The sequence below is a fragment of the Ruminococcus sp. genome, from assembly GCF_019423705.1.
Classification (GTDB): domain Bacteria; phylum Bacillota; class Clostridia; order Oscillospirales; family Ruminococcaceae; genus Hominimerdicola.
The window spans coordinates 9,485-67,155 of record NZ_JAHZAX010000010.1 but is presented as its reverse complement, the minus strand read 5'-3'; the positions used below and the strand labels follow the sequence as shown (position 1 = coordinate 67,155).

General features: G+C 44.4%; 55 protein-coding genes and 1 tRNA gene. 24 read left to right on the top strand and 32 right to left on the bottom strand.

All coding sequences use genetic code 11. The annotated features are described in order from the left end of the window. Positions 1–181: 181 nt before the first annotated feature. The 6 genes from fabD (at position 182) to QZ371_RS09350 (ending at position 4,697) form a co-directional block, all read left to right on the top strand. Positions 182–1,108: an ACP S-malonyltransferase gene (fabD, locus tag QZ371_RS09375; RefSeq protein ID WP_295211906.1), complete on the top strand. Its 927-nt coding sequence runs from the start codon at positions 182–184 to the stop codon at positions 1,106–1,108. A 32-nt stretch (positions 1,109–1,140) separates the two neighbouring features. Beyond that, positions 1,141–1,665, top strand: a complete 525-nt coding sequence (locus QZ371_RS09370; protein WP_295211904.1) for a hypothetical protein — start codon at positions 1,141–1,143, stop codon at positions 1,663–1,665. Between the two features lie 44 nt (positions 1,666–1,709). Further along, positions 1,710–2,189 (top strand): dCMP deaminase family protein, encoded by a 480-nt coding sequence (locus QZ371_RS09365; RefSeq protein ID WP_295211902.1) that lies wholly within the window; start codon positions 1,710–1,712, stop codon positions 2,187–2,189. A 27-nt stretch (positions 2,190–2,216) separates the two neighbouring features. Continuing rightward, a complete protein-coding gene (locus QZ371_RS09360) occupies positions 2,217–3,065 on the top strand; it encodes a shikimate dehydrogenase (RefSeq protein ID WP_295211900.1) in 849 nt (282 codons plus the stop codon). Between the two features lie 96 nt (positions 3,066–3,161). Next, positions 3,162–3,668, top strand: coding sequence for a shikimate kinase (locus tag QZ371_RS09355; RefSeq protein WP_295211898.1), 507 nt, complete (start codon positions 3,162–3,164; stop codon positions 3,666–3,668). 258 nt (positions 3,669–3,926) lie between these two features. Beyond that, complete coding sequence (locus tag QZ371_RS09350; protein WP_295211896.1) at positions 3,927–4,697, top strand: putative ABC transporter permease; 771 nt, start codon at positions 3,927–3,929, stop codon at positions 4,695–4,697. 104 nt (positions 4,698–4,801) lie between these two features. On the opposite strand, the gene QZ371_RS09345 is transcribed toward QZ371_RS09350, so the two are convergent. Then, the gene (locus QZ371_RS09345) at positions 4,802–5,968 is read right to left on the bottom strand and encodes an FprA family A-type flavoprotein (protein ID WP_295211894.1); all 1,167 of its coding nucleotides are present in this window, start codon (positions 5,966–5,968) and stop codon (positions 4,802–4,804) included. Positions 5,969–6,128: 160 nt separating this feature from the next. Beyond that, positions 6,129–7,370, bottom strand: coding sequence for a hypothetical protein (locus tag QZ371_RS09340; protein ID WP_295211892.1), 1,242 nt, complete (start codon positions 7,368–7,370; stop codon positions 6,129–6,131). 443 nt (positions 7,371–7,813) lie between these two features. Between QZ371_RS09340 and QZ371_RS09335 the strand changes: the two genes are divergently transcribed. After that, positions 7,814–9,220, top strand: coding sequence for an O-antigen ligase family protein (locus QZ371_RS09335; protein ID WP_295211890.1), 1,407 nt, complete (start codon positions 7,814–7,816; stop codon positions 9,218–9,220). A 61-nt stretch (positions 9,221–9,281) separates the two neighbouring features. On the opposite strand, the gene QZ371_RS09330 is transcribed toward QZ371_RS09335, so the two are convergent. The 4 genes from QZ371_RS09330 to QZ371_RS09315 all read right to left on the bottom strand — a co-directional run bounded on the left by QZ371_RS09330 (position 9,282) and on the right by QZ371_RS09315 (position 11,633). Further along, on the bottom strand, positions 9,282–9,566 hold the full coding sequence (locus tag QZ371_RS09330; protein WP_295211889.1) for a hypothetical protein: 285 nt from the start codon (positions 9,564–9,566) through the stop codon (positions 9,282–9,284). Between the two features lie 32 nt (positions 9,567–9,598). After that, complete coding sequence (locus tag QZ371_RS09325; RefSeq protein ID WP_295211888.1) at positions 9,599–10,057, bottom strand: DUF3592 domain-containing protein; 459 nt, start codon at positions 10,055–10,057, stop codon at positions 9,599–9,601. A 60-nt stretch (positions 10,058–10,117) separates the two neighbouring features. Then, the gene (locus tag QZ371_RS09320; protein ID WP_295211886.1) at positions 10,118–10,309 is read right to left on the bottom strand and encodes a hypothetical protein; all 192 of its coding nucleotides are present in this window, start codon (positions 10,307–10,309) and stop codon (positions 10,118–10,120) included. A 418-nt stretch (positions 10,310–10,727) separates the two neighbouring features. Further along, positions 10,728–11,633 (bottom strand): hypothetical protein, encoded by a 906-nt coding sequence (locus tag QZ371_RS09315; protein WP_295211885.1) that lies wholly within the window; start codon positions 11,631–11,633, stop codon positions 10,728–10,730. A gap of 278 nt (positions 11,634–11,911) precedes the next feature. On the opposite strand from QZ371_RS09315, the gene QZ371_RS09310 reads away from it, so the two are divergent. The 6 genes from QZ371_RS09310 (at position 11,912) to QZ371_RS09285 (ending at position 16,804) form a co-directional block, all read left to right on the top strand. Beyond that, on the top strand, positions 11,912–12,430 hold the full coding sequence (locus QZ371_RS09310) for a MotA/TolQ/ExbB proton channel family protein (protein ID WP_295211883.1): 519 nt from the start codon (positions 11,912–11,914) through the stop codon (positions 12,428–12,430). Next, positions 12,427–13,023: a hypothetical protein gene (locus tag QZ371_RS09305; protein ID WP_295211881.1), complete on the top strand. Its 597-nt coding sequence runs from the start codon at positions 12,427–12,429 to the stop codon at positions 13,021–13,023. The genes QZ371_RS09310 and QZ371_RS09305 overlap by 4 nt, the downstream gene beginning before the upstream one ends. A 16-nt stretch (positions 13,024–13,039) precedes the next feature. Beyond that, positions 13,040–13,558, top strand: coding sequence for a hypothetical protein (locus QZ371_RS09300; RefSeq protein WP_295211879.1), 519 nt, complete (start codon positions 13,040–13,042; stop codon positions 13,556–13,558). A 196-nt stretch (positions 13,559–13,754) separates the two neighbouring features. Then, complete coding sequence (locus QZ371_RS09295; protein ID WP_295211877.1) at positions 13,755–14,603, top strand: patatin family protein; 849 nt, start codon at positions 13,755–13,757, stop codon at positions 14,601–14,603. 10 nt (positions 14,604–14,613) lie between these two features. Continuing rightward, positions 14,614–15,465: a metallophosphoesterase gene (locus QZ371_RS09290; protein ID WP_295211875.1), complete on the top strand. Its 852-nt coding sequence runs from the start codon at positions 14,614–14,616 to the stop codon at positions 15,463–15,465. A gap of 43 nt (positions 15,466–15,508) precedes the next feature. After that, a complete protein-coding gene (locus tag QZ371_RS09285) occupies positions 15,509–16,804 on the top strand; it encodes a Sapep family Mn(2+)-dependent dipeptidase (RefSeq protein WP_295211873.1) in 1,296 nt (431 codons plus the stop codon). A gap of 178 nt (positions 16,805–16,982) precedes the next feature. On the opposite strand, the gene QZ371_RS09280 is transcribed toward QZ371_RS09285, so the two are convergent. The 4 genes from QZ371_RS09280 to QZ371_RS09265 all read right to left on the bottom strand — a co-directional run bounded on the left by QZ371_RS09280 (position 16,983) and on the right by QZ371_RS09265 (position 20,024). Continuing rightward, complete coding sequence (locus tag QZ371_RS09280) at positions 16,983–18,119, bottom strand: cohesin domain-containing protein (protein WP_295211871.1); 1,137 nt, start codon at positions 18,117–18,119, stop codon at positions 16,983–16,985. A gap of 91 nt (positions 18,120–18,210) precedes the next feature. Beyond that, positions 18,211–18,687, bottom strand: coding sequence for a peptidylprolyl isomerase (locus QZ371_RS09275; RefSeq protein ID WP_295211870.1), 477 nt, complete (start codon positions 18,685–18,687; stop codon positions 18,211–18,213). 57 nt (positions 18,688–18,744) lie between these two features. After that, on the bottom strand, positions 18,745–19,254 hold the full coding sequence (locus QZ371_RS09270) for a hypothetical protein (RefSeq protein WP_295211869.1): 510 nt from the start codon (positions 19,252–19,254) through the stop codon (positions 18,745–18,747). 65 nt (positions 19,255–19,319) lie between these two features. Continuing rightward, positions 19,320–20,024, bottom strand: a complete 705-nt coding sequence (locus QZ371_RS09265; protein ID WP_295211867.1) for a hypothetical protein — start codon at positions 20,022–20,024, stop codon at positions 19,320–19,322. Between the two features lie 435 nt (positions 20,025–20,459). Here QZ371_RS09265 and QZ371_RS09260 point away from each other — a divergent pair, with 435 nt between their 5' ends. The 3 genes from QZ371_RS09260 (at position 20,460) to QZ371_RS09250 (ending at position 25,148) form a co-directional block, all read left to right on the top strand. Continuing rightward, positions 20,460–22,346, top strand: a complete 1,887-nt coding sequence (locus tag QZ371_RS09260; protein ID WP_295211865.1) for a hypothetical protein — start codon at positions 20,460–20,462, stop codon at positions 22,344–22,346. Between the two features lie 136 nt (positions 22,347–22,482). After that, on the top strand, positions 22,483–23,982 hold the full coding sequence (gene glpK, locus QZ371_RS09255; RefSeq protein WP_295211864.1) for a glycerol kinase GlpK: 1,500 nt from the start codon (positions 22,483–22,485) through the stop codon (positions 23,980–23,982). A gap of 323 nt (positions 23,983–24,305) precedes the next feature. After that, positions 24,306–25,148, top strand: a complete 843-nt coding sequence (locus tag QZ371_RS09250) for a prephenate dehydrogenase/arogenate dehydrogenase family protein (protein ID WP_295211862.1) — start codon at positions 24,306–24,308, stop codon at positions 25,146–25,148. Positions 25,149–25,227: 79 nt separating this feature from the next. Here QZ371_RS09250 and QZ371_RS09245 read toward each other — a convergent pair whose 3' ends face one another. The 3 genes from QZ371_RS09245 to QZ371_RS09235 all read right to left on the bottom strand — a co-directional run bounded on the left by QZ371_RS09245 (position 25,228) and on the right by QZ371_RS09235 (position 30,413). Beyond that, complete coding sequence (locus QZ371_RS09245) at positions 25,228–26,502, bottom strand: folylpolyglutamate synthase/dihydrofolate synthase family protein (protein ID WP_295211860.1); 1,275 nt, start codon at positions 26,500–26,502, stop codon at positions 25,228–25,230. Between the two features lie 23 nt (positions 26,503–26,525). Then, entirely contained in the window at positions 26,526–28,367 is a 1,842-nt protein-coding gene (gene uvrC / locus QZ371_RS09240; protein WP_295211858.1) for an excinuclease ABC subunit UvrC, read from the bottom strand. Between the two features lie 180 nt (positions 28,368–28,547). Beyond that, on the bottom strand, positions 28,548–30,413 hold the full coding sequence (locus QZ371_RS09235) for a L,D-transpeptidase family protein (RefSeq protein WP_295211857.1): 1,866 nt from the start codon (positions 30,411–30,413) through the stop codon (positions 28,548–28,550). 435 nt (positions 30,414–30,848) lie between these two features. Here QZ371_RS09235 and QZ371_RS09230 point away from each other — a divergent pair, with 435 nt between their 5' ends. Further along, positions 30,849–31,919 carry a branched-chain amino acid aminotransferase gene (locus tag QZ371_RS09230; protein WP_295211855.1) on the top strand — a complete coding sequence of 357 codons (1,071 nt, stop codon included), beginning with the start codon at positions 30,849–30,851 and terminating at the stop codon, positions 31,917–31,919. A gap of 88 nt (positions 31,920–32,007) precedes the next feature. Beyond that, entirely contained in the window at positions 32,008–32,718 is a 711-nt protein-coding gene (locus QZ371_RS09225) for an NAD-dependent protein deacylase (RefSeq protein ID WP_295211853.1), read from the top strand. A gap of 98 nt (positions 32,719–32,816) precedes the next feature. Here QZ371_RS09225 and QZ371_RS09220 read toward each other — a convergent pair whose 3' ends face one another. Together QZ371_RS09220 and QZ371_RS09215 are read right to left on the bottom strand one after the other, a co-directional pair. Next, positions 32,817–34,592 carry an ABC transporter ATP-binding protein gene (locus tag QZ371_RS09220; RefSeq protein WP_295211852.1) on the bottom strand — a complete coding sequence of 592 codons (1,776 nt, stop codon included), beginning with the start codon at positions 34,590–34,592 and terminating at the stop codon, positions 32,817–32,819. Continuing rightward, positions 34,593–36,356 (bottom strand): ABC transporter ATP-binding protein, encoded by a 1,764-nt coding sequence (locus tag QZ371_RS09215; protein WP_295211851.1) that lies wholly within the window; start codon positions 36,354–36,356, stop codon positions 34,593–34,595. It abuts the gene before it with no gap. A gap of 673 nt (positions 36,357–37,029) precedes the next feature. Here QZ371_RS09215 and QZ371_RS09210 point away from each other — a divergent pair. The 3 genes from QZ371_RS09210 to QZ371_RS09200 are packed head-to-tail and all read left to right on the top strand — an operon-like array spanning position 37,030 to position 39,462. After that, the gene (locus tag QZ371_RS09210; RefSeq protein WP_295211850.1) at positions 37,030–37,908 is read left to right on the top strand and encodes a hypothetical protein; all 879 of its coding nucleotides are present in this window, start codon (positions 37,030–37,032) and stop codon (positions 37,906–37,908) included. A 7-nt stretch (positions 37,909–37,915) separates the two neighbouring features. Then, a complete protein-coding gene (locus QZ371_RS09205) occupies positions 37,916–38,791 on the top strand; it encodes a hypothetical protein (protein WP_295211849.1) in 876 nt (291 codons plus the stop codon). Between the two features lie 32 nt (positions 38,792–38,823). After that, complete coding sequence (locus tag QZ371_RS09200; protein ID WP_295211848.1) at positions 38,824–39,462, top strand: ATP-binding cassette domain-containing protein; 639 nt, start codon at positions 38,824–38,826, stop codon at positions 39,460–39,462. A gap of 58 nt (positions 39,463–39,520) precedes the next feature. Here the strand turns inward: QZ371_RS09200 and QZ371_RS09195 are convergent, their stop codons facing one another. The 4 genes from QZ371_RS09195 to metG form a co-directional block, all read right to left on the bottom strand. Next, a complete protein-coding gene (locus QZ371_RS09195; RefSeq protein ID WP_295211846.1) occupies positions 39,521–40,225 on the bottom strand; it encodes a hypothetical protein in 705 nt (234 codons plus the stop codon). Between the two features lie 257 nt (positions 40,226–40,482). Continuing rightward, complete coding sequence (locus QZ371_RS09190; RefSeq protein ID WP_295211845.1) at positions 40,483–40,875, bottom strand: hypothetical protein; 393 nt, start codon at positions 40,873–40,875, stop codon at positions 40,483–40,485. A gap of 46 nt (positions 40,876–40,921) precedes the next feature. Further along, a tRNA-Arg gene (locus QZ371_RS09185) sits at positions 40,922–40,998 on the bottom strand. Between the two features lie 36 nt (positions 40,999–41,034). Beyond that, the gene (gene metG / locus QZ371_RS09180; RefSeq protein ID WP_295211844.1) at positions 41,035–42,990 is read right to left on the bottom strand and encodes a methionine--tRNA ligase; all 1,956 of its coding nucleotides are present in this window, start codon (positions 42,988–42,990) and stop codon (positions 41,035–41,037) included. A 210-nt stretch (positions 42,991–43,200) separates the two neighbouring features. On the opposite strand from metG, the gene QZ371_RS09175 reads away from it, so the two are divergent. Continuing rightward, complete coding sequence (locus tag QZ371_RS09175; protein ID WP_295211843.1) at positions 43,201–43,467, top strand: GNAT family N-acetyltransferase; 267 nt, start codon at positions 43,201–43,203, stop codon at positions 43,465–43,467. Positions 43,468–43,472: 5 nt separating this feature from the next. On the opposite strand, the gene QZ371_RS09170 is transcribed toward QZ371_RS09175, so the two are convergent. Further along, positions 43,473–43,910, bottom strand: coding sequence for a helix-turn-helix transcriptional regulator (locus QZ371_RS09170; protein WP_295211842.1), 438 nt, complete (start codon positions 43,908–43,910; stop codon positions 43,473–43,475). Between the two features lie 65 nt (positions 43,911–43,975). Here QZ371_RS09170 and QZ371_RS09165 point away from each other — a divergent pair, with 65 nt between their 5' ends. Together QZ371_RS09165 and QZ371_RS09160 are read left to right on the top strand one after the other, a co-directional pair. Continuing rightward, positions 43,976–44,767, top strand: a complete 792-nt coding sequence (locus QZ371_RS09165) for a serine/threonine-protein kinase (RefSeq protein WP_295211840.1) — start codon at positions 43,976–43,978, stop codon at positions 44,765–44,767. Then, positions 44,764–45,759, top strand: coding sequence for a hypothetical protein (locus tag QZ371_RS09160; protein ID WP_295211839.1), 996 nt, complete (start codon positions 44,764–44,766; stop codon positions 45,757–45,759). Before QZ371_RS09165 ends, QZ371_RS09160 begins: the two co-directional genes overlap by 4 nt. A gap of 119 nt (positions 45,760–45,878) precedes the next feature. On the opposite strand, the gene QZ371_RS09155 is transcribed toward QZ371_RS09160, so the two are convergent. The 12 genes from QZ371_RS09155 to QZ371_RS09100 all read right to left on the bottom strand — a co-directional run bounded on the left by QZ371_RS09155 (position 45,879) and on the right by QZ371_RS09100 (position 57,493). Beyond that, positions 45,879–47,678: a recombinase family protein gene (locus QZ371_RS09155; RefSeq protein WP_295211838.1), complete on the bottom strand. Its 1,800-nt coding sequence runs from the start codon at positions 47,676–47,678 to the stop codon at positions 45,879–45,881. Between the two features lie 22 nt (positions 47,679–47,700). Continuing rightward, positions 47,701–47,829: a hypothetical protein gene (locus QZ371_RS09150; protein ID WP_256320378.1), complete on the bottom strand. Its 129-nt coding sequence runs from the start codon at positions 47,827–47,829 to the stop codon at positions 47,701–47,703. 130 nt (positions 47,830–47,959) lie between these two features. After that, complete coding sequence (locus QZ371_RS09145) at positions 47,960–48,355, bottom strand: hypothetical protein (RefSeq protein WP_118162181.1); 396 nt, start codon at positions 48,353–48,355, stop codon at positions 47,960–47,962. 665 nt (positions 48,356–49,020) lie between these two features. After that, complete coding sequence (locus tag QZ371_RS09140; protein ID WP_118124428.1) at positions 49,021–49,335, bottom strand: helix-turn-helix domain-containing protein; 315 nt, start codon at positions 49,333–49,335, stop codon at positions 49,021–49,023. A 1,152-nt stretch (positions 49,336–50,487) separates the two neighbouring features. Continuing rightward, positions 50,488–51,063 (bottom strand): hypothetical protein, encoded by a 576-nt coding sequence (locus QZ371_RS09135; RefSeq protein WP_295211833.1) that lies wholly within the window; start codon positions 51,061–51,063, stop codon positions 50,488–50,490. Positions 51,064–51,147: 84 nt separating this feature from the next. Beyond that, positions 51,148–51,564, bottom strand: a complete 417-nt coding sequence (locus QZ371_RS09130; RefSeq protein ID WP_117928388.1) for a DUF6557 family protein — start codon at positions 51,562–51,564, stop codon at positions 51,148–51,150. A 112-nt stretch (positions 51,565–51,676) separates the two neighbouring features. Further along, entirely contained in the window at positions 51,677–51,862 is a 186-nt protein-coding gene (locus QZ371_RS09125) for a hypothetical protein (RefSeq protein WP_295211831.1), read from the bottom strand. Between the two features lie 659 nt (positions 51,863–52,521). After that, positions 52,522–52,980 carry a hypothetical protein gene (locus QZ371_RS09120; protein ID WP_117865794.1) on the bottom strand — a complete coding sequence of 153 codons (459 nt, stop codon included), beginning with the start codon at positions 52,978–52,980 and terminating at the stop codon, positions 52,522–52,524. A 4-nt stretch (positions 52,981–52,984) separates the two neighbouring features. After that, positions 52,985–53,191 carry a hypothetical protein gene (locus QZ371_RS09115; RefSeq protein ID WP_295211829.1) on the bottom strand — a complete coding sequence of 69 codons (207 nt, stop codon included), beginning with the start codon at positions 53,189–53,191 and terminating at the stop codon, positions 52,985–52,987. Next, a complete protein-coding gene (locus QZ371_RS09110; protein ID WP_117858710.1) occupies positions 53,188–53,538 on the bottom strand; it encodes a hypothetical protein in 351 nt (116 codons plus the stop codon). Before QZ371_RS09110 ends, QZ371_RS09115 begins: the two co-directional genes overlap by 4 nt. 15 nt (positions 53,539–53,553) lie before the next feature. Further along, a complete protein-coding gene (locus tag QZ371_RS09105; RefSeq protein WP_295211828.1) occupies positions 53,554–56,904 on the bottom strand; it encodes a VWA domain-containing protein in 3,351 nt (1,116 codons plus the stop codon). Between the two features lie 163 nt (positions 56,905–57,067). After that, the gene (locus QZ371_RS09100; protein WP_117905880.1) at positions 57,068–57,493 is read right to left on the bottom strand and encodes a hypothetical protein; all 426 of its coding nucleotides are present in this window, start codon (positions 57,491–57,493) and stop codon (positions 57,068–57,070) included. Positions 57,494–57,671: the final 178 nt, after the last annotated feature.

Here is a 57,671-nt window from a genome sequence, read left to right as displayed (position 1 = left end):
TTCACAAGTTTTAGGGCGTTATTTAATATTATGTGTCTATTTTTGAAAAACTCTTTCAAAAATTAAATGATAAAACTAATGATAACGTATTCAAAGCCATAAAATCGACATTGCGCCGAGGGGATACAAGTCCCGACGGCTGTATATATTATATAAAAATAACCTAAAGGAGTAAAATTTTATGTCAAAAAACATTTTCTTATTTTCGGGACAAGGCTCACAGTATGTAGGAATGGCTAAGGAGCTTTGCGAAAAGTATGAAAGCGCAAAGGCTGTTTTCGATACCGCTGAAAAGGTGCTGGGCTATGACCTTAAAGCTATCGCATTTGACGGCCCTGATACTGAACTCAACAAGACTATCCATTCACAGCCTGCAATAATGGCTTGTTCACTTGCCGCTTTTGAGGCTGCAAAGGCTGAGGGTATCACATTTGACGGCGTTGCAGGCCATTCTCTCGGCGAATATGCCGCAATGGTAGCCGCTGGGGTAGTTACAATCGAGGACGGCTTCAAGCTCATCAAGGCAAGAGCTGCCGCAATGCAGAAGGCCGCAGAGGCTAACAGCGGCTCGATGTACGCTATCATCGGCCTGCCTGCTGAGGAAGTCGAGAAGATCTGCGAGGAGACTGAGGGCTATGTAGTTCCTGTAAACTACAATTCCGCCGTTCAGACTGTTATCGCAGGCGACACAGCCGCTTGTGAAGCCGCTGCCGCAAAGTTTGCAGAAATGAAGAAAAAGGCTATCAAGCTCAACGTTGCTTCCGCTTTCCATTCAAAGCTTATGCAGTCCGCCGCAGACGAGTTTATCGAGACTGCAAAGACAGTAGAGTTCAAGGCAGCAAATGTTGATTTCTATTCAAACGTCCTCGGCACAAAGCTTGAAGATTTCTCCGATATGCCGAATATGCTTGCTAAGCACATCGTTTCACCTGTCAAGTTCACTTCCGAACTTGCTGAAATGGAAGCCGCAGGCTATGAGAACTTCATCGAGCTTGGCCCTAACAAGGTGCTCACAGGCCTTGTGAAAAAGACACTCAAGGGCAAGAACGCCGTTAATATCGAAAACGCTACCACAATGGAAAAAGCGCTGGCTTCTCTCGCAAAATAACAAAATAATAAGTAAAAGATAGGGGTAGAAAAATGGGGAAGAAACTTAAAAGAACTGTATGCGCTGTTTTAACAGCCGCAGCGCTCATCTGTATGACAAGTCTGACAGCCTGCGGAAAAAGTGCTTGGGATATAAAGGTCAATGGCAAGAGCATTGATATGCCCTGCAGCCTTGACGATATGGGCGACGGATATGATTACGACTTCGGCGCAGACTTTTCGGGCATTTCAGCGGGCGAAGATATGTTTTCAGTCGTGCTTATGCAGGACGATGATAACATCGGCACAGCAAGGGTGGAAGCAGACAGCAAAGATGATATCGACCGAAAATCGAAGATACATCAGCTCAGCATTGTAAAAAGTATGCTTGGCAAGGACGTTATAAGCGTTGCAGGCGTCAAATGCGGCGCTGACAAGTCGGAGGTCAAAAAAGCTTTCGGCGAGCCGGACGACCCGAATGCGACCATATGGAAATACGATAAAGACGGCTTCAAGGCAATGTTCTTTTTTGATACTGAGGGCAAGGTAACAATGCTCAGCATATCAGACGATAAATAACCGATCAAACAAATAAACGTGATAAAGGCGGTGCAAGAAAAGAAATGAAACGTAATGATTACATATCCTGGGACGAATATTTTATGGGCATATCCCTGCTTTCCGCACAGCGAAGCAAAGATGCAAACACCCAGGTAGGCGCCTGCATAGTATCGCAGGACAACAAGATCCTTTCCGTGGGCTATAACGGAATGCCCACAGGCTGCGCAGATGATGAAATGCCCTGGGAAAGAGACGGCGCATTTCTCGATACGAAGTATCCCTTTGTCTGCCACGCAGAGCTAAACGCAATATTGAACCACGCCGCAGGAAGTCTGCAAAACGCAAAGATATACGTTTCGCTTTTTCCCTGCAACGAGTGTGCAAAGGCAATTATCCAAAGCGGCATAAAAGAAGTCGTCTACTGGGAGGACAAATATGCCGACACAGACGGCGTAAAGGCTTCAAAAAAGATGTTTGAATACGCAGGCGTCAAAATGCGCCGCTATATCCCCACAAACCGTGAGATAACGATAAAACTGTAAATTATTATAATAAAGAAGGAATGTAAAATGTCAAGAAAATACGCTATTTTGGGAGAAACATTAAAGCACACGATGTCTCCGCCGATACACGCAAGGCTTTTCGAGCTTAAAAACCGTGAGTTCGAGTATGAGATACTTGAAGTGAAGCCCGAGGACTTGAAGGCGAAGTCGGAATATCTCAACACCCTCAACGGCTATAACATCACTATCCCCCACAAGATCGGCATTATCGACTATATCGACGAGCTTGACAAGTCCGCACAGCGTTATCACTCAGTAAACTGCGTTGACAACAAAGACGGCAAGCGTGTCGGATACAACACCGATTGTGACGGTTTTCTCAGAACAGTTCGTGCAATGAATATCGACTTCACAGGCAAGATACTTCTTATCGGCTGCGGCGGCGTTGGCAGAATGATGGCGATAGAAGCCGCACTTGCCGGTGCTGACCTTTACATCGCCGTGCTTGAAAGCGATATGCCCCTTGCGAAACAGGTGGAGAAAGAGATCAAGGCAATGAAGTCTGACGCAAGGATAACGATAGTTCTCAACACAGAGATACCGACGGATATCCACTACAATCTGCTTATGAACGCCTGCCCTGTTGGAATGTATCCAAAGGTAAACGCCTGCCCTGTTCCCGATGAAGTTATCGAAGCAAGCGGCGCAGTTTTCGATGTTATCTACAATCCTCGTGAGACCCAGCTTATGCAGAAAGCAAAGGCAATGGGCAAGAACGCAGTCGGCGGAATGGCAATGCTGGTATGGCAGGCAGTTTCCGCTCACGAGATATGGGACAATGACGAATACACCGACGAGGAAGTTCAGTCCATTATCGACGAAATGGAGATCGCAGTAGAAAAGGACTTTAAATAAGCTCTCTCTATTTAAAATGTAGGGGCGAACATTGTTCGCCCGTAAGACTGTCGACAAATAAAATACATTATACTATTATAATAAGGAACATAAATTATGAGACCAATATTTCTATGCGGCTTTATGGGCTGCGGAAAATCGACCGTGGGCAAGATACTGGCTAAGCGAATGGGCTGTGAATGCATCGACCTTGACAAATACATTGAGGACGAAGCAGGAATGAGCATACCCGAAATTTTCGAGAAGCAGGGCGAAGCGCATTTCAGGCAGCTTGAAACGGAAGCCCTTGCGGCGTTTGCGGACATTGGCGGCGTAGTGGCCACAGGCGGCGGAGCGCTGCTTTCCGAAGAGAACTGCGAAGTTGCGAAGCGTTCGGGAATGGTGGTATTTATTGACACATACTTTGCCACCTGTTACGACCGCATAAAGGACGACCCCAACAGGCCTATTGCATACAACAGCACGAAAGAGCAGCTTTTAGAGCGTTACAACTACCGCAGGCCGCTTTACGAGGCGCACTCGCACTACACCATAAGCGGTGGATATCCGCCGTTAGTGATTGCAGCGAAGATACAGAAGCTTTACAAGCGGTTGGGGAAATAAGTTTTTCAGATTTTTATGCTGTAAAAGTTATCAAAACAGCCTAAAAGCAACGGGCGAACGCTGTTCGCCCCTACAATTATCAAACTAAATACTTATCAGATCGGGTAGCATTTGCTGCCCGATTTTTATCCATCGCCAACGGCGATTCCTTCATTCCTCATTCCTCATTCCTCACTTAACAGGGGTTGCTTTTTTCATAGAAGTATGCTATAATACAGTTAATTTGTTTTTTATCAACTATTCTAAAGGAAATTTACTATGAACAAAATTCTCATCCTCGCTTTCCTCTTCTTCTCCGGCTGCGTTATCGGCTGGGGTATCGAAGTCGTCTACCGCCGCTTCCAACCCAGCAATAAAGCCCGAAAATGGATAAACCCCGGCTTCCTTATAGGTCCATATCTTCCACTTTATGGCTTCGGCTTATGTACCCTCTATCTCCTAGCAGGTCTGGAAAAATACATCCACGTCTCCAGCCCTGCCCTGCAAAAAACGCTCCTCTTCATCGTTATGTCGATCGCTATGACCCTCATTGAGCTCATTGCAGGCGAAATTTTCATCATCCGTATGCACGTCAAGCTTTGGGACTACACCGACAATAAATTCAACTACAAAGGCATAATTTGCCCACTGTTCTCGTTCTTTTGGGCGCTGCTGGGTGCTGTATATTATTTTCTTATCCACCCCTATATCCTCGACGCCCTCCAATGGCTCGCCAATAACCTTGCATTCTCGTTCTTTATCGGCTTCTTTTATGGCGTTTTCGCTATCGACCTTTGCTATTCCCTCAAAGTTGCCGAGAAGATCAAAGTCTTCGCCGAAGAGAACAATATGGTCATTCGCTACGAGGAATTTAAACGCCACATTCGTGAAAGCGCAGAAGAGCGCAAGGAAAAATACCGCTTTATGCTGGCTTTCAATTCCAGCGGTGCGACCCTTTCCGAGCATTTGAAAAAATATCTCGACAAACAGAAAGAAGCCCAGCGCCTTAACAAGCTCAACGACTTCATCTCACGCAAACGCAAAAAATAACAAAAGCGCTGTATCCGCAATATCACGGGTACAGCGTTTATTTATATATATTGTTTATATTGTTATTGCATTTTTCGCAGAATGTTCCACGTGGAACATTTGTTTTATTCGACCATTGCAGAAGCAAGCTCTTCAAGAGCCTTTTCGGAAGTCTCGTTAAGTGCTGAGCGGATCGTTACAACAGGCTCAGCGATAGTAACGTTCTTGAAATTCTCTACATAGCCTTTCATAACTCTTGCAGCTGTCGGCGCCCAAGAGCCGTTTTCAACAAGGCCTATCTTTCTGTTCTGATAGTTCTTTGACTTGAGGTGCATAAGGAAATCCTCCATAACAGGGAAAACTCCGCCGTCGTAAGAGCTTGCCATAAGCACTATCCTGTCGTATCTGAAAGCGTCCTCAACATTTTCTGCCATATCGCTTCTTGAAAGATCGCTGACAACGACATTTTCTGCGCCCTTTGCCTTGAGCATTTCGGCAAACTTTTCAGCCGCCTTTGCAGTATTGCCGTGGATAGAAGCATATGCAACGAACACACCCTTGCTCTCAGGCTGATAGCTTGACCAAGTGTTGTAAAGTCCGAGATAATAGCCGAGATTTTCCTTGAGCAGCGGACCGTGGAGCGGCAAGATCATATTGATATCCAGCGCAGAAGCCTTTTTCAGCAAAGCCTGCACCTGCGCACCATATTTGCCTACGATATTGAAATAGTAACGTCTTGCCTCGCAGGCCCAGTCGTCGTCGATATCAAGGGCGCCGAACTTTCCAAAACCGTCGGCAGAGAACAGCAGCTTTTCGCTCTGCTCATATGTTACCATAACCTCAGGCCAATGAACCATTGGCGCCATAATAAACTGCAAAGTGTGCTTGCCAAGCTCGAGAGTATCGCCTTCCTTGACGATAACGGAACGGCTGTCAAGGTCATCAAGGACAAAGAACTGCTTCATCATCGGGAAAGTTTTTGCATTGCCCACGATCTTCATTTCTGGGTACTTGTCGGCAAGCTTTTTGATATTGCCTGCGTGGTCTGGCTCCATATGCTGAACAACGAGATAATCGGGCTTTCTGCCGTTCAGAGCCTTTTCGAGATTATCGAACCAAACGTCGGTAACTCTCGGGTCGGCGGTATCCATAACGGCGATCTTGTCGTCAAGGATAACATATGAGTTGTATGAAACGCCCTTCGGCACTATGTACTGGCTTTCAAAAAGGTCTATATCGTGGTCGTCAGCGCCGATATAGATAACATCATCAGAAATTTTTACGTCTTTCATTTTATCTACCTCCGTCTATCGTACACTAAATTGATACACTATCATTTTATCACATACAAAAAAGTTTGTCAAGGTCAACAACATAAAAAATGCCGCAAATGCTGTCTGCTATAAAAAAGTGCAACACCGCAATGCGGCATTGCACCATATCAGTTATAAACTACATATAGCTCTTGAACTCGTCGTTCTCTTTTCTGATACCCTCGATCTCAGCGTTCACCTTGCTGATAAGGATATCAGCCTGCTCCTTTTCGGCATTGAGAGCCTTTGCCTTTTCCTGAAGCTTGACGATCTCGTCATAGATCTCCGTAGCCTGCTTGCCAAGCTCGAGAGACTTAGCCTCAGCCTCGGCTGTGCTTGCCTTGAGCTCCTCGATCTTCTTATTATTGAGCTCGATCTGCTCCTGCGCAAACATACGCATTTTTTCCATTGGACTCATACCCATATCGCTGTTCTCCTCATTATTATTTTCAACAGTCTCGGCTGCGCTAACAGCCTCGTCAGCCTGTTTTTCAAGTTCGTCAGCCTTTGCGATCTCCTCCTCGATAGAAGGCATTGTTGACTCGGGGGCAGGTGTTACGACCATATCCTCGTCAAGGCTTATCGGCTCGATAGAAGGCATTTCAGCCTCTTCCATCGCTTCTGTCTCAGGCATAAGTGAAACGGACTCCATCTCAACCTTTTCGGCTCTTTCAGCCTTTTGGTTCTCTTCCTCGATGATCTCGGGCGTTACAAGATGAACTGTGTTCTCAGCCTTATCATCGGCAGGAGCAACGGGAGCGGAAACAGGCGCAGTCACAGGCTCGTCGATACCGGTCGCATACATATTGCTGTTTCTCTTAGCGATACCGTTTGCAAGGCTTGCAGCCAGCGGGTCGGTTATAACAGGAGCTTCCTCCTTGACAGGTTCTTTCGGTTCGGTATTTTTCGGACCTTTATATGTATTCATTCTCTTGAAATGTTCATCCATACAGCCCTGTACGGCCTTAATATCCTCGGGGTCTTTATTAAAGAAGCCTGCGATCTCGCCAACACTCCTGCCCTTTTGCAGCATTGAAGCGATAGCAGCAACGCTGTGATCCACAAATCCGTCGTCGTCCATAGCAAGGTTTACAGTCACCTTAGAAGCAGCCTGCGCAGCACCTTCCTGCTTTACGCCCTTCTTTCTGCCGAAAAGCTCGCTCATCGACATATTGAGCACGCTCTTCTTAGGCTTATCGCCCTCGCCTGCGCCCTCTCTCTCGGGCTGAACGAAACTAGCGTAATCGGGAAAATGCTTCTCCAAAATTCTCGGGACGTTATCCTTAGGCATTTCCATTTCCTTTGCGATCTCGGGAATAGAAAAGCCTTCCTTATACAAGCGCACGATCTTATCGCTTATGCTTTCATTTTTCTTTGCCAAAGCCGATCAATCCTTTCATAAATCCTCATATGCAGGGGACAAAAAATAGGCGGCGCACACATTCGCCGTCAAAGCAATGCACAAAATGCACATATATGAAAATTATATGACGCTGTTCATTACATATACCCCAACAACACTATGTATATTATACAACATAAACCTATTCGTGTCAATATAAAATATGCAATTTCTCTGACATTTTGTGTGAATGATGAATATTGTTAAATGTTTTGTGTACATAATTACGAATTACACAGCTATCGAAAAAACGTCTGACGATCAACGGGCGACCATAAATTGTTGTGAGCCTTGTGGAACAACAATTTTCGCCCCTACAATTGCCTTGAAGCTTTTTCAATGATCTGCATTGACAGATTTCCACTATTGTGATATAATTAGCTGTAAAATATTACTCAAAAAAATAAAAAAGAGGGCTTCATATGACAGAAAAGATCAAGCAAAAAACTCTTTGGCTGGCGGATAAGATCGCCACAGAACGCAACTTCACCGTGTTTATAATACTCACTCTGGTGCTCATACCGCTGGGCGAGTTCGCAACGAATATCCACGGCGTTTCATTCGAGTCTCAGCCTGTGATCGTGGCGTTCGCAGGGTGGGCGGGGGCGATAATGACAGTCTCCTACTTTATCAAAAAGCGCAGAAAATACTATCTTTCGGACATTTTCCTGCTGACGCTTTTTATCTTCGCCATAATCTCATACGTCTTTTCACACGACAGGATAGCGACAGTTTTCGGCTTCTATTATGACGAATGGCTTATCCATTATATCGCATATTTTACGCTGATGTTCGCCGCAACAAATGTGAAAAAGCTTCAGTACAAGAAATATATCCTTGCGGCGTTCGTTGCCGTGACGATAATCGACATCGTGCCCAGCCTGCTCCAATCAGTTGGAATGTGGCCGCAGTATTCGTTCTTTGACCCCGAGTGTCACGAGACCGATAAGCTTACATACGGCCTTACTCAGCATTGCAACTTCTATGCAGGCATTGCAACACTTTTCACAGCCTGCTGCACAATGCTTTACCTGTTCGCAAAGAAGAAAAAGACACGCAACATACTTTTTGTCGTCAACCTGCTGAGCTTCTATTGCTCTATCTGCACGAACACAAGGATCGCTTGGGTGGGCAATATCTGCTTCTTCCTTTTTATGATAATATTCGAGTTCATAATGTACAAGAAAAACGGCGACAAGGAACTGCTCAAATCCCATTTCAAGCGTATCGGGCTGACGGCGGTATGCTTCGGCGTTATACTGTTCCTCCTTATCGGCGTGTGGGGCAGGCTTTCGGGTGAGTTTGACAACACCCTAAGCGAGCTCAACAACGCCACAGACCTTGAAGGCTTTGACGGCTTTGCAACGGGAAGAGGTTACATTTGGCGTATCGGTATCGAATCCGTTCCCGACTTTTGGGCGACAGGTATCGGCCTTGATAACTATCGTGACGCTTTTGAATATCGTCCCGATTATGACACTCTCCCTTGGACGCAGGGCAAGGGTCACAACGAGTACATTCACATTCTTGTGACAGAGGGCGTTTTCGCAATAACGAACTATCTTATCCTGCTGTTTTACGCATTTTTCACGGGCGCAAAGAGCTGCGTGAGGGGCTTCAAAAAGCAGCGTGAAAGCTCCGTCATCACTTGGATATTCCTTGTGATGTTCATTGCCTACACCTCGCAGGCCTGCTTCAACAGCAGCATTGTGAACACCACGCCGTATTTCTGGGCAGTGCTTGGAATGGTTATGACCAAAGAGCACCAGCGGCCACTTGGTTATCGCAAACAGATAAAAAACAGAATATCAAAACCAAAAGAGGCATAAAAACATAAAAAAACTCCCCTGTACTTCAACCAATAGTACAGGGGATAATTTTTTGTGATCATCAGCTTTCGCTGTCAAAAATGCACTTTTTCTCTATCATTGCGCCGAAATCAGCTTTCCAAGTCTTGTGAAGCCGGCTGTTATCCCAAATTGACAAGGCTTCGGCTTCCATATCAAGGGCTATCATAAGATCGTACCTGTTGTCACGAGGGGTGATGTTTTCTTTTATCGTTACGCCGTTCACGCCCTCGATATCCGCCGCATTTGCATACAGGGCACGGACTTTTTCAAGAGTGCTCTTCTTGTCAACGTCGTTGTTCCATTTTACTATGATATAGTGAAGCATTTTCCTCTTCCTCTCTGAGTTTGCTTTATAATTTACCGCCTTGAACGATGAGAAATTGATATCAAATTCTTTTGAGCGAGTATAAACAGCACAAGGCCGAGGATAAACAGCGCTATGTAATAGATATGCGGCCGTTTCTGCATATCAAGCTCTGTGACGGAATCAAGTGGGTCGCCGTTTTTGTAATAGACCTTGACTTCATCATTCGAGCTCATTCCGTGGGGACAGTCCTCGACCACCCTTACATAGTCCTTGCCATCGACTTCGTACTTCACCACAATGGTATAAGTTGTTATCTTATCGCTGGCTTTTCGGTATCGGCCGAAATTGCTTTGGTTCACCTTGAAGTCTATCACATAGCCCATTGTCTGCTCCGCATTTCTCGAAAACAGCCAATGGGCAAGGTCTGAACCCCAATAAAACAAGCAAGGCAATCCACCCACCAACATAAGAAATATACATACCGCTTTTAATTTGATCTTGTCTGACATATTAATTTCTCCTTCTATGATTTTCTTTTTTTGATTATTACTAGCTCACAAACCTGACGATCAACCGCCGAGCTGGCTCGACTCATACACTTTATATACCACGCCCCACTCATCATATTCTATGTAATAGTAATGTTTCAAATGATCGGGCATTATAGATCCATTATCGGTATAAATGTAATACGCAACTCGTCCTGCTTGATTTTCTTTTATCGTTCCTACGTCAAAAGTTCCATACTTTTGCTGTACCATATAGATATTGCTTTGCAAGATTGCCCAGTCATTGTACCTATAATATGTTGAATGTGAAATTGCAAATAAAAGCAAAACTATCGCTAAAAATATACTTATTGCTAATGATATCACCATTGGTTTTACACGTCTTTTCTTATGCTTTCTCACAATTATCAACACCACAGATGTGATAACTATTGCCGCCAAACATAGAAATAGGACTAAATATAAAAATCCAATTATCCACGGCGACATAAATATCCCCACACTTTCAACGCCAAAAATCAACCATTCTATCTCTTGCTCTTGCTCAGCCGCATATACAAAAGCGGATATGCTCCGCCCTCTTCGTTGTGATCGGTGCGCTTGTAGGTCTCAAAGCCTTTTTCGCTTATATCATAAATTTTCATTTCTCTATTTTCTATCCTTTCAGACATCAAAACAAGTCCAGCATACTGTCAAGATATATCATCTCTCTGACCTTTAGCTGGTGCCGGGGCTTTGTCATATAGTAAAGCAGAAATTCAAGTATCAATGCGCTGCCAAGGCCTCTGCCCTCTATCTTGAAATTTGCAAAGCCCATTGGCAGATAGGTGTTTGTGATATCGTCAATGCCGATAAAAGCAGGGCTTTCCATTGCCTTTGAAAAGCGGTAGCCCTCTGCGGCGTTTGGTGCGGTGCAGATATGGTCGGGGCAGTTTTCGCCAAGATTTTTGCGGCTGACATTTTCATAGCAGACCTTTCTTTCCGTGCAGCCGATATAACAGCACTCGTTGCAAAGAAATTCCACCTTGTCTTTTTGATACTGCGCCAGCTTTTCAAGCCTGTCAAAGACCTTGTTGAGCCGAAAATCGGGCACGACATAACGAAGATCTTCCCGTTCAAGCTCCGCTAAAAACTGTGAAAAGTCCGTCAGCACCTTTGTTGTTGACGACACATAATAAAGCTTTGGATAGCGCTTTTTCAGATAGTCAAGCAGCAGGTCTGAATGGACGATAACGCCGCTTTGCGTATTGCTCTGCGAAAAAAGTTCGCAAAGAGCGTTGCAGCGCTTGTCAGACAAATGCTCAGCCGTCAAAAGCGAATTGCTGAATGTTAGCCGTGGAGAAATGCCGTATTCGTCCATAAGTGCAAGGACTTGCTCCGCCCCATATTCGCCAAAGCCCACACGTCCGCCGCCCCACAAGCAATCCGCAGGTGCGCCGTATATCGACCCGATATCGCACCAGTCGTAAAAATAGTCTCTATGCTCACGGAAAATGGGCAGAAATGCGGCGTAAAGCTCATAGAATTCAAACAGCCCCGGCAGATGATAATATGCTTTTGTTGTCGTAAGGCTCACCTCGGTTCAGTTGATTTGTCGGCTTTTATAATTATATCACACACTCCACCTCAAAGTCAAACGGAAATCCCAGATAAATTTACGTCATTGCAAAAAAATCATCGCCGCTAGGCGATACCACAATTCCTCATCCCTCACTTTACGACCGCCCTGTCCGGCTTTAAGCCTGTCTCGTCTTCGGGCTACAAAGTGTGTTGCCCAACGTACAGCGAATCCCGAATTAAAAGCTTGCTTTTTGGGGAGAAGTGTGGTATTATTATCGTGGGAGGTTTTTTGATATGAAAAACTTTTTTTCGATCATTTTTCAAAACTTGTGGGGCTATGACCTTATTATTTTTTTGGTAGCCATTGCCACAGCTTTTGTCTATTATTGCACTAAAAAAGCGGCTGACAAGCTTTATGATAAACTTCATCTGACTGTTTTTGTCCCCGATTCTGACGCCTCACGGCTTCAAGCGGACAGCGATATCTCCGCCACCCGTGAGACCGATATCGTCGCAATGAGAAATCAGACTGGTCGGCTCTATTCCCTGTTTGTAAACCTTACGGGAATATTTCCACTGCTGGGTATCCTTGGCACAGTAATTTCTCTGCTCAATATGGTATCGGATATGACGCAGGTGCAAAGCAACTTTTACGGCGCTTTGACTTCGACTTTTTGGGGACTTGTGTTCGCTATCGTGTTCAAATTTCTTGACGGCATTATCGCCGCAAAGATCGAGGATAACGAAAAGAACATCCAGCTCTATCTCGAGCGCAACAGCTCGGAACGTGCCGACAACAAGGTGAGCGTATGAACGGTTTCAGAAAAAGCAAAGGCCTTGTGATAGAGCTTACTGCATTGCTTGATATCATTATGATAATGCTTTTCTGGGTTATGACCGACGCTTCTTCCTCCGCTGATAACGCAAAAGAGGACGCCAAAGCGCAAGTGCAAGCGGCTCAGGCTCAGCTCGAAGAGCAAAAGCAAAAGTCCACCGACGAGCTTGACAAGCTCCGTGATGATATGCAAAAGCAGATCGACGAGGCTTATAAAAAGGCTGAGAATATCAACAGCGGCGCTGCGAAAAATCAAGCCGCCCTTGACGGCTTCACAAACGGTATGCTGGTGTCACTCAATCTCAGAAACGAAAACGGGGTGGATACCCTGTATATTTCCCGGAATGATGAGGATATTATGACTGTATCCGCTTCCGACGATATGGAGGCAAGGCTCACGGAGCTTTTCAAAGGTCTTGGCGCAGAGGACGGAACTGTTATGTTGGCGGCGGTGGTCTATGACGGAAACGCCGTGCTGTACCGTGATATGAAGAGCATCGAAGCCGCTCTGAACAGCATTTCGGATAAGTATGACGATCTCTATTTTACCTATATCAACACTTCAAAATAGAAAGGACAATACAACAATGAGTATTCAGAATGACGTTGAAAAAATGTACCGCAGCGACCTTGAAAAGCAGAAACAAAAGCAGAAAAAGAAAAAGAAGAAGAGACTTTTCGGGCTGCTTTTCGTTGTTATCCTGCTGGTGGTGCTGTTTCTTATTATGCAGTCGCTTGGTCTTGGTCTTGGCGGCGGAAAGGGCGAAGGTTCTGGCACAGGCAAGTACGACAGCACAAACTCTGCCGACTCAGCCGTTACAACGACAACCGCCGCTGTTCCAAAGGAATTTTACGATATCAGAGTTTCGGGCAGCACTTATATAATCGATGAGCGTGTTGTTGATCTCAACAGCCTTATCTCAACTGTAAAGCTTATGAGCGACAATGTCATCGTTAGAATAACGGACGATAACGCCACAAAAAACGCAATGGACGATCTGAAAAACGCTCTCACAGAGGACGGAAGAGAGTTCACGGAAGCTGTTCTTGACGACTCTGCCGCTGACAGCAATATTTCTGACGATGTTCAGTCGGAGACATTGTGATATAAAGCACTAGACAAATTTGTGTAGTGGCGAAAAAAATATCAACCGAATGGGACGTCGAGGACGCCGTCCCCTACATACACACATTTCGCAGAGCTATATTATATCGACAATATTTGTGAATCAATATAATGTATAATAAATAAAAATGGGGGACGGTTACAGCCGTCCTCTTTTCAGAAACAGAGGTATTTTTATGCTTGGACTTACACTTGAGGGAGGGGCAAGCAGGACGGTATATTCCTGCGGAATAATGGACGCTCTCCTTGAAGAGAATATAATCGCCGACCACGTTATCGGCGTATCAGCAGGAGCGGCTTTCGGCGTTTCATACTGTTCGGGACAGATCGGCAGAAATCTGCGCCTTGCCACGGAATTTATGGGCACGAAAGAATATATGGGCGCACGCCACCTTATCGACCCGAAAAACCGCAGCTATTATAATCTTGACTACGCTTACAACGTTGTGCCGAATATCGAGCTGCCATTTGATTATGAAGCTTACCGCAATTTCAAGGGCAAGTTTTACGCCGTTGTGACGAATGTTGAGACAGGCAAGGCGGAATATATGGAAGTACCGAGAGACGACACAAAATGGAACTTGCTCCGTGCGACTTGCGCATTGCCCCTGCTTTTCCCCGAGATCGAAATAAACGGCAAGATGTATATGGACGGCGGCATTGCGGATTCCATTCCCTATATGCAGCCCATAAACGCAGGCTGCGACAAGAATATCGTGGTGCTCACAAGGCCAAAGGGCTATGTCAAGGCACAAGAGCCTGCCACAAAGCTTGCGATGAAATATTATCACAAGCACAAAGAGTTCGCCCACTCCCTTGAAACAAGAGCGGAGCGCTATAACAAATGCGTCAGCGAGCTTATGGAATTGAAGCGGCAGGGAAAGGTTTTCGTTTTCACGCCAAAGACCACTTTCGGCGTTGGCAGAACAGAGGGCGACCCTGCGAAGCTGAGACTGCTTTACGATTATGGCTACAACCACGCAAAGTGGGCAATGGACGATCTGAAAAAATATTTGGCGAAATAGAGGTGAGCATATGTCATATAAACTTACGCTTGTCGCCGCAGGACTTTTTCTCGGCGGCTACTGCCTTATATCGAACCGCCAGCTGAGGGTGAACAACTACACGCTAAAGTGCGAAAAGCTCCCCGAAAGCTTTGTTGGCAAGAAGATACTTCTTATCGCAGATCTGCACAAAAAGCGCTATGGCGACAATTTCAACAACCTTATAAATTCCTGCGCCGTGGCTGAGCCAGACCTTATTTTCTTTGCAGGCGATCTTTACAGCCGTGATGAAACGGATATGATACCGAAGCTTGCCCTTATGAAGCGGCTCAAACACATTGCGCCGACATATTACATTTTCGGCAACCACGAGACCGACAATATAGACAACGCCGAAGCCCTTGCGCTGAAGCTTTCAAACATCGGCGTGCATATGCTTAGAAACAGCTGCGAGAAGATTTCTTTTGACGGCGAAAGCATAAATATTTACGGCACGCAGCTTCCCCAGCGCTATTATCGCAACGAGGATTTTTCAAGGCACGATCTGCCAAAGCTGACTGCTCAGGAGCTTGAAAAGCTTCTTGGCAAGCCCGACACAAGCCAATGTAATTTCCTGCTTTCACACACTCCCCTGCCCTTTGAGGCATACTCCGAATGGGGTGCGGACGTTACATTTTCGGGGCATTGCCACGGCGGCGTTATAAGACTGCCCATAATAGGCGGACTGCTTTCACCCGAGCGCAAATTTTTCCCGAGATACACCAAAGGCATTTACGAAATGAACGCACCTCAAGGCGTTTCAAGGCTTGCGGTAACGGTGGGACTTGGCAAGTTCAGACTTAACAATCCATCGGAAATAATGATATGCACACTTGAAAAATAGCAATAAAATACACGATTTTCACATTCAGAAAGGTCTGATAAAAATGTACCAAAAACAGTTTTCAGAATATTTTGACAAGCATATGGACGATATACTCCGTGACCTTGGCGAGATAATCGCTATCGAAAGCGTTGCGGATGTAAATTCCCCTGTGAAGCCATTCGGCGAGGGTTCGAGGAAGGCTCTCGACTGGGGCAAGGCGCAGCTTGAAAAGCTCGGTATGACAACGAAAGACTTTGACGGCTATGCAGTCCACGGCGATTTTTACCCCGAGGGCGAGTGCAAGCTTGCGGTGCTTTCTCACCTTGATACAGTCCCCGACTGCGACGGCTGGACTTATCCGACTTTCCAGCTCACACAAGCCGACGGCAAGCTTTTCGGCAGAGGAACTATCGACGACAAAGGTCCGAGCGTTGCGGTGCTTTGGGCGGTGAAGGCTATCAAGGAGCTGAACGTTCCTATCACAAAGAATTTCCGTATCATTTTCGGCGGCAATGAAGAGGGCGGCTGCGAGGATATGGAATATTATGAGAGCAAGCAGCCATTTCCAGAAATGGTGTTCACTCCCGACGGCTCATTCCCTGTGCTCAACTGCGAAAAGGGTATGGTACATCTGAGCTTTGAGGCGGACTTTGCGGACGATGATATCGCCGAGATAAGCGGCGGAACTGTTGTGAACGCTATCCCCGACAAGTGCAGGGTGACATACAAAAGCGGCGAAGAGAAGCTTGTTTGCGGAAAATCTTCCCACGGTTCAAGACCCGAAAACGGCGACAACGCCATTACAAAATTTCTTGCGCAGTACAAAGCTAATAGCGGAAAGAACGGACTTCTTTTAGGTCTTGGCGAACTTTTCCCACACGATGAATACAACGGCGCTTCCTGCAAAATGGGCTTTTCTGACGATGTTTCGGGAGAGATGACCTGCGCATTGACAGTCCTCAAAACTGAGGGCGGAAAACTCACGGGAGGAATCGACATACGCTTCCCGATCGACAGAACTTTGGCGGAGATAAGCGGACTGATAACGGCGGTGCTGGAGGACAAGGGCTTTAAGGTGGCAGACCTTGACGGAATGGAGCCGCACTATGTTGACGAGAAGAGCGAGTTCGTGCAGACTTTGCTGAGAGTATATGAGAAAGTCAAGGGCGAGAAGGGCGAATGTATCGCCGAGGGAGGAATAACATACGTCCATAATACGAAGGGCGGAGTGGCTTTTGGCGCTGAGTTCCCTGAGGAGAATAACAATATGCACGGAGCGGACGAGCACATTTCGTTGGAAACGTTCAAGATCAACCTTAATATGTATGCTAATGCGATCGCAGAGTTGTGTAAATGAGGAATTAGGAATGAATGTATCGCCTAGAGGCGATGAATTTAAAAGTTCCAGATTTTGAAATCACAGTTATAGCAGAAATCAGCGCATCACCCCAACATCTGTAATAAACCCAAACAAAAAAGGTTAAACGCACAAAAGCGTCTAACCTTTTCTTTGTGTAGAAATAAATAAAACCAACCTATTCCTCGTCCCCGTCATCATCTGCGGAAATGTCGCCGTCATATTCATCTGCCCTCGTGGCTGACTTCTTCGCAAGCTTTTTGCCCTTTACGATCGTCATATATTCCGCAACGATAACGCCTGCGCAAAGTACGCAAACTATCACTATGACTACTCCCATCGACAAGCCCTTTGACTTTGGTTTAGCCGAAGCCGCCGCCTTTGAAGCTGCGCTGTCCGACTTCTCCGCCGAGCTTAATGCCGCCTTGCTCTCGCCCTTTATCACAATGAGAAAATGTCCCACAGAGCCGTCTTTGTATACGACTTCTATCTTCGTCTGCCCCTCGCTGAGGGTCTGGAACTTGCCGTCCTCAAATATCAGCACTTCGCCGTTCTCGATAGTCACGCTGTCAACGTCGCTTAACCCCATATCCTTCGGGTCGATAGGCTCTTTGGAGTAATCAACATCTATCTCACGATAATTTCCGTCCTCAACTTCCGCTGGAACTGAGTCTTGATACTTCACAATGCCGTTCTCAGCTTGGTTCGATATCGCCACAAGGTTCTCGTCATCAAGGGACGTTACCGTCAGATACAACACAGTCGATGTCAGCTTCTCGTCAATGACCTTGAAATATATCGTCGCAAAATCACCGCTGAAATCTGTACCGTCTGCGTTCATATAATTGTAAACCACCTTGCCTGCAAAAGCATTGTCAACGGCTATTCCGCCTGCTTCCTCATTGGTCTCGCACTTTACGAACTCGATAAGGTCGCTGTCATATCCCACCGATATTGAAGCGTTGGATATCAGCGAGTCAGAGTCGATGTTGATCTTCGCCGTGAACTGCTTGTCCTTTACCTCGCTCACCACAAGCTTTACCTTTGAAGGCGCTGAGGTCGGCGTGTCGGGTACATATGTATAACTCGTGGTCGTGCCCCAAGTGGTGGTCTCAGGCGGCGTCCAAGTCTGCGCCGTTGTGGTGGTGTCGTCGGGCTGCCAGCTAGGCGCTTCCGTGGTGGTCTCGGGGGTGTATTCCGTCTGCGGAGCTTCCGTCACCGCAGGGGTCTCATAATCGGCGAAACAGGTGGCAGCCATAGCCGTGACCGCTGTCGCCGCCGCAATTATCCCCAATGTTACTTTCCTTATATCCATTTATCCTTACTCTCCTATACATTTCGCACTTTGCACACTAAAAATCAAGACTGCCGCACAAGCAGCAGCCTTGCAATTATTTTACTTAAATTTAGTCCTCGATAAGTGTGACCTTTTTCATAACCTGATCAACAAGGGGCTTATCCATATAATTTACTTCAACCGCTGCGATCTCGTCAACAACGTCCATTCCCTCAACGACCTTGCCGAATGCAGCATACTGTCCGTCAAGATGCGGAGCGTCCTGGTGCATAATAAAGAACTGTGAGCTTGCGGAATTCGGCATTGATGAACGTGCCATCGAGATTACGCCTCTTGTGTGCTTGAGGTCGTTGCGAACGCCGTTTGCAAGGAACTCGCCCTTGATCTTTTCCTTTGCTCCGCCCATTCCTGTGCCCATTGGGTCGCCGCCCTGGATCATAAAGCCGGAAATAACTCTGTGGAATATCAGACCGTCATAAAAGCCCTCTTTTACAAGCTTCTCAAAGTTTGCAACTGTGATCGGCGCAACGTCAGGATAAAGCTCGATCTTGATATTCTTTCCGTTTGCCATTTCTATGTTTACCATTTTAACATTCTCCTTAAATATATTTAATACAAATTTTACTTAGCCATTAGCCCTTGCTTATTTAGACTTAGGAAGCTCGCCCCTCTTGTTGCGCTCCATAAGGTCGTTGAAATACTCCGTGATAGGCGTTGGCACTTTTTTGAAAAGGCCCTTCTTCTCAAGCTCGGTGCAAACGATGTAATCTCTCTCGCCGTCATTGTTCACGCAATAGAGCCTGTCGGTCTTATAAAAGCCGCCGTTGCCGTCGTCTCTGTTCTTATCGAAACAGCCGAACATATCTCTCGCCATAAGCTCGCAAAGCTTTAGTATCTTCTCATAATTGCTGTGCTCGCTCCATTTTTCAAGTTCCTCGTGGAAAAACTGCTGAACAGGCACATCGTTGACTTCCATTTTTCTGATTATCCTTGCAAGGCAGATAGAAGCGTCCTGATCTGTCAGCTTGTCAAGTCTTGCGTTCTTGTAATCGAGTATATAGTCGTTGAGCGTTGCGTAAAGCAGCTTGTCATACTGAAAAGGCTTGCCCTTGCCAGCAAATTTGATAATAGGATTATCGGTATTAATAAACAATTAAATCTCTCCCAATCATAATAATTATAGATCAGAGCGCTTGCACGCTCCACAGAGAAATCCGATCAACCGCCATATTTTTCGTTAAATTCCTTCACCTTCTGCGCCAGCAGCTCTTCCGAAACAGAGCCGATGTTATCGTCGTCACCGCTGTGATCTATCACGCCCAGATCGTCCACAAGGCTCTCGTCAACGGAAATTCCCTTGATATCCTTGTATTCTGCATAATCCTCCGGTTTCTTCGCATAAGGGAGCTGTGCAAGCTTCTCGGCAGTAACGTCCGCCGAAATGCCTTCGATATTGCCGCTGTCACGCTTTTCCTGCGCAACCTTTTCATCGTGCTCTCTGTACATCTCCTCAAGCCTTGAGTCGATACCCTCCAGCTTCGCTTCCCTTATATCCTCCTTATGAGAAGCAACGAACCTTGCGTGCTCTTCCTCATAAAGCTTTTCATACTCAGTCTGAGCGTCGGTGATCTCCGTCATTCCCACGGGGTTCACGTCATAATCGGCGTAGGTCTTGACGGGCTTGTTTTTCTTTTCCGCCAGCTCTTTTTCAAGCTGTTCCATTTTGCTGCGGATAGTCTCCGGCTCAATGGTATCGGTTATCTTCTCAGCGTGAACTTTATCGCTTGATGATTCCTTTATAAATGCAGTTTCTGCGCCGCTTTTCTTCACAGGTGTATTCCATATATCGTCAGCGCTTACCTGTGGCTTCGCAGCTGCGGGTGCAGTTTTCGCCGCAGAACTTTTTCTGCTGAACAAACCCATTAAAATCTCCCCCTTGACTTTGGCTGATGATCAAAAATCTTATACATTATTTATTATACTATATTATCCGTCAAATTGCAAACATTTTGCGATTTACTTTTTGTACGATTTTTTGAATTCTTTTTGTGTATTTTATTTCATATTAATACAATGTCAATAAAAAGTTAACGCAATCGTAATGTAAGTTATACTAAAATTTGCTATACTATATTTGTTAAGTATTTTATTTTGTTAATCGAAAACAACAATGAAACAAATTTCGTACCATTCAGGAACACCACAGATCGGACAACAAAAATATAATAAATTTAAAAGAGAAAGAGATAGAATTTATAGAGGGAATAGAAAGGCAAGATCTGAGAAAGTATGAAGTAAACACAGCCGCCTGCTTTTACAAGGTATGACGGATTTTCATTCTAAGGGAGGAAATTTTATATGACTCGACCGACTCTTGGCATTACGGCAATGGAGCTCTTCGCTTGTAACCCGTACAGAGTTCTCGGCGTAGCGGTTGACACACCATCGGCTGAGATTTCTAAGACATATAAAAAACTGCTTGATATGGCGGCCGACGGCAGCGTTGCCGACCTTACCACGCCGTATGATTTTGATTTTCTGCCGCCTTTTTCACGTTCGGAAAAGGACTTGAAAACGGCTTATGCAAAGCTTGCCAGCAATGGTTACAGGTGCTTTGCATTTTCAGACCCGATCTTTTCGGAAGCGCTGAACGTCGATGACGTAATGCTCAATCTGAGGGATATCACCTGCTATGACTGTTTCCTCAGATGTTATATGTGGCTCATCACGAATGACAGAGATTTTGAAGAACCCGAGCTTTGGGTGCCTCTGTGCAAATACATAGACGATATGATAATGTCAGGCCCCGACAAGTGGACAACTTATTTCGATCATCGTTTCCCTGAGGAAATGCTTGATGAGAAAATGACTGCCCTCAGATCTTTCTATGCAACTTTCTGCGATATCATTCTGCTTCCTATCAAGGAAATGGTAAGAGGTTCGATGAAGTGCAGATCGGCAATGGAAGTGCTCAAGGTCGCAAAGGTCAATGTTGACGAGGAGTTCCCGTTTATAGATATCCCGCAGGCAAACCTGCCTAAGAAGGGCGAAAAAGCGCCGCTGCTCAAGATCGCTGTTAAGGACGGCGAGGAGTATTACGACGTTACAACGGGCAAAATGATAAACTTTGAGGGCGATGAGGATTCCGCTATCGAGAGCAACACCTTCTCTGAGGCCGCAAGCTCCATTTCTGCGGACGCTATCGTGGGCGATGAAGGTCCTGACAGCGAACCTATCCCCGACGAGCCTGAGGAGAACCCTGTACTTGTAGGCACAGTTCCGCCGCCGACCCCGACGCCAGCTCCAAAGCCACAGCCTGCTCCAACGCCTGTTGAGGACACCAAGGCTAATGACGAAATGAGCGGAGAGCTAAACGCTCCACTCAAGAAGAAAAAGATAATCATTCCGGGTCACGAGGGCATTTCAAAGCCTGCACAGTCCGCTCCTGTTCAGAATGTTCAGCCGACTCAGCCTGTTCAAACTGTTCAGACAGCTCAGACAGCAGAGACCGTTCAGCCTGCCGCTCCAAAGCCTGCGAAGCCTGTTCAGACTTCAAGAAGATCGGCTATCACCACAGGCGTTGAGGATTCTGCGCCAATGACAGAGGATATCACACAGCCTGTCGTTCAGACTTCAAGACCAGCGAGCCAGCCAGCGCAAGCTCAAGCTCAAGCTGCCCCTGCGGCAAAGAAGCCTTATAAAAAGACCACAAAGGGACTTACTTCCCTTGTTGATACATTCGAGGATGAAACTTCCGATACCTCAGACATCACGCTGACGGACGAGGCGGAGGAAGAGGAGAACCTTTATACTGACACCCTTATCAAAATGCTGAGAGCCAACCGTTCAAGCAACCAGCTTATGAAAAATGTTGACACAAAGCACGTTTACGATAACGGCGACAGCCTCGGAACAGCTGAAGAGCCTGAGCTTTCAATGGACGCTATCAATATGAAGAAAATGGACAAGAGCCTGCTCAATTCCGCATATGATAACATCAATACCAAGGAGACCGACCCGAAAAAGCTCCGTGAGGAGAAATACAGAAATATCAACATCAACGATATGCTCAACCCGACTTTGGGCAATCAGATGCACAATCAGTACCAGCCCGACGCAATACAGGAATTTGTAAAGGCGAAAAAAGAACAGAAATCTGCGATGAAAAAGATTTGGATGCTCCTCGGTGCGATAATCGTTGTGCTTGTGATCTATCTGCTGCTTTTCGCCGCAGGACTTCTCTAAGGCTCTAAAGCTCTAAGGCGCAGTATTTTGGATATACAAAAATTATAGAATTATGGGATAAAACGGGGCGGAGATATCTTTCCGCCCCGTTTTTGTATAATGTACGCCCATAAACAAGAAAGCAAGGTGCATAAATATGGCTAATTCTGCAAACACACAGAAATATATACTTTCCCTCGATCAGGGCACAACATCTTCCCGTGCGGTGCTTTTCAGTCAAAGCGGCGAAAAGCTTTTCAGCGTGCAAAAAGAATATCCGCAGATATTCCCAGGCAACGGCTGGGTGGAGCACGACCCTATGGACATTCTGAACAGCCAGCTCGATTCCGCAAAGGAAGTCATCGCACAGGCAAACATCACAATCGAGGACATTGCCGCCATAGGCATTGCCAACCAGCGTGAGACAACTATCCTTTGGGATAAGAACACGGGCAAGCCCGTTTATAACGCCATTGTGTGGCAATGCCGCCGCACGTCTGAGGACTGCGCACGAATGGAAGAGCAAGGGCTGCAAAAGTTTTTCAAAGACAAAACGGGGCTTCTTATCGACCCATACTTCTCCGCCACAAAAATCAAGTGGATACTCGACAACGTTGAGGGCGTGAGGGAGCGTGCGGAAAATGGCGAGATACTTTTCGGCACGGTAGATAGCTGGCTAATATGGAATCTGACGGGCGGAAAAGTCCACGCAACGGACTATTCAAACGCTTCAAGAACAATGCTTTTCAATATCCACACCCTCGAATGGGATAAGGAAATTCTTGGGCTGCTGGGTATACCGAAAGCGATCCTCCCCGAAGTAAAAGAGTGCTCGGGCGTTATTGGCGAGACTGAGGAGAGCATTTTCGGCGGCAGGATAAAAATAGCAGGCTGCGCAGGGGACCAGCAGGCGGCGCTTTTCGGTCAATGCTGTTTCCGTGAGGGCGACGTTAAAAACACCTACGGCACAGGGGGCTTCCTGCTTATGAATACGGGCGAAAAACCTGTCGAAAGCAAGCACGGGCTTCTCACGACGATAGCTTGGGGCATTGGCGGCAAAGTCACATACGCCCTCGAAGGTTCGGTGTTCATATCGGGTGCGGCGGTGAAATGGCTCCGTGACGAGCTTTGCATTATAAAGTCCACACAGGAAACGGAAGCTCTCGCAAAAAGCGTTCCCGACACCAACGGAGTGTATTTCGTGCCAGCCTTTGTGGGACTTGGCGCACCATATTGGAAACCCGACGCAAGAGGAATAATAACAGGGCTGTCAAGAGGCGCAAGCAGAGCCCATATCGTCCGTGCCACCCTTGAAGCTATCTGCTATCAGACCTGCGACGTGCTAAAAGCAATGGAAGAGGACGCAGGCACATTCGGCAGCGTGAAAGTTGACGGCGGTGCAAGCGCAAACGACTTCATAATGGAATTTCAGTCGGATATACTCGGAAGAACGGTGATACGCCCATATAATGTTGAATCCACAGCCACAGGTGCGGCGTATCTGGCAGGACTTGGCTGCGGACTTTGGAAAAGCCCCGAAGAGCTTGCAGGCATTTCCGACAAGTTCCGTGAATTTATCCCCTCAATGTCAGAGGAAAAGCGCAGCGAGCTTCTTAAAGGCTGGAAAAAGGCAGTCAGCATGGCGATAGGAGAATAACGAGGAAAAGAACGCAAATTGTTGTGAGCCTTGTCGAACAACAATTTTCCCCTACAATTGGCGTAAATACGTTGTTTGTATGTAGGGGCGAACAGCGTTCGCCCGTTATTTTGGTGTTTTTTCAACAGTCTCAGGGCGACCAAAGGTCGCCCCTACAAAAATTCATCGCCGCAAGCGATTCCTTCATTCCTCATTCCTCACTCCTCATTCCTCACTAATACGTCTTGACAACCAAAACAAAACGTGCTATACTTTATTACATAAAAGCTTAAAAGTGCGAAAGCAAATAAAACGTGCATAACATACAAAAAGAGGTAATCAAAATGAAAATATGTATCGCAGGTCTTGGACTTATCGGCGGTTCACTGGCTAAGGCTATCAAGAAAAACACAAACGAAAGCTGCTTCGGTCTCGATATCGACCGTGGAACTATCGCAGGTGCGCTGGCGCAGGAAGCTATCGACGGCGAGCTTACGCCGAAGGAACTATCAACTTGTGACGTGGTGATCGTCAGCCTACACCCTAAAAAAACTATCGACTTCATAAAGGACAATATCGGCAATTTCAAAAAGGGCGCTATCGTGGTTGATACCTGCGGCGTTAAGGGCGAGATCGTCAGAAGCGTTGAGGATATCTGCATTGAAAACGGCGTTAATTTCCTGGGCTGTCACCCAATGGCAGGCCGTGAATTTTCGGGCTTTGCTTATTCCGTTGACAACCTGTTTGAAAAAGCAAGCTTCATTATGACTCCAACTGACAGAACCCCCATGCGTGTCGTGCAGGAAATTTCCAAGCTTGCATACAACATCGGCTTTGCAAAGGTGGTCGTGTCCAACACCGAAGAGCACGATTCCGTTATCGCATTCACTTCCCAGCTTGCCCACGTCGTTTCAAGCTCATATGTCAAGAGCCCGAGCCTTCTCAAGCAGGCAGGCTTTTCCGCAGGCTCTTTCAAGGACTTGACACGTGTTGCAAAGCTCAACGAAGATATGTGGACGGAGCTTTTCCTTATGAACAAAGAGCCTTTGACCGACGAGATAGACCACATCATCGCCCGTCTGACAGAATATCGTGACGCAATTTCGCAGAACGACGCTCAGCGGCTTCACGACCTGCTTAAAGAAGGAAGAGAGCTTAAAGAGCTTTCCAACAACACAAAAGGATAAAAAAGTAGGGGCGACCTTTGGTCGCCCTTTTGTTGTGTCGTAATATAATTTTTGTGGTTTACAAATCGCCCTATTCTCCTTATTCTCCCCCCAGCACCTCAGCGCAGAGAAACAGCGAACCGCATATAAGCGTCAGTCCGTTCTGGTTATCCGCCGCAAGATCTTTCGCCTTTTCTATGGCAGGCTTGTCGCTGGGTTCAGCCTTTCCGCCAAGGGAATTTATGATATCCGCAAGAGCTTGTGCATTTTCCGCACGTTCGCTGAAACCGTCAACTGTGTAAAACTTCTCAACATACGGCACGAGATTTTTCACCGCCGCAGTGATGTTTTTATCCCTGCACATTCCGATAACGGCCCTGCATGGCCGCTTGCCGCAATGCTCCAGCACCCCTGCCAGCGCCGATAATCCGTCGGGATTGTGCGCCCCGTCAAGTATCATAAGCGGCTCTTTGCTGAGTATCTGCACCCTGCCCTCAAGCTGCGCTGACTTTATGCCCTGTGCGATCTTTTCCTGAGGTATCTTGAATTCATCATTGATTAGCCGCACCGCACTTATTACGCTGAGTGCGTTCAAAACTTGGTGCGCTCCCCCCATTGAAACTTCATATCGCTGACCCTTGAACTCAAATTCCGAGCCGAAAGTGTCGCACCGCAAAAGCTTCATCTGATTTATGTCGGGGATAACAAGCTGAGAAAGATTTTTCACCGCCTGCTCCCGAACCGTCCTAATCACCGCCATATCGTTCCCTGCGCTGAGCACGCAAGGGCAATGGGGCTTTATAATGCCTGCTTTCTGATAGGCTATCTTTTCAAGGGTGTCTCCAAGTATCGCCGTGTGGTCAAAGTCTACCGAGCCGATAACAGTCACCACAGGTGTGGTAATAACGTTGGTGCTGTCGAGAAGTCCCCCCAGCCCTGTTTCAAGCACCACGATATCGCATTTTTCCTCTGCAAAATACAAAAACGCAATGGCGGTGGTTATCTCGAACTGAGAAAAATTCTCCCTGTCGCAATGCATATCCGTCACGGCTTTGACACGTTTTGCCATTCTCGCAAGGGCGTCTTTCGGGATATCGACGCCGTTTATTTTTATCCTGTCGGTGTATCTGATGATATAAGGCGAGGTGAAAAGCCCCGTTTTAAGCCCTGCGCAAGTGAATATCTCGCTGAACATCTGCGCCATTGAGCCTTTGCCGTTCGTGCCTGCAATGTGAACGAATTTCAAGCTGTCCTGCGGGTCACCGAGTTCGGCAAGCAGCCCCTTAACCCTAGAAAGGTCTTTCACAGGCTTGCCCGAATGGGAAAAGCTGTTTATATATTCTATCTCGTCTATCCCTGTCGTATTTTCGATCATTTTATCCCTACATTTCTGAATTTCTACATTTCGTCAATTATTCCTTTAAGCTCCAGTGCGGTGTCAATATTCACGCCTGCGACCTTTGCAAGCTCCTCCACAGTGGCTTTTTTGAGGGCTTCCTTGGTCTTGTACTCTGTTATGAGCTTAGCCGCCTTTTTCTCGCCTATGCCCTTGACTTTGGTTATCTCGAGCCTATGTGCGCTTTTTTTATGCTTCTGCGCCTGATATGTTATCGCCACCCTGTGGACTTCGTCCTGTATGGCCGTCACAAGGTTGAACGCCGCCCTGCATTTCGCAAGACTTATCTCTCCGCCGCCTGTTGCCACAGCCCTTGTGCGGTGCTTTGAATCCTTCACAAGTCCGAACATCGGGCAGGTAACGCCCATTCGCTCTAGCACAGGCTCAACAGCATTGACGTGGCCGTTTCCGCCGTCCAACAAAATAAGGTCGGGCATAATGGAAAAGCCCTCGTCCGTCTTTTCAAAGTAATTTCTGAACCGCCGCTCTATGACCTCCTGCATACAAGCATAGTCGTTTTGCTCCTCAACTGTTTTGATAGAGAACTTCTTGTAATATTTCTTGCAAGGTCGGCCGTTTTCAAATACCACCATTCCTGCAACCATATTTGTGGAAGCAAGGTTGGATATATCGTAACATTCGATATATTTCGGCGTTTTCGGCAGCCCAAGCGCCTTTGCAAGCTCTTCAAGAGCGGTTATCTCTCTGCTTGTCCTGCCAACTCTTATGGAAAGATATTCCGTCGCATTGCTTTTCGCAAGGGTGGTGAGCCGCAGGAATTGACCTCTTTTCGGTGTGGATATATTTACAGCGTGACCGTATTTCTGGCGGAGAAATTTCTCTATTATCTCGCCGTTTATTATCTCCTCATCAAGCAAGATCTCCTTCGGGATACTGTCCTTTGTAGAATAATACTGCATAAGAAAATCCTCACGCATTTTAACGCCGTCGTCATTTTCGCCGAGGAAATACGAAGCCTTGTCAAAAAGCCTTCCCCCACGATACATTATAACGCTGGCACAAGCCATTTCTCCGTTGTGTGCAATAGCTATAATATCCGTGTCCTTTATGCTGTCGTTTATTATCTTCTGACTTTCGGCAGCTTTTTGTATAGCCTGTATGCGGTCACGGAGCTTTGCCGCAAGCTCAAAGTCAAGCTCCTCGGCGGCTCTGTTCATCTCCTCCGTCAGCCTTTCGATAGAGTCCGAAGAGCCATTGCGGATATAATCCACCGCCTGCCTTACAATTCCGTTATACTCTTCCTTGCTGAATTTTCCCGTGCAAACGCCCATACATTGCTTTATGTGCATATTAAGGCAAGGTCGCTGCTTTCTGAAATCCTGCGGAAATTTTCTTGTGCAAGTGGGGAGCATAAAGGCCTTGTTTGCCTCGATTACAGCCTGCTTGACTGCGAAAGAGCTGGTATAAGGTCCGATATATTCCGCCCCGTCATCATATTTCTGCAATACCGCCTGCAAACGTGGAAATTCCTCGTTTGTCACTCTGATATAGCTGTACCCCTTGTCGTCTTTCAGCAGGATATTATATTTCGGCGTGTACTGCTTTATGAGCGAACATTCCAGCACCAGCGCCTCAAACTCCGAATCCGTGACGATAAAATCGTAATCATAAACGTGTGAGACCATTTTCCACACTTTCGGGAGATGATCCTGCCCCTTTCTGAAATAGGAAGTGACACGGTTGCGGAGATTTTTCGCCTTGCCGATATAAATGATCTTTTTCATCTTGTCTTTCATTATATAACAGCCGGGAGAGGTTGTGAGCTTTGAAGTCTTATCCCTCAGAAACGGAAGTCTGGGGTTATCTTCATCTGTAATATACATATATCCTCCAAACATTCAAAAAGCAGGTGCGAACAGCGTTCGCCCGTTTTTGCGGCTTATAAAGTTTGCGAACCTAAACCGCCTTTACAAACTCGGGCGACCTACGCTCGCCCCTGCATAATTAAATAATACAGAAACGAAAAAGTCGCCCGTTAAAATTCTTTTTTATTATTTTAGCTATTACCAGTACATAAATACAGGCGTGCCCATATCTATCTTGTCATAAACATACTTAGCCTTATCATATGGCATATTTATGCAGCCGTGAGAGCCCCAAGTCTTGGTCTTGTATCTTTCTCCGCCGAAGTTTCCGTTCTGCCAAGAAGCGTCGTGAAGACCAATGCCGATAGTTGAAACGTTGTTCCAGAAATCAACATAAGAAGCGTAAGACTGTCCGTCCGCCGAGCCCCTAAGGGTCTTGCCCTTTTCCTTGTACCAAAGCTTGTAAACGCCGGCAGGAGTGTTTCTCGACTCGTTCGGATATCCCGAAACGATGTCAGATTCCATTGCAACCTTGCCGTCCTTATAGTACCAAAGGTGCTGGGCAGAAAGATCCACCTCGATGTAAGTATCGCCGTAATCCTTGTCTGCCGTCCACCAGTCCTTGTTGCAAGTGTATTCATAAGCCGAGTCGGGGTTAACATAGAAAATAGGCTCAGTCTTTGCCGATTCGCCGTCCTCGATAAGGTCAACGATAAGATCGCAAGTCTTTTGCTGATCTATCCACCAGCCGTAACAGCCTTGACCCTCTGGTATTGTTATCGTGCCCCGATTTGTGGTCTTAAATTCTCTGTCCTTGCCAAAAGTATCATACTTGACCGCAAGCTCTTCAACATACGCCATTGCCTTGTCTTCGTCAACGGAATATCCCTTTGCAGGGTCGTCCGAATCAAAGGTTATCCAGTCCATAATGGTGTCGCCCGTAAGGGTCTCGGTGGTGTATGTAAAGTCAAATGTTATCTCGATATCATAAAGATTGTTGAGCTTTGTGCAGGTGTCCTCCAGCATATCCGCCGTCACCTCAGGCATTTCATAGCAGTCCGCACCCGAAATGTCGATATCGAAAGTAAAGCCGTCAAGCTCCTCCTCAACATAGCTGTAAAGGTTTGAAAGTTTCTTCTCGTCAACAGCGTCGCCCGCCGTCTCCTTCACAACAACGTATCCATCATCGTCCTTTTTGATATAAGCGTCCTCAGGTGACTTTGAACTCTGTGAATCGAGCACCTTGCGCTTCAAAACTTTTTCAAGCTTGTCCTTATCATACTTGAAATTGGACTGAAAATCAAAGTTTGTGTTTTTCATCTTTGAAGTGAACCACGCATAATGGTTCTGCTGAGTATAATACTGCGTGATAAGGGTCTGCGTGTTGTCATTATAGCCGATCTCAGAAAGCTTGACGGAAAACGTCGTGCCGTCCTTTTTCGTCACCGTAACAGCGTTCGGGATAGAGGACTGAGCGCTAACAAGCTCGTAAGCTTCCGCCTTGGTCTTTCCGCTGACGTTTATACCATTTATATATGTGTTGTCAAGGAACTTGTCCTTGTATCCGTTCATTCCCACAAGGTAAATTCCGCCCAATACGACCACCGCAACGCCCACTATGGTGCAAGATATTATAGCTGCCTTCTTTCCTGCCGAACCCTTCTTTTTCTTCTTTGAATCTGAGTTCTTGCTATTTTTGCCACTTTTGCCGTTCTTTGCGCTCTTAGCGCTATTTGCGCTTGAAGCAGACTTGCTCTGCGACTTCTTTGAAGCCGAACCGCTCTTCTGAGCAGGCTTTCTCGCAGGCTTAGGCTCGTCAGCGTCCTCGCCGAAATCCGTCACACCCTTTGGCGTAACGTCGTCAGAGCGATCATAGCCCGACTGCATTGCCATATTCCTTGCGATCATCTTAGCCATATCCTCCCGTGAGGCAGGCTTTGGAGCAGTTTTTACAGCAGAGCCGTCACGATCGTCATCACCAAGCTTGAGGCCGTCCGTACTGAAATTAAGGTCTATATCTAAGTTATCGTTATCAAAATCGTCAAATCCATTTTTGCCGTTCATAAAAAGTACCTTTCCTTACGCTTTGTTTATCTGTCATATGTTATCCGTTTTTTCATCTTTACAAACACCATTATACAACACTTTTCCCGATATTTCAAGACCTATTCTTTACAATAAAGCGACAAAAAAGCAACGATTTTCATACATATTAGTTACTGTGCAAAATACAAATTGCACCAACTCCAAACATAGGGGCGACCTGTGGTCGCCCGCTGGAAAACGCTCCTTTGATATTATTAAATATCCCTCCAAAAACTATGCCGCCGTCTATCAAATCATGAATAAATACCCCCGCTATCCTTCATATCTGATATATTAAAAGGGCAAAACTGACTGAAATTTGATAGAATTTATAATTTTTTTTGCAAAACCTCTTGAAAAATGTGCGCAATAGTATTATAATAAAGAGGATAAAACAAAGAAAGAAGGATTTGTATGTTAGATATCAAAATCGAACGTACCACTACTCCAAAGGAGAAGCCTGCTGACGAAACTAAGCTTGGCTTCGGTCATATTTTTACAGACCATATGTTTATTATGAATTACGACGCAGGTCAGGGCTGGCACGACGCAAGGATCGTTCCTTATGGCAACCTTTCACTCTCCCCTGCATCTATGTGCCTGCACTACGGTCAGGAAATATTTGAAGGCCTTAAGGCTTACCGTACTGCTGACGGCTCTGTTCAGCTTTTCAGACCACAGGAGAACTTCAAGAGAATGAACAACTCCGCTGAAAGAATGGTTATCCCTGCTATCAACGAAGAGGATATGCTTTATGCACTCAAGACCCTCGTTAAGATGGAGCAGGACTGGGTTCCTCATACTGAGGGCGCTTCCCTTTATATCAGACCATTCATCATCGCAGTTGACCCATATGTAGGCGTTAAGCCTGCTGACCACTATCTGTTCATCATTATCCTTTCACCTTCCGGCGCTTATTATTCAACAGGCCTTAACCCTGTTAAGATCTACGTTGAGAATAAGTATGTTAGAGCCGTAAGAGGCGGTACAGGCTTTGCTAAGACTGCTGCTAACTACGCTATCTCACTTGCTGGTCAGGAAGAAGCTCACGAGCAGGATTATGAGCAGGTTCTTTGGCTCGACGGCGTTGAGAGAAAGTATGTTGAGGAAGTCGGTTCAATGAACATCTTCTTCGTTATCGACGGCGAAGTTGTTACACCACAGCTCCTCGGTTCAGTTCTCCCGGGTATCACAAGAAAGTCTGCTATCGAGATCTGCAAGAGCAAGGGCTATAAGGTAACAGAGAGAAAGATCTCTATCGAAGAGATCGCTGAAGCTTATGATAACGGCAAGCTTGACGAAGTATTCGGCACAGGTACAGCCGCAGTTATCTCCCCTGTTGGCCACCTCAAGTGGGGCGACAAGATCATGGAGATCAACGACAACAAGATCGGCCCTGTTTCACAGATGCTTTATGATACAATGACAGGTATCCAATGGGGCAAGATCCCGGACGAGTTCGGCTGGATCGTTAAGATCGACTAATATCGAAAACTATTTCAATGCGGTTCGTGCTTCGGCGTGAGCCGCATTATTTATAATGTTTTATAATGTTTTGAGAGGAGCGTTGACAATGGACTTGCAGGAAATACTTGACGATTCGCATAAGGTGGTGTTTTTCGGCGGCGCTGGGGTATCAACCGAAAGCGGCATACCTGATTTCCGTTCGGTGGACGGACTTTACAATCAGAAATATGACTATCCCCCCGAGGAAATTCTCAGTCACACCTTTTTTATGCGCCATACCAAAGCCTTTTACGACTTCTATCGTGACAAAATGCTCTGCCTCACAGCAAAGCCAAACAAAGCCCACTTAAAGCTTGCTGAAATGGAAAAGGCAGGTCTGCTTTCATCGGTGATAACGCAGAATATCGACGGGCTTCATACGGCGGCAGGCAGCAAAAAAGTGCTGGAGCTTCACGGAAGCGTCCACAGAAATTACTGTATGGACTGCGGAAAATTTTACACAGCCGAGGATATCCTAAACAGCACAGGCGTACCAAAATGCTCCTGCGGCGGAACGATAAAGCCAAACGTTGTGCTTTACGAGGAAGGCCTTGACGACGCCACAGTCACGGAAGCGGTGAGAGAAATTTCCTCCTGCGATACCCTTATCATCGCAGGCACTTCGCTGACAGTATACCCTGCCGCAGGAATGGTGCGGTATTTCAAGGGCAAACATCTTGTGCTCATCAATCGTGACGAGACCTCAATGGACAGCGCTTGCGACCTTGTCATTCACGGCAAGGTGGGCGAAACGCTGGATAAGATAGTGATAAGGTAACGTTTTCCAACATAATAACAAACGGGCGAACTCTGTTCGCCCCTACCGTCGGTGGGGGTGATATGCGGTCGCCCGTGTTTTTTATGCGATTTTAGGTTTTATTCATCAATATGCTGCGCCGTGTAAAGCTTGTAATACTCGCCCTTCTTAGCGATAAGTTCATCGTGAGTGCCGCACTCCGCAATGCCCTTGTTGTCGATGTACATGATCTTGTCGCAGTTTTTGATAGTCGAAAGCCTATGTGCGATGATAAATGAAGTCCTGCCCACAAGCAGCCTTTGCAAGCCCTGCTGCAAGAGCTTCTCAGTCCTTGCGTCGATAGACGATGTCGCCTCGTCAAGGATAAGAATTTTCGGGTCTGAAAGCAGCGTTCTCGCAAAGGATATAAGCTGCTTCTGTCCGCCCGAAAGCTTTGAACCACGCTCGTTGACCTCTGTCATATAGCCGTCCTTCATCTCGCTTATGAACTCGTCTGCGCATACTATCTTTGCAGCTTCCCTTATCTCCTCTTCCGTTGCGTCAAGTCTGCCGTAGCGGATATTGTCATAGATCGTGCCGCTGAAAATAAAGCTGTCCTGAAGCATTATGCCCATTTGCGAACGCAGCGAATGGAGTGTGGCCTGGCTGATATCCTTGCCGTCAATCGTTATCTTGCCGCTGTCAACGTCATAAAATCTTGAAAGCAGCGAAACAACTGTTGACTTTCCTGCACCGGTCGGGCCAACAAGGGCAACGCTTTCACCTGGCTTGACGTCAAATGAAATGTGCTCGAGAACTGTCTTGCCCTGTTCATAGCTGAAAGTAACGTCCTCAAACTTTACCTTGCCCGTGATATCGCCGATATCAGCAGCGTTAGGCTTGTCTGCAATAGTGGCAGGCTCGTCAAGGGTCTCGAAAATACGCTCGAGATATGCGATATTGTTTATGAAGTTGTTGAAAATGTTAGACAGGTTCATAATCGGCTGCCAAAAGCTTGAAGCGTAACTTGTCATTGCCACGATAGTTCCAAGGCTCACCGCCGCAGGAGTCAGCACAAGCAGTCCCACAACGAATATTGAAGCCCTTACAAGTGTGGAAACATTGTCCGTCGCAGGCCATACAAGGTGTGAATACTTCACAGCGTTTATCCAGCTTCCACGATATTTCTCCGAAAGCCTGTCAAATATCTCGGCGTTCTCTTCCTCACGAGTGAAAATTTGCGTAACTCTTGCACCCGTGATGTTCTCCTGCAAGTATGCATTAAGGTTCGATGACTTGTTTGAAACGTCCTGCCAAGCCTTTCGCTGACGCTTTTTTATGAGCATCATAATCACAGCGAACACAGGCAGACCCGAAAGCACCACCAGCGAAAGCTTCACGTTAACAAAGAACATAAATATCATAATGAAAAGCATATTTAAACATTCCAATATGACGTTTATGATACCGTTTGAAAGCATATCCGATACCGAGTTTACATAATTCACCACTCTGATAAGAATTTTTCCGTGTGGTCGGTTGTCGTAATACTCAAACGGCAGCTCCTGCAAATGCTTGAAAAGGTCGGTTCGGATATCAAAGATTATATCCTGTCCCACAACCGTCATTATCCTCGAACGGATAGTTGAGAAGGTTATCGAAATTGCGATCGTGCCGATAAACGCCGCCGTCAGCCCAATAAGCTGGGGGATATTTTTCTGCGGAATGGTGTTGTCAAGGGCATACTGCGTGATGAGCGGCCCAAGAAGTCCCGATATCGCCGCAAATACGCTGAGCACAAGTGCGGTTATCATCTTGCCCTTGTATTTTTTGATGTAGACGAATGAACGCTTCAAGTGCGCAAAGTCGAAAGGGGTCTCCAGCACTTCGTCAACGTCATAACGATTTCTTGCCATTCAGACCGCCTCCTTTCCAAAGCCCTCGTTCTGAAGCTTGAAAACTTCGTAATAGTAGCCCTTTTTGGCAATAAGCTCTTCGTGAGTGCCCATTTCGGTTATTTTTCCGCCGTCAAGAATGATTATCTTGTCTGCGTCCTTTGTGGATGAGATACGCTGGGCAATGATTATCTTTGTGCAAGGGAAATCAAGGTTTCTCAGACTGTCTTGAATGTACTTCTCCGTCTCAAGGTCAACGGCAGATGTTGTGTCGTCAAGTATAAGAATGCTCGGCTTGATAGCAAGAGCCCTCGCAAGGGAAAGTCTCTGCTTCTGTCCGCCCGAAAGACCCACGCCACGCTCGCCGACGATCGTTTCATAGCCCTCAGGCATTTTCTCAACGAACTCACTTGCCGCCGCAAGCTTTGCGTAATGCTTAACGTCCTCTTCTGACATTTCCGAATCGCCGTAAGCTATGTTGCCGTCGATAGTGTCGGAAAACAGCAGCACGTCTTGCGTCGCCATACCGATACTAGCACGGAGCTGGCTGAGCTTTCTCTTGCGGACGTCAACGCCGTCAACAAGCACCTCACCCGAGCCAACGTCATAAAAACGTGGGATAAGGTTGATAAGGGAAGTCTTGCCCGAGCCCGTCTCGCCCATAATGGCAACGGTCTCCCCTGCCTTGATGTCAAAGTTTATATCGTCAAGAACAACGTGCTTGCCGAACTTGAATGTAACGTCCTTGAAGCTGATATCGCCGTGAAGCCTTTCGGGCTGGTCAACAGCGTCAGGTCTGTCCTTGATGATAGGGTTTGCGTAGTAAATTTCGATGACCTTCATCGCCGAAGCCATAAACCTCTGCATATCGTTGACGTAAATGCCAAGGTTCCTTACAGGGTTTGCAATGCCCCAAATAAGTCCCGAAATAGCCACATATTCGCCCATCGTTATCTCGCCCTTTATGAGGAAAATTCCGCCGCCCAGCAGCATTATAACCGACAAAGCGTTTGCGAAAGCTTCCATATAAGGGAAGAATTTCAGCCAAAGCAGCGAAGCCTTTTTATTTGCCGCAGAGTATTCGCCGTTGGCCTTCTGAAACTTCTCGATCTCATAATCTTCACGAGCAAAAGCCTTTACAACTCTGTTGCCCGAGATATTTTCCTGTGCATCGGTGTTCATCTTTGAAAGCTTCTCACGAAGATCAACGTACACAGGGCCTGCCTTTTTGTCAAGCAGTATCACCACGCCGAATATAAACGGCGTAACGGAAAGGAGCAGCAGCGCCATTTTCCAGCTCACCATAAAAAAGTACACAGTTGACGCCAAAAACAGCGAAAGTGATTCCAGCATACCTTTAAAAACAAATGAAACTGCGTGGCGCACCATATCAAGGTCGCCCGTCAGACGGGTCATAAGATCGCCCGTGCGGTTTTTGTCATAAAACTCCATATCCTGATGTTCTATACGCCTAAACAGATGATTTCTGATACGATATATCATACCCTGCGACGAAACTTCATAAGTCATATTGCAGGCGTATTGACAGATCGTCCTAAACAGCGTAAAACCGATCATTCCCGCCAGCAGCAGCCAGAAAAGCTTCCTCTCGTGCTCGAGATTGTACAAAGCGTTCTCGTTTGAAAGAAACTTGTCCACAAGCTCCTTGCTGAAATAAGGCGTCGTCAGATAAAGTGCGTTGCACACCACCGAAAGCACCAGCGCCGTTATATACACCTTGCGGTAGCCTTTCAAATTGTGCCATATCCATTGAATCTGAAACATTTTTTACTCACTCTCCTTTTCAAATTTTTCACATTTACATACTTCATAACCTCATTATTTGAACTTGAATATAAAAATATGAAACTCATACTTTTTTCAAGCTATGGGATATTATAAGCCCATTTTTCAATAAAGTCAAGGGGGTCAAAGCCATTTTTTTTTATAAACAAAGTAGAAAAATCAGCGTATTTACGCAGGTCAAGTTGTGATTTTTTCACAAATTGTGAATATGTTATTATCTATTGATAGTCATAATAAAAAGAAAACGTTTTCTCTTGGTATCTTGTAATTTTAAACAAATCAATCCAACATTTTCACCCCTCCGCAAGCAAAGCCTTTTCCCACCCACTATTCGCAGCATACACAAATCTCCCCACGCAAATTTGTGAGATATCATAAATTTTCTTAAAACTCTGCAACATCTGCAACATTTTGCCCCATTTTTGCGACTTATAAATAGGAAGCAAAAACAAAACCTAAACAAAAGATAAAACAGTCTGTCGCAAAAGCAGCAAATTCTGGGCGACCACAAATTGTTGTGAGCCTTGTCGAAAAACAATTTTCGTCCCTACATACAAACAGCGTATTTACGCCAATTGTAGGGACGGCGTCCTCGACGTCCCAATTTTGTCGGGCTTTTTCAACAAGCTGGATAGAACTATGAGGCAGAAAAATGAGTCCAAAATTAAAACTTCTAAACGCAATAAAATGCGATCTGAACAAAAGCATAATAAACATAGGCTTTGCAGGGGCGGTGCTTCTCACAACAGTGCTTGCTTTCACCTCCTCCGCCTATACCGACCTTTCCACCGATAAATCCTACTCGGTGTTCGAGGCGCTTTTTACCCTTGATAAAAATATCCTCCACACCGACCCCACCCTGTCCTCGGTGCTGGTTTTCAGAAACGGCCTTTCGGGATATATCACAATGTTTTTGCCTATTGTCGTGGCATTCCCTTTTATGGTATCATTCTGCGCCGAGCGCAACAACGGACTAATGCGCTTTACCATATCCCGCACAGGCAAGCTAAGATATTATCTCTCAAAATTCATCTCCGCCCTTATCTCAGGCGGACTTGCCGTTATGCTTGGTATCGCAGTTTACGGCATAGCCTGCGCAGCCATTTTCCAGCCACTTTCTGAGTTTGACGTATCAGCCGACCAGCTTCAGTATATTATCCAAGACAGCACAGGCAATACGGTAGTCAAAATGCTTGCGGTAGCTTTCGCCTATGGCGCAGTATCCACCCTGCCGGCATTTTTCCTCAGCTCGTTCTGCAAAAATCCATATATCATCACCTGCCTGCCCTTTATGCTAACCTACGTCCTCACCACAATGCTAAACAGGATAATAGACGCAAATCTTTTCAACGATAACTTCGATTTTGACAGAGCAAACGCCTTTTATCCAAGCTCTATCACGAATTTTCTCTATATCCAAAGCTTTGACAGAAGCGCAAAATGGATAACTGCGGTGAACTGTTCGGGGGCGATCGTTACCCTGCTGGGATTTATTATCGTGATGAATTTGCGCAAGGACAAGGGGGTGTAGGTCAGCTATGATGAAAAATTTCAGCCTTAAACAAAGTTTTTTCTGTGCAAGGGCGGAGTTCATAAAGTGGATATGCGACGCACGAATGATAATCCTGGGAGTGCTTCTTATCTTCATTTACAGCTTTGCTATCGAGCCTCTTAAATCAAATGCCAAGCTTATGGACGAACCGCTGAATATCCTTGAGCCTTTTATCGCCATAGCTAATTCAGGTGCGATACTTCTTATCATACCGCTGGTTTTCCTCACACTTATCGCAGACTTCCCCAAGATCGACACCAACACAGTTTTTTACATAATGCGTGTGGGCAGGCTCAATTGGCTGTTCGGACAGCTTTTGAAGCTCATCTTTATGGCGTTATCCTATCTTGCGGTGATATTTTTAGGGGCAGTCCTGCCAATGCTTTCAGACGGATTTTGGTACAATGGCTGGAGCAATGTGGCGACAAAGTTTGCTTCACGTTTTCCGGAACATTCAGGAAATTTCGGCGTGCAGCTGCTACCTGAAAATCTCTACAATCAGCTCACAGTGTTTTCAGCCGCAGTGCAAAGCTATCTGCTGGTGTTCGCATACCTTATGATAATAGGGCTTATCCTGCTGAGCTTTTCCCTTGTGAAGCGCAAGACCGAGGGCTTTGTCCTCTGCGGAGCGGTGATATCATTAGGCACGGCGTTTTGCTCGATCAAGACCACCTTTATGTGGACAATGCCAATGGCGAACAGCATAATATGGCTACACTACACAAAATATTTTCGTGAACCTGTTATGCCGATGAGCTTTTCCATAAGCTACTTGGCGATATTTATAGCGGTACTGCTGGCGTTTTGCTTTATCGCCATAAGAAAATTCAATTACGACAATGTTGCTGAAATAGCAAGTTAGCAAATTATCAAGTTAGAAATTAGGGGGACAAAATGGATATTATCAATGTAAATGACGTATGCCTTATCCTTGGCAAAACTGAGATACTAAAGCACATAAACGTGTCCTTTGAGGAGGGCAAGATTCACGGACTTATCGGCCGAAACGGCAGCGGAAAGACAATGCTTATGAAGTGCATATGCGGTTTTATCAAGCCCACCGCCGGCGTGATAACAGTCGACGGCAAGCAGGTGGGCAAGGACGTTGACTTTCCGAAAGATATGGGTATCATTATCGAAACGCCTGGGTTTATACCCTACTATTCGGGCTACAAAAATTTAAAACTCCTCGCAGGTCTTAACAACAAGATAGGTAAAGAAGAGATAAGAAACAGTATGAAACAAGTGGGGCTTGACCCTGACTTAAAACGCCACGTCCGCAAATACAGCCTCGGTATGCGCCAGCGCCTCGGCCTTGCGCAAGCCATTATGGAAAACCCGAAAATACTTATTCTTGACGAGCCTTTCAACGGTCTCGACAAAGACGGCGTAAAAGAAATGCGTGAGTACTTGCTCAGCTACAAACAGCAGGGCAAGACTATCCTCATATGCTCCCACTCGGCGGAAGATATCTCCGTTCTGTGCGACACCGTCCACGAAATGGATAAGGGAGTTATTGAGGAGATAAGGTGACGGAATAACAAGCAAAAAAATGAACCGCTATGCAGTTTTGCATAGCGGTTTTTGTGGTTTAGAAATATTCAATATATGTCGATGACGTATAGCTTTCACCAGTTTCATCGTTATACCAATATAGTTTTAAATCGAATGAAGTTTCTGTTGCACATTGAACATACGCTTCATTTTTACCATATGATACTGAAATGTTAGCGTCATTGCTCTTGTTCACAATATCATAGCCTGTTATGTAATAATCCGAATAATTGCCATCATATACAACAACTTCTTCACCTACACCAGCAAAATATAATGCAAAGCAGCTCGGCTTTTCGGAGTTTATTTTCTTTGTTGTGGTGGTAGTCTGCTGAGTAGTTGTTTTCTTATGAGTAGTGGTGGTCTGAGCTTTTGTAGTAGTCTGAGGAGGTTCTGTGTATGTCTCTGGAGGAATATCTTCGGTCTCTTCCCAAGTCTCTGTCACCTGTCCTGTTTCCGCAGCCTTGGTCGTCTCTTCCTCTGTCTTGTCTGTTTTGGTTGTTTCTTTTGTGGTGGTTGTGGTCTCCGCTGTGGACGATGAGCTTTCCGTAGTCGTTTGTTCAGCCGTGCTGGTGGTCGAACTCGTCGTTACAACAGAACTTTCCGTCGTGGAAACTGTATCGGAAATGGAGGAGTTATTTTCTTTTTGTGAACCGCTATCTTCAACGCTTCCACAAGAAACGCAAGCCGCCATAACCGCCGCAAGCACAAATGGCACAAGTTTTTTGTCAAATCTACTCATATTGAATCTCCACAAATTGTTTTAAAATAGTCTGTTTTGTAGCTATATGCAGATTATACCATATTATATCTATTTAGTCAATATATCACTTCCTGCTTTTTCCGAGATCGAATTAGTGCCAAAAGGCTATTCAACAAACGGCTTTTCAAAGTTTATACAGTTCACCACCGACCCCAAATATTTTTGGAATATAGACCAATAGATCAATAAAAGATAATAATTTAAACATTATTTAGTTTCATACAATTCCGGAGCGATCACCACTTAAAAACATCGACCACCTCTTCGTTTATAAGGCTCCATTCATATTTCGTCCCGACGATCTTAGTTCCCTTGAATTTAAAAGTAAGGGTCTCGCCTTTGTAGTCCGCCGTTATGCGGCAATATATGTCTCTGCCCTGATAGTCGTATATCTTAGGGTCGCCGTGAACAGTAAGTTCAAGGGTATTACTGTCATATCCTGCCCTGTCAGCATATCGGAAGGCCTCATCAACAAAATGCAACTCATATTTGTCACAGATCTTTTCTTCAAAACGTGAGCCGAATATCTTGTGATCCGTCTGCGGCGACGGTATCTTTGCAAGCAGAAAGATCGCCACGCCGATCACTATTACCGCCAAAACCGAAAAAGCTGCCACTTTTTTCTTCATATTAAATTCCCACCTATATTTTTGTCCTATTTTTTTATAAAAGCTATGGTGCGCCTGACAGGAATCGAACCTGCGGCCTCAAGAGTCGGAGTCTTGCGCTCTATCCAACTGAGCTACAGACGCATAAGGCTGCAAAACGCAGCCTATATTATTTCAAAATTATCTCAGCTTAGCACCGCAAGGCAAGCTCTGATCTGGGAAAATAACGCTCGCCGCTCCGTCAGGAGTGTCCGCCGCACAGATCATTCCGTTTGACTCAACGCCGCAAAGCTTAACAGGCTTGAGGTTCGCTACGATAACGACCTTCTTGCCGATAAGATCCTCAGGCTTGTACCACGCCGCAATACCCGATACTACCTGCCTGCCGCCGAAGCCGTCGTCAAGCTGTAAGCAAAGCAGCTTCTTTGACTTCTTGACCTTCTCGCATTCCTTTACAAGCGCAACTCGCAGATCGACCTTCGCAAAATCATCAATGGTGATCTCGTCAGCAACAGGCGCAGGCTCAAAACCGTCGTCCTCTGCCTCTTCCTTCACCTCAGCCTTGCAGCCAATGATCTTGTTGAGCTCCTCGATCTCCTTGTCAACATCTATTCTCGGGAAAATTATCTTGCCCCTGTGAACTGTAACATCAGCAGGCAGTACACCGAACTTTCCTGCGTTCTCGTATGTGATATCGCTCTCAGTCGCACCGATCTGCTCCCATACCTTCGGCATCGTCGTCGGCATAAAGTTGCTAAGCAGCGTCGATACTATTCTGATCGTGTCAAGCAGATTGTAAAGCACGCTGGCAAGTCTTGCCTTCTTGCTCTCGTCCTTGCCAAGTACCCAAGGTGCAGTCTCGTCAATGTACTTGTTCGCCCTCGATACCACCTTGAATATCTCAGCCAGCGCATTGTTGATCTGTGTCTTGTCCATAAACTCGTCAACTTTGGCTCTAAGTCCCTCAGCCTCCGCAATAAGCTCAGCGTCAAATTCGCCCTCTTCCCTCTCAGTAGGAAGCGTGCCGCCGAAATACTTGTCAGCCATTGCGACCGTTCTCGAAACAAGATTTCCAAGACCATTCGCAAGATCGGAATTTATCCTGTTTATCATTATCTCGTTGGAGAATGAGCTGTCAGCGCCCAATGCCATTTCACGCAGAATGTGATATCTGATAGCGTCAGCGCCGTATCTCTCGCCAAGAATGAATGGGTCAACAACATTGCCCAAAGACTTTGACATCTTCTGTCCGTTGAATGTTATCCAGCCGTGTACAGCAAGGTGCTTTGGCAGCGGCAGATCAAGCGCCATAAGTATAGCAGGCCAAATAATAGCGTGGAATCTCATAATATCCTTCGCTACCATATGAACGTCAGCAGGCCAGAACTTCTCAAAGTCATTGTACTGCTCGTTCCAGTAACCCAGCGCAGAAATATAGTTTGAAAGTGCGTCTACCCATACATAAACAACGTGCTTGTCATCAAATGTTACAGGGATTCCCCACTTAAATGTCGTCCTCGATACGCAAAGGTCCTCGAGACCGGGCTTGATAAAGTTGTTTACAAGCTCAGTCGCTCTCGTCTTTGGCTGCAAATAATCAGTCTCCGTCAAAAGCTTCTCGATCCTGTCGGCAAATGGCGACATCTTGAAGAAGTAAGCCTCCTCCTTTGCCTCCTTTACCTCTCTGTGGCACTCAGGACAGCAGCCGTTCTCATCAAGCTGCGACTCAGTCCAAAAGCTCTCGCAAGGCGTGCAGTATTTGCCCTTGTATTCGCCCTTGTAAATGTAACCCTTGTCGTAAAGCGCCTTAAAGATCTTCTGAACTGTCTCAATATGATAATCGTCAGTAGTTCTGATGTATCTGTCATAGCTGATATTCATATAGCTCCACAGACCCTTGAACGTCTTGACGATCTCATCGACATATTCCTTAGGAGTAACGCCCTTTTCCTTAGCCTTCTCCTCGATCTTCTGACCGTGCTCGTCCGTGCCTGTCAGGAACATAACATCATAGCCCTGCATACGTCTGTATCTTGCGATAGAATCGCAGGCAACTGTGGTGTAGCAATGACCAATGTGCGGATTACCCGATGGATAATATATCGGGGTAGTAATATAAAACGGTTTTTTCTCCATAAATAAAGCCTCCGTAAATTAAAGTAGTATAATAAATATCATATCTATTATACTACTTTTTAACACACTCGTCAAGTTTTTTTGAAGGGGCTTTGCCCCTTCAAAAAAACTTGATAAATAAAACAATATGTGCTATAATAATGTATAATAATACAAAAAAGGACAGCCGCCAAAATAAGCGCTGCCCATACCCCAAAAAGGAGCAAAAATATGATATTCATTACCGAATTTGAACGTATATATTCCGCACAAGGCGATAAAGTCCTCGCCGAGATAACTTTCCCCGAAAGAAGCGTCAATACTTTCTGTATCGACCATACCTTTGTTGACGACTCCCTCAGAGGTCAGGGCGTTGCCTCAAAACTGGTGCAAATGGCTGTCAATGAAATAAAAAGCCGTGGCGGCAAAGTGACAGCTACCTGCTCCTATGCCGCCCATTGGCTCGAGAAAAACGGTATCGAAAACAACGCCGAATGACCGGACTATTTCAAACAATCCATATGCCGCTCAAAAAGCTCCCTGTTTAGCTCTGAAACGCTGCTATGAGTGTTTATCGCATTTATCAGCACGCAGTCACGGCTGTTTTTCGGATAAAGCGCCGCCGCTCCCCCAAGGCTCAGCAAACGCTGTGTCTCGTCAAGATCAAGCTGCAACGCCAAAGCGATCGCAATGATCTTGTCCTTTGTGGGCATTCTCGACCCTGCAAATATCTGATAGCAGTATATCTCGTTTACCAGCGAATTTTTTATAACTTCCTTCTTGTTGGTATTTTGCCTTTTCATAAGTTTCTTAAGATAATCGGCGAACGTCTGCCTATCAAGTGCGCTGCTGTTTTTCTCAAGAAAGCAGTCCAGGCTTTCTCCGCTTTTAAGCTCGTCCATAAGCTCATCTGTGGATTTACTTGTTAAACTTCTTCTCAAATCAACCTCAACCTCTATATCATCAATATTCTTATATCACTAATATCACAATTGGAGATGCCGCAATGTCATTATCGACTAAACTGACCGATAAAACTGAAAAAACTGAAAATAATTACAGCCTTTATAACTATGAGCAGACTCAAATAGAAAAGCTGTTCGACTGCAAAAATTATCTTTTCCGCAACAGCCGCCACGAAAAGACTGTCCTTGAAAACAGCTCCGGCGCAAAGATCGTCCGCCACGTTATGTTCAAACCAGCGGATATCGCCGTCTATAAAAAGCTCGCCACCATAAGCTGCCCCAACCTCTGCCGTATCTTGGAAGTCTCCGAATACGACGAAGGCTACGTCATATACGAGGAATACTGCGACGGAATGAACATCGCCGAAGTAATGGGAAGCCGTGATATGAGCGAGTATGAAGCCGTCGAAACAGCCTGCCGCATATGCGTCGGACTTGACGCACTTCATAGCTGCGGTATCATTCATCGTGATATAAAGCCTGATAATATTATAATATGCAATGACAATAATGTCAAGATTATCGACTTTGATATAGCTAAAATTTATAAAAGCAACAAAACCACCGATACTTCCACCCTTGGCACGATAGGCTTTGCCGCCCCCGAGCAGTACGGCTTCAGCCAGTCCGACGTCCGCTCCGACCTCTATTCGCTGAGCGTCCTGCTCAATTATATGCTCACCCGAGAGCACCCCTCCGTCAAGCTCTGCGAAAATAAACACCTTTCAAAGCTGCTTACGAAGTGCCTTTCCATAAACCCCACCGACCGTTACAGCTCCGCCAAAGAACTGTACATAGCCCTGAAAAAAGCTCAAAGGAGGCTGAAAAAATGAGGCCCTGTGAAAACTGCGGAAACCCACTCCACGATGATTCAACATTCTGCTTCAATTGTATGTGTGAGCAGAACACCCGTGAAAATATCCCATTCGACGTGCGTATACCAAAGCCAAAGACCGCAAAAATAGCCTGCGCTGCCGCCGCAATGACCGCCGCTTCCGCCGTGTTCGTTGCCACAAATTACGCAAACGCTTCAAGCGATAACACCCCAAACGTACAGGTGGTCACAGTCACCCCGACTGTCATCACAACAGTCGCTCCAAAGTCCGATACGCCCACCCAAACGACCACCCTGCCACCTGCCCCAAATGCCGACGATATCGACAAAATAGCAGCCGGACTTGCAAACGCCGCAACAGGCAGCGCCGCCGCCACGACACAAACTACCACCACCGCTGCCACCGAAACCGCAGCCACAGCCCCGCAGGTATATGCCGACAACAACGACCAGCCTGTCGAAAATTACGATAACACCGACGATGATCAAGATCAAGTCACCAGCGAAGAATGGTACTATTCCGCCGACGGCGCAAACGATCTGAGCAATTATCTCGTCGACAAAGTAAATCAGAAGCGCTCAAGCAAAGGCTATTCCACCCTAAGAGCCTGCGGCCAGCTTGACGACCTGCTATCACAAAGCCTCGACACACTTTGCACCGACGAGAGCGTTGGCGGCAACATCTATTGGGACGAGATCTCACTCGATAAGCTCAAAAGCAACCTTGGCAACGTAGGCCTCCCTTCCAATACCGAACTTGTGAGAGTTATACTGCTTGATCTTGACTTCGAAAGCTATGACAAAGCCTATGATTATGCCAAAAATGTCGACCTCTCGAACCTCCATTTCAGCGACGAAGAAGGCTTTCTGACCCTGTATAACCAAAGACTGGACTACAAATACATAGGCACCAACATTTACAAAACCACCACACGACAGAGCAATATCCAGTATTCAAAATACGCCTGTGAAATTTGGCTGATGAAATAATTGCATAGAAAAGCGCACCAACTTCCCTTGGTGCGCACTTTTTTGCCCAATTAAACAGAAAAAAAACACCCCGTACCATAAAGATACGGGGTGAAAATATCACAATTTATCCAAAGTGGCTAAACTCTGCAAGAATTACTTCTTGTCAGCAATAGCAGCCTGAGCAGCAGCTCACCTGCACGAGCTTTTATGACAATTTCACCGTTTAAACCAAGTAGATTTATCAACCAGTATGTAAAGTGACAGCTTTCGCCGTCACCAATCGTAAGCTCAGCAGAGTTTTTTCTGCCTGTGAGCGTACAACGTATTTTTTCACTTTTCTCCTCGCCGAGATTGATTATCCATTCAAAATTTGTATTGTCAACCGGCGTAATTCTCGATACCAATTTGCTAATAATTTCATCGTTGATGTGACCGTTGTCAGCAGAAAGTATCTCATCAAGAGTTCTGCGAATACGCTCCGTGTCTATGCAGTTTCCGCTGACCGTATCAGCTGTGTCGTTCCTTTTAAGCTCCGCTTTTAAACACTCAAGCTCATTTTCTGAATCAGCTCGGGCCGTTCGGTATTCGTCCTTTTCAATATCTCCCTCGACATACATATCAACCAGCTTGCGTATTTTCGCTTCAAGTTTTTCAATTTTGGATTTGATAATATAGGCGTTTTTCTGCAACGAATCGGTTCCGTCCATGCAGTGCTTGTTGATCAAGTCAAGCACCCTTTCAATGATCTCATATCTGTCCGCAAGCACCTCACCCAAAATCTTGTCCGCCATCATTTCAAGTTTCCATTGACAAATGCCTTTTATATCGCACACACCATCCGCCTCAATCCCGTGATTTGACAGATAACGTGGACTGACCGACTGACTGCGACGATAGCAGGAATAACCATAAACCTCCTTGCCGTCTTTCTTGTTCGTCCGCCATTTGTACTTTTTAAATCCCGAACCGCAATGGCATTTCAGTTTGTTCAGCCAAGGGTCGGCGGACGGATTATGTCCGAACTTCTTATCCTTACCCATACTGTTCTTTAGCACCTGACAGCGTGATTTCATAATCCGTGCGCACTCGTCCCACTGTGCTTCGCTGATGATCGGCTCGAAATCACCCTTGTGATAAACGTAGGTTGAGGTGTCATAATTGTTTTTCCTCTTTTGCTCCAGATAGTTATTGGTACTTGATTTATTGTACCCGATATAGCCCTTGTAGGTTGCGTTCTTCAGTATTCTGTTTACCTTTGAGACGTCCCACTTGACGTTACCCGATGAGTCCCTGCGTTCAAGGCGATATAGCTCGTTGACGATCTTCTTTATTCCGTAGCCGTGCAGATAGTAATCATATATTATCGTCACCGTTTCCGCCTGCTCCGGATTGATCACATAGGTTGAGCCGACTCGGTCGTACCCAAGAATATTTCCGTTCCCGTATAGCACACCGTTCTCGCGGCTGATATATTGTCCCGCACGAACTCGCTCAGAAATTTTTCTACTCTCGTCCTGTGCAAGAGTAGCCATAAGCGTAAGTCTGAGTTCTCCGTCACCGTCCATTGTCCAGATGTTGTCCTCAACAAAGTAAACCTCAATACCCAAGTTCTTTAGCTCACGAGTAAACGTCAGCGTGTCAACCGTATTTCGTGCGAATCGACATACCTCTCTTGTAACTATAAGATCGAATTTTCCTTGCCGTGCGTCCTCGATCATTTGCAGGAACGACGGTCTTTTCTTAGCCTGCGTTCCCGTAATTCCTTCGTCAATATACTTGTCTATCACGTTCCAGTTCTTGTGCTGTTTAGCTTGATCGTCATACCATTGAAGCTGATTTTCCAGAGCGGAGATCTGAGCCTCGTGCTCGGTGGATACTCGTCCGTAAAACACAACCGTTCGTTGTCTGTTCCTGTCTGGCTTTAATGTTGTGTACATTCAGTCACCTGTCCTTTCAAAGTCATGCACTCTTTTGCTTTTGATTGTCAAAATTTCTGATAATGTTGAGGTATGTAGGCTGATTTATCAAGCCTTTTTCAAAGAGAATTTCGATCATCAGCCTTACCTCATACTCAAATTCGATCTTCAATAAGTTACCTCCGTACTACAATTTTACTATTTTTTCAGCCGCAATGTAATCACCAACTGCAACCAAATTTTTCTCTTTACTTGTAGCAGTATCAATAAAAATCACATACTGTTTTCTTGGCACCTCTGATTTAATCTCTTTGATACTGCACAGCATCCTCGTAATCGATAATTCCATTGATCTTCCGTACTTCGTTTACGCACATAGCGTGCAGACTTTGCAATGTTTCATCATCAACATCATTTATCGCCGCAGTCATATGCGACAGCTTTCCAAGCTCCACTGCGACTTTGAAAAGCAGACGGGCAAGCCGCTGTTCTGTACCTTTTATCTGTGCCTTGACCGTTTCCGTAATCAGTGGGGAGAGGTAGTTTACCTCTTCCTGCTGACGAAGGTAGCCGATGTAAAACTTCACGGCTTTCTCAATAAATTCTGTTTTCGAGGCACAATTATCCTCTTTATACTCCTGTTCGATCTTCTTAATTGTTTCCGGCTGAAAATATACAGCCATTTTTTCTTTTGCCATAAATCCACTCCCTTTTTTCTCACGACTCCTGAAAATATGCTGCTTTTACGCACATTTCTGCACTTACGACCCCTGATTTTCGTAAAAAGCCGTATTTTGACTCCATGAGGCGACTGCCTAAAATATACACAAGACCAATGCGAAAACTGCGTATTTACGGCATATTTGCGGTCAGCTTTGCTGTCCGCTGTGAGGGTCATGGCGGCTTCAGACGCCATGACTTTAACCTGCAATGAAATATTTCACTTTCATCGTCATGCGGCAAATCGGAAATTTGTTCATAACCAACATATCCGGTTTCCGATGTGCTTTTTAACTGATTTCCGAACCTCTCGTTTATCACCTCGTAAACCGCTCACAAATCGCTTGTGTGGGCTTATACCGTTTACGGTGGTTGTTTACTCTAGTGCGAGCTAGGAGGGCACAAATCGCCGTTATGTTGCGATTAAATTAATTACACTTTTTTCTCTTTTGCACATCTCCTTTTTAATTTGCAAAAGAGAAAAGGCGGACTGTTAATCAGCAAATCAATCCGCCGATTCTATTCGTCATGCATCATCAATCAATCTTTGATAACTTCATATCATTCTTTCTTCTGCCATTATTAATATTAGTTAGTATTAATCCTTAAAGGTATAGCACAGTGACACAGAGGGTATCGCAATTCATGATCTGTAATCACGATATATCAGCTTGTAGGAATTTTCTATCTGCCTGCCGCTTGGCGCATAACGTTTCTGCACTCTTATGAGATCTTTCTTTACAAGCTGACTAAGTATGCGGTCGATGTTTCTCACGGACATATTACAGGTCTGGGCAATATCTCTGCGACTTACCGTCGCACACTTTTCATCGTAATCGTAGTCGCTGTAAAGTACAGTCATCACCATGAACTCCTGAGGTGTGATGTCATCGTATATTGCTGCCGGAAATGTCGGTTCAATATATCTTCTGTAGAATTTATTGTTGACGGTTTTCATATGCATCTTCCTTTCGTTTTTTCATTTTTATTTTTTTCTTCTGCCCCACAACAGTACAGTTCCTGTCAGAAAGCCTTGTTTGATTTAAGGACGTTTTTCCATGCTTGGTACGCTCCTGCTCCTCCTGCACGATCTTTGCTGTACTTCGCCGCTTGATATCTCTCCTGCGTGGGATTTAATTGTCAAGATTCTTTTTGTCCGTTCACCCTGTAGCCGATGAAAAATACTTTTTTATGCGTGTGTGAAAAATATTTGTATACCTGCACAGTTTTCTGAATTGTATTTTAGCTAACTCGACTACTGTTATGATAATCAGCTCTCTCTGCTACTTACTAGCAATGTTTTTGCGTTTCTACAACTTTTTTACAAAGGATTTTTTTTATTTCATATGCTTGCACAAAGTCAGAACAGATTATTTATAGAGTTTGCTCTCACTTGTATACGGAAAGGAGTCGCCGTTTTGACAACCCTTAATTCATAAAGTTTGTAGGCTTGAACAAATTCGTAACAAATTTTATGTAGAGTTTGCTCTTACTTGTATAGGGGAAGAAGTTGAAGGTTTAACAACCTTTTTTCAGTGTTCCTTTAAAAGCTTGTATGATTGACTAATGGACGAAGCAGTGATGACTTTTTGTTTTTGCATTTTCACAACACGATGCGGTAGGACGTGAATCACGACCTACCGTAAAAAGTAAGGTGGTAAACATCTATGATCCGACATAGAAAAACCACTGCCGTGTTTTCCGACAGTGGTTCGAGAGAATGATTTTATTATGTTCAAAAAATGATATCTCTTGCCGTGAAGATTTACTAGGCTAAATAATTTGTCACAGCTTGCTTCTTTAAAACAGGAGCGGGGTAATCCCCTCGTACACCACAACAATCGGCGTGTGTCGCCCTTTTCCTCAGAGGATGGTATGTTTACTCTACTGCGAGTTAGGGACAAATATCTCCGTTACGCTGTGTACTTTCGAGAGCACCTTTCGTTGACAGTAACTCTGAAATTTTGACATTGAAACTCGTCTTTGATTTCTACCGTCACGCCTCACAAAGCAAAGATTTTTAAGAGTTTTTAAGCTTTTGAAGCAAGCTGATTGACCATAGAATTTTTATTGTCAGTACTATCACTCTGACGATCATAATGAAGAATAATCAGTCCGAAACCTCAAACTCATCTGAACTAAGATATGTTACTTCACTGTCCTTAAAATTATATTTCCAACTGTATGAATGTGACAATGTAGGTTTATAAATTAACTCAAAGCAATCATCTGAACTCCAACTTATTTTCACCGAATCAGACAGATCAAAATCTCCAGTTGGTAATCCAACATATAAAATCTCATGAGCAAAAACAGAATTATCAGTGACCAGCACCTGTATTCTTTGAACAGTCATTACATAATATCTTGATATTACTATTTCATAATCACTATGGGTAAACCTTAATCGTTCCGTTTTATAGTTAAAGGGAACGTTAATTAACAAGATCAAGGATAAAAATAATGAAATAATAGCTTTACATGAGTTTTTAAAAATTTTGCTTTTATTTTTGGATAAATGAAGAAAAACAGAAACTACTGATGTCAAAAACAAGACTACTGTGCAAAGCGAAACAATGAAAAATTTTGGAATGATTTTAATGCTTATATGAAACAAAAACTCAAAAATCAAATTCAAAGCAACAACTAAAATTGTTGCTATTTCTATTCTTCTTATTATTTTCATAAATTCTCACAATATATAATTTTACAGAAATTTATATTAAATAATTTCTGCTATCCGAAAAATAACGCCATGTGCAAAAGCAAATCATACATTATCCTCAAAACCATACGAAGTGATTTCATAAAAACAATGTGCTAATATTGTTGGAAATGAATATCTGCGCAGTGTTTCCTCATCAATAGTATAATTTAAAAAATCCGCATAAGGCGATGATGCTATCGAATAAATTGTTTTTGAAGATAACTCGTAGGCACTTACATCAAAATCAATTGTTGAATCATTCTCGTCAAATATTTCAAGTTTTCTAATATCATCATTTTCGTTTTGAATGTATGCCGTAATAAATATACATAGTTTTTGCCCGTTATATGTCGGATTCATATTAAGTAAATCAAAGAACAAATCTTTATAAAGATCTATATACTTATTGCCATAATGTAGCTTAATTTTTGATATAACATCTTCAGGACTTGTCTTTTTTAATATTTCATATATTCTCATTTATGTGTTTTTTCGAAAACCTCCCAAAATATCTCTCCATTTTCTGTTTTATTACCAAGTAGCCTATAAGCACCTCCTTTTCCCTTAACTTTAACATCATACATAAATCCTTTTATCCTTTTCCACTAAGCTTTTTTATTCCCATCGTACCTTCTTTCGTCGCTTGCTTTCCCATAGATTTAAGAAATTTTTTTACAACTCCTTCATCACATTTTTCAAGCATTTCTTTTTTAGCTTTTTTCGAAATAAGTTTCCATGCATCATCTGGAGATGGCTCAAGTATACCTGCAATGAACATTATTGAATGAAATACTTTTTCATCGCTTATGCTAATAGAAGGATTATACTTATTAACTTCGCTTAACCAATAATCTCGTTCCGCAGCACTGACATCTCCGCCTAAAAACCAGGCAAATTCATCAGCCCTATTAGCAATATCTATTTTATCAGTATCAGTAACTGCTAAGTGCCATGCCAGTTCCAGTTTTAAAAGTTCGGCTTGAACAGTAGTAGAAAACTTTTCATCTGACGCTGTCCATATACCCGTGCATAAATAAGGATCACATGGTTTTGAATCATTGACATCTAATATACCATCCCCATCCGTATCACCATTATTAGGATCGGAGCTATACTTAAATACAACAGTAGAATACGTGATATATCCGCCGTACGCACTGCCGACCTTAACGGTCTTTGACTTACCTCCGTCAATAGAAATCTCCTGACCGTCTAACAGATCGTCATCGTCGCAATCCGGATTTTCAGGGTCGGTATAAATAACCTGAGCATTGGAAATAACCAGTCCCGAAACCTCAAATTCATCCGGCAGACGGTCAAAATTGAAATGATTATCTATAACGCATAATTTTTATTTTTGCCGTACAGATTTTACTCTGTACGGCAATTTTACAATATCTATTATTTTGAATGTTTATCACATATACGAGTTTGATATTAAATTACTATATTTAATGGAAACATAATTACTGCTAATATGCAGGCTATGCCATCTAATAAGGCGTAATTTATTGGATTAATCAACATCAAAATCACTGATTCCCTTAATGACTTTGGATCACATTTAAATAGCAAAAACATATTTGACACAACCGTACTTATTATTGCACCAAAAATTATACCTATAAAGGAAAGTGCAAAGAACGATAAACAAGTTATGATCAATGAAATTAATATAACTATCAATATTGAAATAATATGTCCTGTCACATTGATTTTATTTTGATAGATTAAAATTAATGCAAGTAATCCACATATAATACCAATGCTCCCTCCTATATTCAAAATTATAGATTGATCATTTTTCATAAAGGATGATGCAATAATTACAATAATCTGCGGAATAATGACAAAAATAATTGGCACTATCATCGACATAATTTTTCCCTTTTTCATAAAATCAACTCGCTTTTAATTTGTATAAATAATCATTTGCTAAAAAGTAATATGTTCCCGGCATATGACCGTTTACCATACCTCCTATATTTATAATGCCGGTCTTTGAGTCCGCACCAGATTTGCAAAATTCATTTTTAGCTTTTTGATACTTTTCTGCTACTTTAAAACCAACAGTGCCTTCCTCATAATGCAATATATGCCACTTCAAAATCTCGAACCGCTTTTTCTCTCCAAAAGTCTACCATCTTTGATATCTACGATAAAATCCGTACCGTAAAAATCATTGACAATCACACTGCCATTTTTATATGAAAGCCCAACATATGGAGTGTATTGCAGCTTTGGAAACCTTTTTTTTGCTGATTCTATCTGCCAAGTAATTTTACCATGAAAATCAACTGAGTAAACATTATCATTATTATCAATGTCATATGGAGTTTTTATTAGTACAATTACCTGTGAATCAAGAACAAGGACAGTATCAATCTCAAACTGAAATTTTACCAGCTCGTTATTAACATACAATGCATTTTTATGTATTTTTAAAATAGGCATAGTTAACCTCCGATATCATAATAATCGTTCGTTTGTGAACTTACCAATAAACTGACCCATTAAATCATATTGAGTTCCGCCGCCGTTCCCCCAATTTATTATTTTATTGGCGATTCCATAACGAACAGTATTTCCTGCAGGAATTTCAACATCACAAATATATTTAGGTTCATACTCCAAAGCAAATTTGTTTTTTATCTGTGACGGTGTTAGACCTTCAATTTGCTCAGCTTCCATTACCCAACCTCCGGTTAGTTTTCCAGACTCTCGATAAACCCTAACAAATTTTGTGTTTTCTTTAAGTTTAACGGTTATGGTCTTTGTCCCAGGTTGATAGGGTGGTTTGTAGTTAGAATTGGTTTTAAATTCGCTGTTTACTTTTTCAGCTGATTCTATTTTGACAATATCGCCTTTTTGAGATATTTTAGAAATATCATCTAATGCAGCTTGCTGTTTTTTAGATAATTCAAAAGAATTAACAGCTTTGGTGTTCTTAGCCTGAAAAGCATTTTCTAACACCCAAGTAGATAAGAAAAACTGAAAAGATTGTGTCCAACTTGTATAACCTATGCTCATTATCTGAGACCAAGAAGTTTCGTCTCTATAATTAAAATATTCTGTATAATAAATTTGGAATGCAGCTTTATCGCATTTATACCCTAATGACGCTAAATCCTCAATCACTTCGTCAATCGCATAATCAGCATGTCTGCGATAAACATTTATGTAATCTATCGCAATAATTGGGGAGCATTCGAATCTTTCACAAAATTGTGCCAAATACTGTATTTCAAGAAGTTCAGCTGAATCAAAAAAGTCAATAATTTTTAATTGGTCATCAGTTGCAGGATGAATCGGGTCAAAATCGCTGTCATCATCTAACCCATCTCCATCAGTATCCTCATTCCAAGGATCCGAGTTGTATCTGAACACTAATGAAGAATATTCCGCATGGCCGCCTGTAGAATCCTTTTTGATTACAAACTTAGGATTTTCGATTGAAATTTCTTCTCCATCAAGCAATCCGTCCCCGTCACAATCCGGATTTTCAGGATCGGTATAGAAAATCTGTGCATTAGAAACAACCAATCCCGAAACCTCAAATTCATCTGGAAGACCGTCGCCGTCCAGATCCTCCATGTTCTGAAGATCAAAATGATTATCTCTTGACAAATCGTTATAAATAGCTTCAAGCTCCTCGGCAGTCGCTGCCGCAAAGAATTGTCCTCCGGTAGACTCGGCATATGATTTCAGCCTGCTGTTGCTTGCACCGTAACCTAAACCAATCGTATGTATTTTTATCTTTTTATCCTGTGCCTTTTGTATATACTCCTCTGATATATTTACATCGCCGTCAGAAAGCAAAATAACGTGTCTTGAATACCAATGCTCAACAGTTTCAAGCTGATTGATAGCAATATCAAGAGCCGCTCTTGTATTTGTTCCACCGCCGTTATACGGTTTCACAAGGCTTTTCAATACGTCATTATCACTTGAAAATCCGCTTACAAGCTTAGCAGAGCTTTCATAACTGATCAGAGCCGTTTTGTCAGTCAATGTCATTGAATCTATATAATTATCTATTGCAAGCTTTCTGTAGCAGGTAGGATAAGAATAAGCTATCGTCCCGTCCTCGTTATATATATTATAATTAAAGGTACGGTCATTGCTACTCATACTTCCCGAACAGTCGTAACAAATCACGGTAGCAAGCGGTTCGTAGGTATCTTCAAAATAAAGTGAAGCTTTTTTCCAAGCATTGAACCACTCTACTTTGTCCACCAGCATATACTTACTGAAGTGTGTAGTCTCCACACTTACAGTAGAGTTCTCCTCATCGAGAACAGTATCCAGCTCAACAAAATTGTCATTTTCTTCATCATACCACAAAAACAGCAGATTGTCAAATTCGGTATCACCAAGCTTAGACTTATCGATCACATAAGTAAGCGTAGCCTTATCAAACTGCGAAGTCGTTTTGATTTCAAAAGGCTCGCCGACCAGTCCCACAACGTCAGTGCAGAGTATATCCTTGTTCATAATGCTCTCAACGGTTGTTGTCTTTTGAAGATTTCCCGTACCCTCCATAGATACACGGACTTCTGTAACGGCACAATCATCGTTTTCGACTTCATGAATAAATGTCTGTAAACGCTTTTCATCGCCGTCGGAAATGCCGTTGCCATCGGTATCGGGATTCAGCGGATCTGTTTCAAAGTAGATCTCGTCACCGTCCTCAAGTCCGTCATCATCGGTGTCAACCTTGAGCGGATCAGTTATGTAAGTGTTGATCTCCTCGCCGTCATTAAGTCCGTCGCCGTCCGTATCATCATTATAAGGCTCTGTACCAAGTTCATACTCCTGAAGATTTGTTAATCCGTCTTCATCAAAATCCTCATCGCAGTCAAGGACGCCGTTGTCATCGGTATCGGGCTTTGTTGGATCTGTTCCAAGCGTTAATGCCTCGTATCCGTCAGGAAGTCCGTCACCATCTGTGTCAGGATTGTACGGGTCTGAGCCGATTTCCTTTTCAATAAGGTTAGGCAAACCGTCCTCGTCTGTATCGGCAAGGTACTGCCAATCGTCCATTGTCCAGCTGAGTTCTTCGCTCTCTGTGCCAACTAATTCAGCCCATGAACTGCTGTAGTTGATATTAGCTCCATAACCGTCGATAACAACATTCTGAGCAATGATAAGTCCGTTCATATTGAAGTTGTCGCAGTCTATGGTAACAGTTCCGAACGGAGCATAGATCAGTCCGTTTACCGAAGCCTGACTGTTTGAGATGTCAATATCACCGAATTTTGAATAGATAACCGTGTTGTTGCCGTTGAGATTTCCGCCGGAAAGATCAACGTCTGAAACTGCTCCTACAGCGTTATTCAGGCTGATATTGCCGTCCAGGCTCAGTTTGCCCGTAACGTAGACAGAATTATTTATATTAATATTCATATCGGAATATGTATAATCTTCGTTGTATGTATCGCAGTTTTCGGTAAAATATTTGTCTGCAAGCTTGGTATGAATGAGTATCATATCCCTACTTACGTCAAATACGTCTTCGTTTCCTTTTTCCCCTGTATTATCTTCTTCAATATCACTATGATCCGTAATAGTGCCGTTGATATTGGGATACTGAGTAGTCTTCGAGAATACGCCGTTTGTGTAAGCATTACCGTTTAAGGTGAAACTGTCAGCATTTAAAGTAATGCCTGCATCTTCGTCTGCGGAAAAAATAGCATAGGGATACTTTGCTGTTTCCTCAGCCGCTGCCGGCATGACAGCTGCCACACTCGCTGTCATAGCAAAGGCAAGTATGCCGGACAATGTTCGTTTTAGCCGTGACTTTGTTTTTGGTTTGAACATATTTACTACCTCCATAATTATTTATTCTTGTTAGTTTACTAACTCCATAAAAATACCACAAAATCATACTGTTCTCAACAAATTTCTTGTAAACACCCCCTTTTTCCTTGTAAAGGCACAAAAACGAGATCAGATTACTAAAATCCGACCTCGTTTTCACATTTCATAAAATGTTTTCATTGATACCAATATATACATCATAAATATTGTTTTTAATATCCTGAACAATGAAGTACGGAGGGGTAGCGGGCAAAAAAGACTGGTCTTGAATATACTTCTTAAGCTCCTCCACTTTGTTTTGAATACTGTCGAAAGAACCGTAATGTCTTGTCCTTATAGCATTTACAAGTTTGAACTCCGGTTTATAGCGGTAATGCTTGCTGCTTGAAAATTGTTTATCTACAGGAATCAGAAACTCAAGAAAAGGGGATTTTTGAGTAATAACAATTTTCCCGTCACGGGATAGATCTAAAACGTCAAGACTATAATCGATTCTTTGGGCAAAGTCCTCTATTTCTCCGTAATCAAGCTGCATTTCAAAACATAAAACATTTTTATAATGTAGATACTGGTGTTCAACTATCGGCATAACCGCACCGCCTTACTTGAAGAATTTATAAAATGCAAGCCAAAAATTATAGAACATATTATTTGCCTCCTTTACAAATCGATGCCATTAAGATAACACCGATTTCTAAAACAGGCTACAAAATTCTTGTAAACACCCCTTTTTTTCTTGTAAAGCTCAAAATAGCTTGAAATTAATG

Bases quoted from the DNA above. Each gene is read 5' to 3' on its own strand.
- QZ371_RS09275 (WP_295211870.1), bottom strand. From the start codon at position 18,687: ATGGTAAACATAGAAATGGCAAACGGAAAGAATATCAAGATCGAGCTT.
- QZ371_RS09330 (WP_295211889.1), bottom strand. From the start codon at position 9,566: ATGCTTCACTATATCATAGTAAAATGGAACAACGACGTTGACAAGAAG.
- QZ371_RS09225 (WP_295211853.1), top strand. From the start codon at position 32,008: ATGGACTTGCAGGAAATACTTGACGATTCGCATAAGGTGGTGTTTTTC.
- QZ371_RS09280 (WP_295211871.1), bottom strand. From the start codon at position 18,119: ATGGATATAAGGAAAGTAACATTGGGGATAATTGCGGCGGCGACAGCG.
- QZ371_RS09210 (WP_295211850.1), top strand. From the start codon at position 37,030: ATGAGTCCAAAATTAAAACTTCTAAACGCAATAAAATGCGATCTGAAC.
- QZ371_RS09335 (WP_295211890.1), top strand. From the start codon at position 7,814: ATGACAGAAAAGATCAAGCAAAAAACTCTTTGGCTGGCGGATAAGATC.
- QZ371_RS09365 (WP_295211902.1), top strand. From the start codon at position 1,710: ATGAAACGTAATGATTACATATCCTGGGACGAATATTTTATGGGCATA.
- QZ371_RS09350 (WP_295211896.1), top strand. From the start codon at position 3,927: ATGAACAAAATTCTCATCCTCGCTTTCCTCTTCTTCTCCGGCTGCGTT.
- QZ371_RS09235 (WP_295211857.1), bottom strand. From the start codon at position 30,413: ATGAACGGCAAAAATGGATTTGACGATTTTGATAACGATAACTTAGAT.
- QZ371_RS09360 (WP_295211900.1), top strand. From the start codon at position 2,217: ATGTCAAGAAAATACGCTATTTTGGGAGAAACATTAAAGCACACGATG.
- QZ371_RS09140 (WP_118124428.1), bottom strand. From the start codon at position 49,335: ATGAAAACCGTCAACAATAAATTCTACAGAAGATATATTGAACCGACA.
- QZ371_RS09125 (WP_295211831.1), bottom strand. From the start codon at position 51,862: ATGTTCATTGCAGGTATACTTGAGCCATCTCCAGATGATGCATGGAAA.
- QZ371_RS09260 (WP_295211865.1), top strand. From the start codon at position 20,460: ATGACTCGACCGACTCTTGGCATTACGGCAATGGAGCTCTTCGCTTGT.
- QZ371_RS09200 (WP_295211848.1), top strand. From the start codon at position 38,824: ATGGATATTATCAATGTAAATGACGTATGCCTTATCCTTGGCAAAACT.
- QZ371_RS09220 (WP_295211852.1), bottom strand. From the start codon at position 34,592: ATGGCAAGAAATCGTTATGACGTTGACGAAGTGCTGGAGACCCCTTTC.
- fabD (WP_295211906.1), top strand. From the start codon at position 182: ATGTCAAAAAACATTTTCTTATTTTCGGGACAAGGCTCACAGTATGTA.
- QZ371_RS09105 (WP_295211828.1), bottom strand. From the start codon at position 56,904: ATGTTCAAACCAAAAACAAAGTCACGGCTAAAACGAACATTGTCCGGC.
- QZ371_RS09130 (WP_117928388.1), bottom strand. From the start codon at position 51,564: ATGAGAATATATGAAATATTAAAAAAGACAAGTCCTGAAGATGTTATA.
- QZ371_RS09195 (WP_295211846.1), bottom strand. From the start codon at position 40,225: ATGAGTAGATTTGACAAAAAACTTGTGCCATTTGTGCTTGCGGCGGTT.
- QZ371_RS09265 (WP_295211867.1), bottom strand. From the start codon at position 20,024: ATGGGTTTGTTCAGCAGAAAAAGTTCTGCGGCGAAAACTGCACCCGCA.
- QZ371_RS09155 (WP_295211838.1), bottom strand. From the start codon at position 47,678: ATGTACACAACATTAAAGCCAGACAGGAACAGACAACGAACGGTTGTG.
- QZ371_RS09320 (WP_295211886.1), bottom strand. From the start codon at position 10,309: ATGGTACAGCAAAAGTATGGAACTTTTGACGTAGGAACGATAAAAGAA.
- QZ371_RS09120 (WP_117865794.1), bottom strand. From the start codon at position 52,980: ATGAAAAAGGGAAAAATTATGTCGATGATAGTGCCAATTATTTTTGTC.
- QZ371_RS09145 (WP_118162181.1), bottom strand. From the start codon at position 48,355: ATGGCAAAAGAAAAAATGGCTGTATATTTTCAGCCGGAAACAATTAAG.
- QZ371_RS09230 (WP_295211855.1), top strand. From the start codon at position 30,849: ATGTTAGATATCAAAATCGAACGTACCACTACTCCAAAGGAGAAGCCT.
- QZ371_RS09295 (WP_295211877.1), top strand. From the start codon at position 13,755: ATGCTTGGACTTACACTTGAGGGAGGGGCAAGCAGGACGGTATATTCC.
- QZ371_RS09175 (WP_295211843.1), top strand. From the start codon at position 43,201: ATGATATTCATTACCGAATTTGAACGTATATATTCCGCACAAGGCGAT.
- QZ371_RS09165 (WP_295211840.1), top strand. From the start codon at position 43,976: ATGTCATTATCGACTAAACTGACCGATAAAACTGAAAAAACTGAAAAT.
- QZ371_RS09290 (WP_295211875.1), top strand. From the start codon at position 14,614: ATGTCATATAAACTTACGCTTGTCGCCGCAGGACTTTTTCTCGGCGGC.
- uvrC (WP_295211858.1), bottom strand. From the start codon at position 28,367: ATGTATATTACAGATGAAGATAACCCCAGACTTCCGTTTCTGAGGGAT.
- QZ371_RS09160 (WP_295211839.1), top strand. From the start codon at position 44,764: ATGAGGCCCTGTGAAAACTGCGGAAACCCACTCCACGATGATTCAACA.
- QZ371_RS09325 (WP_295211888.1), bottom strand. From the start codon at position 10,057: ATGTCAGACAAGATCAAATTAAAAGCGGTATGTATATTTCTTATGTTG.
- glpK (WP_295211864.1), top strand. From the start codon at position 22,483: ATGGCTAATTCTGCAAACACACAGAAATATATACTTTCCCTCGATCAG.
- QZ371_RS09370 (WP_295211904.1), top strand. From the start codon at position 1,141: ATGGGGAAGAAACTTAAAAGAACTGTATGCGCTGTTTTAACAGCCGCA.
- QZ371_RS09190 (WP_295211845.1), bottom strand. From the start codon at position 40,875: ATGAAGAAAAAAGTGGCAGCTTTTTCGGTTTTGGCGGTAATAGTGATC.
- QZ371_RS09110 (WP_117858710.1), bottom strand. From the start codon at position 53,538: ATGCCTATTTTAAAAATACATAAAAATGCATTGTATGTTAATAACGAG.
- metG (WP_295211844.1), bottom strand. From the start codon at position 42,990: ATGGAGAAAAAACCGTTTTATATTACTACCCCGATATATTATCCATCG.
- QZ371_RS09215 (WP_295211851.1), bottom strand. From the start codon at position 36,356: ATGTTTCAGATTCAATGGATATGGCACAATTTGAAAGGCTACCGCAAG.
- QZ371_RS09205 (WP_295211849.1), top strand. From the start codon at position 37,916: ATGATGAAAAATTTCAGCCTTAAACAAAGTTTTTTCTGTGCAAGGGCG.
- QZ371_RS09300 (WP_295211879.1), top strand. From the start codon at position 13,040: ATGAGTATTCAGAATGACGTTGAAAAAATGTACCGCAGCGACCTTGAA.
- QZ371_RS09345 (WP_295211894.1), bottom strand. From the start codon at position 5,968: ATGAAAGACGTAAAAATTTCTGATGATGTTATCTATATCGGCGCTGAC.
- QZ371_RS09100 (WP_117905880.1), bottom strand. From the start codon at position 57,493: ATGCCGATAGTTGAACACCAGTATCTACATTATAAAAATGTTTTATGT.
- QZ371_RS09305 (WP_295211881.1), top strand. From the start codon at position 12,427: ATGAACGGTTTCAGAAAAAGCAAAGGCCTTGTGATAGAGCTTACTGCA.
- QZ371_RS09285 (WP_295211873.1), top strand. From the start codon at position 15,509: ATGTACCAAAAACAGTTTTCAGAATATTTTGACAAGCATATGGACGAT.
- QZ371_RS09250 (WP_295211862.1), top strand. From the start codon at position 24,306: ATGAAAATATGTATCGCAGGTCTTGGACTTATCGGCGGTTCACTGGCT.
- QZ371_RS09245 (WP_295211860.1), bottom strand. From the start codon at position 26,502: ATGATCGAAAATACGACAGGGATAGACGAGATAGAATATATAAACAGC.
- QZ371_RS09310 (WP_295211883.1), top strand. From the start codon at position 11,912: ATGAAAAACTTTTTTTCGATCATTTTTCAAAACTTGTGGGGCTATGAC.
- QZ371_RS09355 (WP_295211898.1), top strand. From the start codon at position 3,162: ATGAGACCAATATTTCTATGCGGCTTTATGGGCTGCGGAAAATCGACC.
- QZ371_RS09135 (WP_295211833.1), bottom strand. From the start codon at position 51,063: ATGAAAATAATAAGAAGAATAGAAATAGCAACAATTTTAGTTGTTGCT.